Below are 55,784 nucleotides of genomic sequence, written 5' to 3'. Positions count from 1 at the left end.
GGTACACCGAGCCATCCCCATGATCTGCTCGGGCACAGTTGCATTTATCTGGGTGAGACACCGGGAGATTCACGCTGGAAGTTCCGCCAGGCTGGCAAGGCGGTAACGGTCGGCGTACGCGGCCGGTATGCGGCGAACCACACCGGGGTGCGATTGGAGGCTGCGTTGCAGCATGTCGGGATTGCCAGCTTGCCGTATTTCACCGCGCGGCACGCATTGGAAGCAGGAGATTTGGTGCAGGTGTTGCCGGGGTGGGATTTTATTGCGTCGTACCATGGCGAGGCGTGGTTGCTGCATTCGCCCACACGTTACCTGCCGCCGAAGTTGCGGGTGTTTATCGATTATCTGGTGGAGTGCATGGCCAGGGAGCCCACGCTGCGCCGACGGTAGGAGCGCGGTTGCTCGTTCCCACGCTCTGCGTGGGAATGCCACCTTGGACGCTCCGCGTCCTGCCTTTATGCCTGTGCACGGGTGACGCAGAGCGTCACAGGATAGGTTCCCACGCAGAGCGTAGGAACGAGCATAGTTGTCAGTGCTTGCTCTGGTCCTGAGGCATGGCCAGCAGCTGTTTTTCCTGGTTCCAGTCGAACGGTTCGTCGTTCTGTTCGGCTTCATAGCGACGTTCTTCCAGGGCCTGGTACAGGTCCAGTTCTTCGTCGGGCATGAAGTGCAGGCAGTCGCCGCCAAAGAACCACAGCAGGTCACGGGGCACCAGGTGGGCGATTTGCGGGTAGCGCAGGATGACCTGGCTCATCAGGTCCTGGCCCAGGTACTGGCTTTCGATCGGGTCGATTGGCAACAGGGCGCGCAGTTCGTCGAAACGCTCCAGGAACAGCGAGTGGCTTTCCTCGGGTACCTGTTCGGCTTCGCCGACGGCAACCAGGATGCTGCGCAAGTGGTCGAGCAAGACAAGATGATCGGCAACGACGTTGGACACGAGATAAGGCCTCTAAAGCAAAAACGGGCGCGAGAGTATAAGCCTCTCGCGCCCGTTTTTATATGACCGCTCGACTCAGCGGACTTTACCTTCTGCCTGCATCAGCTCTTCCTTGCTGAAATCATCCACGTCGATCACCTTGCGTCGCGCAGCCTCGGCATCGCGCAAGGTTTGTGCCTCGGCCGGTTGCAGCACGCCGGCCTGCAGGGCCGCGTCGATGGCATGCTCGCCGGCAGCCGGCTTGACCTGGCCGCTTTTGAGCGCGCTGTGGAGTTTTTTCTGCAAGGGGTGGCTGGCACCGAGCAGGTCGTAGGCATGTTGCAGGGCGCCCACGGGATCTTCTGCTGATTGCGGGCGATAACAGCCGGCCAGCAATTCTTCCAGGGTCGGGTCGCCTTTGGCGCGGCCGATCACGGCTGCCACTTTGGCATCCAGCGCGTCGGACGGCCCGGTATGACGACGCCCGAATGGGAACACGATCACCCGCAACAGGCAGCCCAGCACCTTGTTCGGGAAGTTGCTCAGCAGCTCATCCAACGCGCGTTCCGATTCGCCCAGGCTTTCTTCCATGGCCCAGGCAAACAGCGGCTCCAGATGGTCCGGCGAGTCCAGGTCGTGATAACGCTTGAGCGCCGCCGACGCCAGGTACATGTGGCTGAGCACATCACCCAGGCGAGCGGACAGGCGTTCGCGGCGCTTGAGCTCGCCACCCAGCAACATCATGCTCAGGTCGGCCAGCAGGGCAAACGCAGCCGCCTGGCGGTTCAGGGCACGGAAGTAGCCCTGGCTCAAACGGTTGCCCGGGGCTTTTTCGAAGTGCCCGAAGCCCAGGTTCAGCACCAGGGTGCTGGCGGCGTTGCTGACGGCAAAGCCGATGTGTTGCATCAGCAGGCCGTCGAATTCCTTCAACGCCTGGTCATGGTCTTCGCGGCCGGCCAGGGCCATTTCCTTGAGTACGAACGGATGGCAGCGAATCGCACCCTGGCCGAAGATCATCAGGTTGCGCGAAAGGATATTGGCGCCTTCCACGGTGATGAAGATCGGTGCGCCCTGCCAGTTGCGGCCCAGGTAGTTGTTGGGGCCCATGATGATGCCCTTGCCGCCGTGCACGTCCATGGCGTGGCTGATGCACTCACGGCCGCGTTCGGTCAGGTGATACTTGAGGATCGCCGACAGTACCGACGGCTTCTCGCCCAGGTCCACGGCGTTGGCGGTGAGCATGCGCGCGCTGTCCATCAGCCAGGCGTTGCCACCGATGCGTGCCAGGGCTTCCTGGATGCCTTCGAAGGCCGACAGCGGTACGTTGAACTGTTCGCGCACCTGGGCGTATTGGCCGGTCACCAGGCTGGTGAACTTGGCGGCGCCGGTGCCGACGGCGGGCAGCGAGATCGAACGGCCGACCGACAGGCAGTTCATCAGCATCATCCAGCCCTTGCCGAGCATTTCCTGGCCACCGATCAGGTATTCCAGGGGGATGAACACATCCTTGCCGGAGTTGGGGCCGTTCATGAAGGCGGCGCCAAGCGGCAGGTGACGACGGCCGATTTCCACGCCAGGGGTGTCGGTAGGAATCAACGCGAGGCTGATGCCCAGGTCTTCTTCTTCACCCAGCAGGTGGTCTGGGTCATGAGCCTTGAAGGCCAGACCGAGCAGGGTCGCGACCGGGCCGAGGGTGATGTAGCGCTTTTCCCAGTTCAGGCGCAGGCCGAGGGTTTCCTTGCCTTCCCATTCGCCTTTGCAGATCACGCCGGTGTCGGGCATGGCGCCCGCATCGGAGCCGGCCAGCGGGCCGGTGAGGGCGAAGCACGGGATGTCGTCGCCACGGGCCAGGCGCGGCAGGTAATGATTGCGCTGTTCCTCGGTGCCGTAGTGCAGCAGCAGTTCGGCGGGGCCGAGTGAGTTGGGGACCATCACGGTGGAGGCCAGGTCACCACTGCGGGTCGCGAGCTTCATGGCGACCTGGGAGTGGGCATAGGCGGAGAAGCCCTTGCCACCGTACTCCTTGGGAATGATCAGGGCGAAGAAGCCATGGGTCTTGATGTGTTCCCAGGCTTGCGGCGGCAGGTCCATGGCCTGGCCGATTTCCCAGTCGCTGACCATGGCGCAGAGTTCTTCGGTGGGGCCGTCGATGAACGCCTGCTCTTCCTCGGTCAATTGCGCCTTGGGGTAGGCCAGCAATTTGTCCCAGTCCGGGCGGCCACTGAACAGCTCGCCGTCCCACCACACGGTACCGGCATCGATCGCATCGCGCTCGGTCTCGGACATCGGCGGCAGCACTTTCTGGAACCAGCTGAACAGCGGCTTGGTGAAGTATTGGCGGCGCAGGTCAGGCAGCAGCAAAGGCGCGGCCACCACGGCCAGGAGTACCCAGAAGATCAGCAGCAGCCAACCCGGTGCGTGGCTCCAGGCGCCCATCGCCAGCAGGTAGACGGCGACCACACCCAGGGCGGGCAGGGGGGCAGTACGGCGGTGTGCCAGGTAGGCAATGCCGACCACCAGCACCAGTATCCACAACAACAGCATATTCAATCCTCCGTGAACCAGGGGCGAAACCACCAGGGAGCTTAGTCGGCATCCGAACAAGCCGGGTGATCAGGGTGTAACAAGGTGTACTGGGCAACCCATCAGCCGGCGCCGGCATTTGGCCGAATCGTCGTTATCTCTCTGGCAGGCCTGGTGGTTAAACTCCAGGCTCCCCTCGGAGATCAAGCTCATGAATACGTACTTGAGTCCCAGCCGCTTCATCGATAGTGACCACCCTGTGGTGGTGGAGTTCGCCGAGAAACATCGCGGAACCCGCCCGGATTTAAGTGACCAGGCAGTCAGTCTTTACTACGCCGTGCGCGAGGCCATTCGCTACAACCCCTATACCTTCAGCCGTGACCCCAACACCTTGAGCGCCAGCTTCGCCCTGGCGGCCGGCGAAAGCTACTGTGTGCCCAAAGCTACGTTGCTCGCCGCTTGCGCGCGCCACTGCGGCATTCCCGCACGCATTGGCCTGGCGGACGTGCGCAATCACCTGTCCACACCGCGACTGCTCGCTCTGCTCAAAAGTGACGTGTTCGCCATGCACGGTTATACCGTGCTTTACCTGAACGGCCGCTGGGTCAAGGCCACTCCGGCGTTCAACCAGCAACTGTGCGAAGTGTTCGACGTGCCGCCGTTGGAATTCGATGGGCTGCACGACAGCGTGTTCCACGCGTTCAATCGCCAGGGCCAGCGTTCTATGGAGTACGTGGTGGACCACGGGCAATTTGCTGACGTGCCCGAAGCATTTTTCTTCGGGCATATCCGCCAGTGCTACCCGCACCTGTTTGGCGACGATGCGCCCACCTTGCTCGGCGATATGCAGGGCGATTTAAGCCGCGGCTGAACCGGCGTATGCTGCTGCGTTCATCAAGCCATGTTCATCAACGATAAGGCGCGGTCATGCTGAAGATCTGGGGTCGTAAAAATTCATCAAACGTCAGGAAAGCACTGTGGTGCGCCGAGGAACTCGGCCTGGACTATGAAGCAATTGATGCGGGCGGGGCTTTTGGTGTGGTCGATACCCCGCAATACCGGGCCATGAACCCCAATGGCCGGGTGCCGGTGATCGAAGATGGCGACTTTGTGCTATGGGAATCCAACACCATCGTGCGTTACCTGTGCGCCAAGCAGGCATCGGACTTTTACCCCAGCGACCTGCAAGCCCGGGCCAGCGCCGAAAAGTGGATGGACTGGACCACTTCCACGCTCGCCGATCCGTTCAAAGCGGTGTTCTGGGGCATCGTGCGCACCCCGGCTGACCAGCAAAACTGGGACAGCATCAATGCCGGGCGCCAAGCCTGTATCGACGCGCTCAAAACCGTCGAAGAAGCCCTCGCCGAGCAACCCTACCTGTCCGGCCAGGCGTTCGGCATGGGCGATATTCCCTTGGGCTGCTTCATCTACGCCTGGTTCGAGATGCCCATCGAACGCCCTGCCATGCCCCATCTGGAGGCCTGGTACCAGCGCCTGCAGCAGCGCCCGGCCTACCGCAAGGCGGTGATGACCGCGTTGACTTAATACACACTATTAATACGGGTGACTGTACTTGTGCGGCATGGGCAAGCACCATGCTCGCACTGCATCGCAGGTTGAACTACCTGCGGTGTGCCTTCATCTATTCTTTCTATTCCCTTCTTTGGTGCGTACTTCCATATGAGTTCCGCTCTGTCCATCCGGCAGCTAACCAAAACCTACGGCAACGGTTTCCAGGCCCTGAGTGGTATCGATCTGGACGTTGCCGAAGGTGACTTCTTCGCCTTGCTCGGCCCCAACGGTGCCGGCAAATCCACCACCATCGGCATTCTCTCCACCCTGGTCAACAAGACCAGCGGCACGGTGAACATCTTCGGCCACGACCTGGACAAATCCCCGGCGGCGCTCAAGCGCTCCATTGGCGTGGTGCCCCAGGAATTCAATTTCAACCAGTTCGAAAAGACCTTCGACATTGTCGTGACCCAGGCCGGCTACTACGGCATTCCGGCGAAAGTCGCCAAGGAACGCGCCGAGCAGTACCTGACTCAACTGGGCCTGTGGGACAAGCGTGACGTACCTTCGCGCTCGTTGTCCGGTGGCATGAAGCGACGCCTGATGATCGCCCGCGCCCTGGTGCATGAGCCGCGCCTGTTGATCCTCGACGAACCTACCGCCGGCGTGGATATCGAGCTGCGCCGCTCGATGTGGACCTTCCTCACCGAACTGAACGAGAAGGGCATCACCATCATCCTTACCACCCACTACCTCGAAGAGGCTGAGCAGCTGTGCCGCAACATCGGCATCATCGACCACGGCACCATTGTCGAGAACACCAGCATGCGCAACCTGCTGGGCCAGTTGCATGTGGAAACCTTCCTGCTCGACCTGAAGAACAACCTGTCGGTGGCGCCGCAGTTGCTCGGCTATCCAAGCCGGCTGGTGGACAGCCACACCCTGGAGGTGCAGGTGGATAAGGCCATGGGCATCACCGCGCTGTTCACCCAGTTGGCGACTCAGAACATCGAAGTGCTGAGCCTGCGTAATAAAACCAATCGCCTTGAGGAGTTGTTCGTGTCCCTGGTGGAGAAAAATCTGGCGAAGGTGGCGGTATGAGTTCCGAACTGCAACCCAACCTTGTCGCGCTGCAAACCATTGTCTATCGCGAAGTGAAGCGCTTTACCCGGATCTGGCCGCAGACCCTGCTGCCACCGGCGATCACCATGGTCCTGTACTTTGTGATCTTCGGTAACCTGATCGGCCGGCAGATCGGCGACATGGGTGGCTTCACCTACATGGAATACATCGTGCCGGGCCTGATCATGATGTCGGTGATCACCAACTCCTATGGCAACGTGGTGTCGAGTTTCTTTGGCAGCAAGTTCCAGCGCTCCATTGAAGAGCTGATGGTCTCGCCGGTGTCACCGCACACCATCCTCATCGGCTACACCCTGGGCGGCGTGTTGCGTGGCCTGATGGTGGGAGTGATCGTGACGCTGCTGTCCCTGTTCTTTACCCACCTGCAGGTGCATCACCTGGGGGTCACCATTCTGGTGGTCGTGCTGACGGCGACGATCTTCTCGCTGCTGGGCTTTATCAACGCCGTGTTCGCACGCAACTTCGATGATATTTCCATCATCCCGACCTTCGTGCTCACGCCGCTGACCTACCTGGGCGGGGTGTTTTACTCCATCACCTTGCTGCCGCCGTTCTGGCAGACGGTGTCCCTGGCCAACCCGGTACTGCACATGGTCAACGCCTTCCGCTACGGCATTCTGGGCGTGTCGGATATCAAGATCAGTGTGGCGATCACCTTTATGATCGTTGCGACCGTGGTGCTGTATATCGGTTGTGCGCGGTTGCTGGTGAGTGGGCGTGGGATGCGTACATGATGTGGGATTGGAAATAACAAAACGGCCTCATCAGAGGCCGTTTTTTATTGGATGCACACCGAACAAATGTGGGAGCTGGCTTGCCTGCGATGGTATCGACTTCGCTTGACGGGTGTACCGAGGTGTCTGCATCGCAGGCAAGCCAGCTCCCACATTTTGTGTCGGCGCACGCGCTTCAGTTTTTTAGTGCCAGCTCGATCAGGGCATGCAGTTCTTCTACCGCCAAAGGCTCTGCCGAAAACAGAATACGAAACACCGTCGGTGCGGCGAGCAGGTTGATCAGATGGTCAACGCTCGGCGGCTGTTCCTGCGGGTAGCGGTCAACAATCACCTGCAACTGCCCACTCAGGATGCTCACGCAATACCCTGGCGTTGGGCTGCTTTGCACGTCGCGCATCATGTTGCGGCCTACGTCCGAACTCATCTCATCCAGGTATTGCTCGGCCCAGGCTTGCAGGTCGCCACGCAGGCTGCCGGTGTTGGCCGGTTCGGTATCGGGGCGCATACGGGCCAGGGCGACGTCGGCGAGCAGTACTGACAGATCGCCCCAGCGCCGGTAAATGGTCGACGGCGTGACGCCTGCACATGCCGCAATCATCGGCACGGTGACGCTGGAACGCTCATGGGCCTCCAGCAATTCGCGCACCGCCCTGTGGACGGATTCTTGTACCCGGGCACTGCGGCCCCCCGGGCGGAGGCCTTCTTTGATCGCCATGGGCAAGACCTTAACACAAAGAATTTGCTTTAAGCGCCAGCGAATAGCACACTGCATAAAAGCAAAATATTAGCTTTAGCGGAGCGTGCCTATGTCCAGTGTCATCTCTCAGCGGTCCAGCCTGGCGTTTCTAGTGATCATGGTGCTGACCTTTCTCGCCGCCTCCAGCGCGCCGACGCCGTTGTACCAGGTGTATCAAGACCACCTGCATTTTTCGGCGGCCATGCTCACGGCCATCTTCGGTGTCTATGCCGTGAGCTTGCTGGCGGCCCTGCTGACGGTGGGGTCGCTCTCGGATTACCTGGGGCGCAAGCCGGTGATCTTCGCCGCGCTGCTGCTCAATAGTGTGGCGATGCTGCTGTTTATCAGCGCGGACAGCACCGCCTGCCTGCTGGCCGCCCGCGCGCTGCAGGGCTTCGCGACTGGCACTGCCACAGCGGTATTGAGTGCGACGCTGCTCGATACCGACCGCGTCCGCGGCCCGATGCTCAACAGCCTTGCACCGATGCTCGGCATGGCCAGTGGTGGCCTGGGCAGCGGGGTGCTGGTGGAGTTCGCGCCGTGGCCAACCCAATTGATCTACTACACCCTGCTGGCCTTGATGGTGTTACAGGCTCTGTATATCTGGCGCCTGCCTGAAACGGTCAGCCGCATACCCGGCGCTTTGAAGTCACTGGCGCCAACCCTGCATGTGCCGCCGCAGGCGCGCCGCGCGTTGTGGCTGGCGATGCCATTGAATGTGGCCGTGTGGGCGCTGGGTGGGTTTTTTTCCTCGTTGGCACCGTCGTTGGTGCGTGTCGCCACCGGGTCGACCTCGCACTTGATCGGCGGCGGGCTGGTGGCGGTGGTGACCTTGAGCGGCGCGGTGATGATCTACAGCCTGCGCAACCACGCGGCTGACAGGGTCATGCGCGTGTCGGCTGCACTGCTGGCCGTGGGCGTGGGGTTGCTGCTGGTTGCCGTAAACACCGCCAGCCTGTGGCTGTTCTTTGTCGCCAGTGTGATCGCAGGCCTGGGGTTCGGCGGCGGCTTCATGGGCAGTGTGCGCAGCATCGTGGGCCTGGCGTTGCCCCATGAGCGAGCGGGCCTGATGTCGGCGTTCTATGTATTGAGCTACCTGGCGTTCTGCGTGCCGGCGTTGTTGGCGGGTAACCTGAGCCGCGTGTTTGGCCTGGTCGCGACCACGGACGGCTACGGTGCGGTGCTTATCTTGCTGTCTCTCGGGGCCCTTGGTGGGCTGTGGTGGCGGGACTCGGCGCCAGCAAGGGCGAGGGCATGATCGTGGTTAATATAGATAAAACAGATAACAGTTAGAGATATTGCCCGTTATATAGATATTCGATCAGGTTCTATCATGGCCTCAACCTCATATGAGGAAGAGGATTAACCCATGACCTGCTCGACCACTCACCGCTACAAACCCTTCAGTCACCTGGCCCGTCCCCGGGAAGTGATTCGCCAGTTCACCCCGAACTGGTTTGCCGCGACCATGGGCACCGGTGTGCTGGCCCTGGCCTTGGCCCAGCTGCCAGTCAACCTGCCCGGCTTGCATGCCGTCGCCGAGGGCCTGTGGCTGTTCACTATCGGCTTGTTTGTGCTGTTCAGCGTGCTGTATGCCGCCCGCTGGGTGATGTTTTTCCACGAGGCGCGACGCATCTTCGGGCACTCAACGGTCTCGATGTTCTTCGGCACCATCCCCATGGGGCTGGCGACCATTCTCAACGGCTTGCTGCTGTTCGGCCTGCCGCGCTGGGGCGGTGATGTGATCCCGTTGGCCGAGGCCTTGTGGTGGCTGGACGTCGCCATGTCCCTGGCCTGCGGCGTACTGATCCCGTTCATGATGTTCACGCGCCAGGAGCACAGCATCGACCAGATGACCGCCGTCTGGCTGTTGCCCGTGGTGGCGGCCGAAGTGGCGGCGGCCAGCGGCGGCTTGCTCGCGCCGCACTTGGCCGATGCCCATTCGCAACTGGTGATGTTGGTGACCAGCTACGTGCTGTGGGCGTTTTCCCTGCCGGTAGCGTTCAGCATCCTGACCATCCTGATGCTGCGCATGGCCTTGCATAAGTTGCCTCACGCCAATATGGCCGCGTCGAGCTGGTTGGCCCTGGGCCCGATCGGTACCGGTGCCCTGGGCATGTTGCTGCTCGGTACGGATGCCCCCGCGATCTTTGCCACCAATGGCCTGGCCAGTGTCGGTGAAATGGCCCACGGCCTGGGCCTGATTGCGGGCATCACCCTGTGGGGCTTCGGCTTGTGGTGGATGTTGATTGCGGTGTTGATCACCCTGCGTTACCTTCGCGCCGGTATCCCGTTCAACCTGGGTTGGTGGGGCTTCACCTTCCCATTGGGGGTTTACGCCTTGGCCACGCTTAAATTGGCGAGCCTGTTACAGCTGGCGTTTTTCAGTGTGTTTGGCAGTGTGCTGGTGGTTGCGCTGGCGCTGATGTGGCTGATCGTGGCCAAGCGCACCGTGCAGGGCGCTTATAAAGGCGAGCTTTTTGTTTCGCCTTGTATTGCCGGGCTAGCGAATAAGTAAGCAGGATTAGGTAAAGTCGTGGCCTGATAAATAAAGGCCACGCAGGAACACGGACGACGATGAGCCATCCTTCCCAATTCACCTTGCTGCGCACGCGGCGCTTCTTGCCGTTTTTCATTACCCAGTTGCTGGGCGCGTTCAACGACAACATCTTCAAGCAGTCGCTGATCCTGGCCATCCTTTACAAGCTCACCATCGAGGGTGACCGCTCCATCTGGGTCAACCTGTGTGCTTTGTTGTTTATCCTGCCGTTCTTCCTGTTCTCGGCGTTGGCCGGGCAGTTTGGCGAGAAATTCAACAAGGACGCGTTGATCCGCGCGATCAAGATCGGCGAGATCGTGATCATGGCGGTGGGCGCGACGGGTTTTCTGACCAATCATCTTGAACTGATGCTGCTGGCGCTGTTTGCCATGGGCACTCACTCGGCGCTGTTCGGCCCGGTGAAGTACTCGATCATGCCCCAGGCCTTGCACGACGATGAGTTGGTGGGCGGCAACGGCCTGGTGGAGATGGGCACGTTCCTGGCAATTTTGGCCGGCACCATCGGTGCCGGGATCATGATGTCTTCCACCCATTACGCGCCGGTGGTGGCGGTGGCGATTGTGGCCGTGGCGGTGCTGGGCTACCTGGCCAGCCGCAGCATCCCGCGCGCAGCGGCTTCGACACCGCAGCTGCGCCTGGACTGGAATATCTTCACTCAGTCCTGGGCGACTTTACGCATGGGCCTGGGGCAGACGCCGGCGGTATCGCGCTCGATTGTCGGCAACTCATGGTTCTGGTTTGTCGGCGCGATTTACCTCACGCAAATACCTGCCTATGCCAAGGAATGGTTGTACGGCGACGAAACCGTGGTGACCTTGATCCTCACGGTGTTCTCGGTGGGCATCGCCTTGGGCTCGATGCTGTGCGAAAAACTCTCCGGGCGTAAGGTGGAAATCGGCCTGGTGCCGTTTGGCTCATTTGGCCTGACCGTGTTCGGCCTGCTGCTGTGGTGGCACTCCGGCGGCTTCCCGCAGAACGTGCAAGCCAACGATTGGCTCGCGGTGCTCAGCTACGGCCAGGCGTGGTGGGTGCTGTTCGATATCCTCGGCCTGGGGGTGTTCGGTGGCTTTTACATCGTGCCGCTGTATGCGCTGATCCAGTCGCGTACCGCCGAGAACGAACGGGCACGGGTGATCGCGGCGAACAACATTCTCAATGCACTGTTCATGGTGGTCTCGGCCATCGTGTCCATTCTGCTGTTGAGCGTGGCCAAGCTGTCGATCCCCGAGTTGTTCCTGGTGGTGTCGCTGCTCAACATCGCGGTTAACACTTACATCTTTAAAATCGTCCCCGAGTTCACCATGCGCTTCATGATCTGGCTGCTCAGCCATTCCATGTACCGCGTGGAGCATCGCAACCTGCAAGCCATCCCGGATGAAGGCGCGGCGTTGCTGGTGTGCAACCATGTGTCGTTTGTCGATGCGCTGTTGATTGGTGGCGCAGTACGTCGGCCGATTCGCTTTGTCATGTACTACAAGATCTACCGCTTGCCGGTGCTCAATTTTATCTTCCGCACCGCCGGGACGATTCCGATTGCCGGGCGCCATGAAGACATTCAGATCTACGAGCAGGCGTTCGCGCGCATTGCCCAGTACCTCAAGGATGGCGAGCTGGTGTGCATCTTCCCGGAAGGCAAGCTGACAGCTGATGGCGAGATGAATGAGTTTCGCGGTGGGGTGACGCGCATCCTGGAGGAGACGCCGGTGCCGGTGATCCCGATGGCATTGCAGGGGTTGTGGGGGAGTTTCTTCAGCCGTGATCCGAACAAGGGTTTGTTTCATCGGATCTGGTCGCGGGTGGTGTTGGTGGCGGGCGAGCCGGTGGCTGTGGAAGCGGCAACGCCTGAGCAGTTGCAGGCTGTGGTGGGCGGTTTGCGGGGGAGTGCCAGGTAGTTTGTCGTTGTTTGTCAGGGCCTCATCGCAGGCAAGCCAGCTCCCACATTTTGAATTGTGAATACAGTCAAATGTGGGAGCTGGCTTGCCTGCGATAGCGGTAGTGGCTTATGTCGAGATCTTGAGGCCAATCAGCCCACAAATAATCAACGCCACACTCGCCAACCGAAACAACGCCATGGATTCTCCAAACAGGATAATCCCGGCAATCACGGTGCCCACGGCCCCCACGCCGGTCCAGATGGCATAGGCGGTGCCCAGCGGCAATTCCTTCATGGCCAGCCCCAACAACCCAAGGCTGACAGCCATGGCGGCAATCGTCAGGGCGGTGGGCAGCGGCTTGCTGAACCCGTCGGTGTACTTCAGGCCGACGGCCCAGCCCACTTCAAACAACCCGGCAAAAAACAGAATGATCCAGGACATGATGACCTCGCTTCTATCAAAGTGGGGTCGTCCCCGGGTGAGCGCTTGATAGCGTCGCGAGGTCGTCCCCGCGAAGTTCGGTAGAGTGCCGAAATTGGACCGGGCGATCAAGTTACGGCGTGGTTTCCAGGGCGCGGCGGTCTTCCTTTTCGCTCATGCGGCGGAAATAGGTCGACAGCAATGCGCCGGAAATATTGTGCCAGACGCTGAACAACGCACTGGGCACCGCCGCCAGTGGCGAAAAGTGCGCACTGGCCAGCGCTGCACCCAGCCCGGAGTTCTGCATGCCCACTTCCAGGGCCAGCGACTTGCGTTGCGCCAAGGGCAACTTGAACAGGCGCCCGGTGAAGTAGCCCAGCAGGTAACCGAAGCTGTTGTGCAGCATCACCACGGCCATGATCAGCAGGCCCGACTCGGCAATCTTGCCTTGGCTTGCGGCAACCACGGCCGCGACGATGATCACAATACTGACCACCGACACCAGTGGCAGCACATCCACCGCATGCCTTACCCGATCACCGAGCAAGCGCTGCGCGACCACGCCCAGTACGATGGGTAGCAGCACCACTTGCAGGATCGACCAGAACAGTTCCATGAACGACACTGGCAGCCAGGCCGAGGCCAGCAGCCAGATCAACGCCGGTGTGAGCAGCGGGGCGAGGAGGGTGGTGACCGCGGCAATCGCCACCGATAACGCCAGGTCACCCCGGGCCAGCCAGGTCATGACGTTGGACGACGTGCCACTTGGGCAACAGCCGACCAGGATCACGCCAACGGCAATTTCCGCCGGCAAATGGAACGCCTGGCACAGCAACCATGCCACGCCCGGCATGATCACGAAATGCGCGACCACGCCCAAGGCCACGCGCCACGGGTGGCGAGCGACTTCGGCGAAGTCTTCCAGTTTCAAGGTCAACCCCATGCCGAACATCACCAGGCCCAGCAGTGGGACGATGGCGCTTTTCAGGCCGATGAACCAGCTGGGTTGGAGAAAGGCGACAACGGCAAAGATCAGCACCCAGTAGGCAAAGGTGTTGCCGACAAAGCGGCTCAAGGCGGCGAGTGCGCGCATGGGGATGTCCTTTTTTATTCGATTTCCGAGTTGTCGATGCAATCAAATGTGGGAGCTGGCTTGCCTGCGATAGCGGTGTATCAGTCGGCACTCCTCTGGCTGACACTCCGCTATCGCAGGCAAGCCAGCTCCCACACTGACTGTGCCCGCATTGGATCGGTGTTGCTTAGATGCCCTGTGGTGTCTCTTCGCCGCCCAGTGCCTCGACCAACGCCGGCAGGAAATCGCCGAAGGTCAGCATCATCAAGGTAAAGCTGGCATCCAGTTGGCCCAGAGCTTCATCGCCGCCGTCCTGTTCCGCCTGGTCTTGCAGCAGGTCTTCGAACTTCAGGCGCTTGACTGTCATTTTGTCGTCGAGCATGAAGGACAACTTGTCCTGCCACGCCAGGGACAGTTGGGTCACGACCTTGCCGGTGGTCAGGTGCAGTTGGATCTCTTCGCTGGTCAGGTCCTGGCGTTTGCAGCGCACGATGCCGCCGTCTTCGTGGGTGTCGCGCAGTTCGCATTCGTCGAGGACGAAGAAGTCATCAGCCGGTTTCTGGGTGGTGACCCAGTCAGTCATGATTGCAGTTGGTGCGGTTTTTACCGTCAGAGGGCGGACGGGCAGGGTGCCGATCACTTCACGCAGGGTCGACAGCAGGTCTTCGGCACGCTTGGGGCTGGCCGAGTTGACCAGGATCAGGCCCTGTTTCGGCGCGATTGCAGCGAAGGTCGACGAGCGACGGATAAAGGCACGCGGCAGGAAGGCCTGGATGATTTCATCCTTGATCTGGTCGCGCTCCTTCTTGTAGACCTTGCGCATTTGCTCGGCTTCGATCTCTTCGACTTTCTCTTTAAGTGCATCACGCACCACGCTACCCGGCAGGATGCGTTCTTCCTTGCGGGCGGCGATCAGCAGGAAATCGCCGCTGACGTGAACGAGGGGGGCGTCTTCACCTTTACCAAAAGGCGCGACAAAACCGTAAGTGGTCAACTCCTGGCTTGCACAAGGGCGCGCCAGCTTGGTGGCCATGGCCGCTTCCAACGCCTCGGCATCAACAGGCAGATCTTGGGTCAGGCGATAGATAAGCAGGTTCTTGAACCACATGGGGTGAGTCTCTCCTCTATACAAAGGGAGGCATTATTCTCTTGATCACGCCGCAGGCCAACCCTGCCTAAGCCATTGGAAGGGCTGAAAAAAAAGATTTAAGAAAGTGCTTGCCAGACATGGGGTCGCTCCGTAGAATGCGCGCCACACCGAAACGAAGGGTGATTAGCTCAGCTGGGAGAGCATCTGCCTTACAAGCAGAGGGTCGGCGGTTCGATCCCGTCATCACCCACCATTCGCTTCATGTGTTACGCGCAGCGGTAGTTCAGTCGGTTAGAATACCGGCCTGTCACGCCGGGGGTCGCGGGTTCGAGTCCCGTCCGCTGCGCCATATTCGGTCACCTGGAATGCTGAACGCCAGGTAACCAAAGAAAGCCCGCTCATTGAGCGGGTTTTTTTCTGTCCGAAATATGGCAAAAAATCGTGCGCTAAACTTTTTTTAAATAAATTGCATTTAAATCAAGACATTACGATTTTTTGGTGTATGATGCGCCCACACCGAAACGAAGGGTGATTAGCTCAGCTGGGAGAGCATCTGCCTTACAAGCAGAGGGTCGGCGGTTCGATCCCGTCATCACCCACCATTCGCTTCAAGTGTTACGCGCAGCGGTAGTTCAGTCGGTTAGAATACCGGCCTGTCACGCCGGGGGTCGCGGGTTCGAGTCCCGTCCGCTGCGCCATATTCGGTCACCTGGAATACTGAACGCCAGGTAGCCAAAAGAAACCCGCTCATTGAGCGGGTTTTTTTTCGCCTGCGATTTAACGCGCCTTACGGTGCGTTGCGGCTGTGGCGGTAATCGCTGACGGCCTCGTACACCGCTTTGCGCAGCCGGTTGATGCCACCGATGGGGCGGTGCGCTTCCAGCCCGAACCAGGGGTTGAACGACTGGTTATCGCACGCCAGGTTCTGCGCCGGCGTGTCGAAGTCCTGGGCGGGAATCCTGACCTTGGCCACGGTTTCATACGGCGCGTCGCTTTCCTTCCATTCGATGCTGGTGTCTTCGATCGGCATAAACGCCTGCGGGTTTTGCCGCTGGATCTGCAGCACAAAACACGCATCTACACGATCGGTGGACAGTTGCTGGTTGAGCGCGCTGCGCAGGAAGTTGGGCAGGTCCTGGTTCTGTTTGGGCAATACATAATCCGGGCAGCTTTGCGGGTCTGGCGCGACGCGAAACTTGGCGTTGGCCGCGCCAAACTTGTAGGGCGACACTGAAAAGTAAGTCGTCTGCGTCGGGCTGGCCGGTGCGGGCGCCAGGGTTGCCAGGGCGATAAACAAGTGACGCACTTGCCAACTGCGCGGGTCGAGCTTGGGAAAGAACGCCAGGACCTTCTTGCCATCCGCTTGCGCACCGATGTTCTGCGCGTATTCCGCGACATCGCTGACAAAGAAGTTCGGGTGGCTGAACATCACGAAATCCTGTTCGGTGCGCGCTTGCTGGTCGGCCATCAGTTGCTTGCCCGGCACATCCAACAGCTTGATGGCCATGCCGCGGGCATCGCGGATGCTGTCGAATTGCGGATAAGCGTTGCCGTTGGACAGGCGCATCGTCGCCTGCCAGGTCTTGCCCGGCTCGGCAAACACACCCTGGCGCAAGGCCGGGTCGAGATCTGCCAGAACGCTGACCTCGGCTTTCACGCACCCATGGGCCTTGGCATGGGCATCACGCAGGTAGCGAGTGCCTTCGCGATGCTGATCAACGATGCGCACGGCGGTCTGGATGATGCCTTGGGTCATCGCCGCTTCACCCGGCGGGATCTGTTCCTTCACCGACACCGGGCCCCTGTGCTGCCAGGCGAACCAGGCCGTGGCCAACACCCACCCCAGCAGGCCCAGGCCCAGCAGCCACAGCAGGGTTTTGCCAACAAAGGCGCCAAGGCGTAGCCAGAGACGAGCAAGCATGGAGCGGTCCTTGTTTTGCGAGCGGATAATCATGGCAGTTGTTGCTCCAGCGGGCCGCCCAGCACCTTGAGGTATTCGAGCAGCGCCCAGCGCTCCTGCGGCAGCAGGCCACGGCCGATCACGCCATTACCACGTTCGCCGGCACGGAATTCGTGGCCGCTGTTGTGGTTGCCGGTGATTCTGGTATCGAACAGGAAGGCATTCTTGAAGGCGATGGTCTCAAACCCCAGGTGACGCGGGTCGTAGTTGAAGGTGCCTTTATAGAAGGTAGTGCTGCGTTCGTCCTGGGGCGAGAGCAGTTGGTAGATCGTCGGCACCGAACCGTTGTGCAGGAACGGTGGGGTGGCCCATACGCCGGCCAGTGGCCGCGCCTTGTAGGCACGCAATTCGCGCACGCCGATGGGCAGGCCGAACCCGTCCAGGCCTGGGCGCTCGGCCGCGGTAACGCCGGCCGCACGGTAGGCATGCTCTTCGACGAAGGCGGTGACATAGGCCAAACCCTGGGCCACCGACATTTTTTTCAGGTCCAGCGGCGCGGTGGGGGTGGGGTGCAGTTCGACATTGAGCCGGGCCAGTTCGGCCGGGTCCCATTGCAACGCGCTGAGGTCATAGCGTTGGTCGGCAATGTTGTTGGCCGTGCCGGGGTCGGTGCCGATGTAGTTCACCGGCAGCATTTTCAACTGCTGCACCGGACGGCCGTTTTCTTGGGTGACGGTGGGTAGGTGGCAGCCGGCGCAGTTCTCGGCAAAGAGTGCGCGACCCTGGGCGGCGAGGGGCTTGTCGATGGCACCGAACAAGTCTTGCGGCCAGGTCGGCGGTTTGAGCCGTTGCAGGGTTTCTTCGATCAGGTGCAGGTCGCGCACCCGTACGCTGGACGGGTAGCGGGCATCGCCTTTGAGCGGTTGCCCGGCAGTGTCGAAGAACGTCAGGGTCGCGCCTACGCCAAGGGCTTCGCCGATGTTGCGCGCCATGGGCTGTTGGGCCGAGCCATTCCACTGCACCCAGTCGAAGGTCCAGATATCCCACAACTGCGGGTAGTCCACCGGCGCATTGGCGACGCGATAATTGTCTGGGGAAATAGCGTCGCCAAAACTGGCGTTGGCGATGCGCCCAAAGGCGTCAGTGCGGCCCGGGCCTTCTTCGGTGGGGTAAAGGCCGCGGTGGGTGTCATTCCAGGCAACCTTGAGGAACTGGTTCAGCGATTGCTTGAAGTCCTTGCGCAGTTGATCGCGCTGGGCGTCGTACTGATCCCCCAGGACCTTGTGGGCAAAGCGCTCGAACTTCCATGGGTTGTAATAGGTAGCGGCCAGGCTGGCGACCAGGGCCTGGCCGAAACTGCCGCCACGCAACGTGGGAACGCTGGAGGGCAGTACGTGTTGCGCCGAGCCGCCGTCGATACGCAGGGCCTGACCCTTGAAGTGCAATTCGCCGGTGTGGCAGGCCGCACAGGTGATATCCAGGTACTGAGCCTTGCTGTCGGCATTCTGGTGCCGGGCGAACCCTACCGGCAGGTTGCCAGGATTTTGCGCGGTGGGCACCTGTTTGGGATCGACCAGGAAGCCAAAGCGCGCCAGGTACTGCGGCGCGGCAAAGCGTTGCTCGGAGAACGGCAGCTCCAGGGCGGTGAACCAGTCGTAGTGCAGGCCTTTTACTTGAGTGCCCTGGGGCGTGAAGTAGTAGGTCTGGCGGTCGGCAGCACTCCATTGCTCCTGATAGTGCACCTGTTTCACGGGCACGTAATCCGGCAGCTTGGGGTTGAGGGTGTAATAGAGCACCACGGCCAGGATCAGGCCCAGTGCGATCAGTATCAGGAGTAAAACTCGGGAAAAAATGCGCAAGATAACTATCCTTGTCGAATTGTCGCGTTGTTATGCCACTGCGCCACAGGTGCGGCAAGTAGCGATTAGCCTGCTGGCAGGCGGTCCCGCGATCCGTCGCGGTGGCCCATGATAAATGGAAATGCTTTTAAACACGTGAACTTATCAGAAGTTTCCTGCTCACATGCCGGTAGCAATTGGTCGGGGCCGCCTGATAAGCTCGCGACTTTATTCGAATGTCCTTTTGGCGCATGAACAAGGAAATAGCATGAAACAGCATCGGTTGGCGGCGGCGGTGGCCCTGGTTAGCCTGGTACTTGCGGGTTGTGATTCGCAAACCAGCGTAGAGCTGAAAACCCCGGCGCAAAAAGCTTCCTACGGCATCGGCCTGAACATGGGCAAGAGCCTTGCCCAAGAAGGCATGGATGACCTGGACTCCAAAGCGGTAGCCCAAGGCATTGAAGATGCTGTCGGCAAGAAAGAGCAGAAGCTCAAAGATGACGAACTGGTTGAAGCCTTCGCCGCGCTGCAAAAGCGTGCCGAAGAGCGCATGACCAAAATGAGCGAAGAGTCGGCAGCTGCCGGCAAGAAATTCCTCGAAGACAACGCCAAGAAAGACGGCGTCGTCACCACCGCTTCCGGTCTGCAGTACAAGATCGTGAAGAAGGCCGATGGCGCACAGCCAAAGCCGACCGACGTAGTGACTGTTCACTACACCGGCAAGCTCACCAACGGCACTACCTTTGACAGCTCTGTAGATCGTGGTAGCCCGATCGACCTGCCGGTCAGCGGCGTGATCCCGGGTTGGGTCGAAGGCTTGCAACTGATGCATGTTGGCGAGAAGGTCGAGTTGTACATCCCGTCCGACCTGGCCTACGGCGCCCAGAGCCCGAGCCCGGCGATCCCGGCCAACTCCGTGTTGGTATTCGACCTGGAGCTGCTGGCCATCAAGGACCCAGCCAAGGCAGAAGCAGCAGACGCACCTGCTGCACCAGCCGCCAAGAAGTAATCGGCGCCTGAACACACAACGCCCCGTCTCGACGGGGCGTTGTTGTTTTCGGGGTTGTATCAACGGATGCAAAAAATTTCTGTGGGAGCTGGCTTGTCGGGTCGCCGCATCGCTGTGATGACCGCCAGACGCTCAGCACTCCAAATGTGGGAGCTGGCTTGCCTGCGATGACGGCCTGCCAGCCTACACCTACTAACTGACACACCACGATCAACCTGTGGGCGGGCTTGCTCGCGAAGGCGGCCTGGCAATCAACACAGTTGGATTGTGTACATATCCATTGCTGCGGTAACGGCCACATAGGGTTCCGCCCTGACGGCGGCTCACTTTGCAAGAGCGGCAAAGTAAGCAAAACGCTCTTGCCCCACCACTCGGCACCTCGCTCAGGCTCGGTGTGCCCGTAATCCGCCAGTGATTTGGGGGGCCGCCGCCACGCGCCATCCATGGCGCGGGGCGGCTAAACCGGCATCCCTGCCGGTTTACCCCCCAAATCCCTGTCGAATTCCGGCCAGCGTGGTTTAACGGGGCGCCTAAGATCAAAAGCAGATCAAGATCAAGAGCGGCTCGCTTCGCATCGTGGTTAGCGTTGGCTGCTACAGCCTGTAAAGTTGTGTTGATGCGTAAGGCAATCGCAGGCAAGCCAACTCCCACATTTGGAGCCGGGGGTGTCTGGGAGATAGGCATCGGCTGGCAGGCTGCCACGTCGTACCGGGTCGTGTAGATGTCTATGGCTATCGCACGCCAGCCAGCCCCTACGTTGAAGCCTCTGCAAATCCAAACGAACGTCCGCAACCGGACACAGTCTGATATAAGACTCGAGCACGGGTAGCCGCACATACATGCCAAGTCAATGAATTCTTGGGTTTTTTTTATGTGCGCAAAAAACGCCCGATCTGACTGTAGGCCTTGTAGTCCGTGGCTTTCAGCCGATAAAACAGGCTCTGTTCACAAGGTTATCCACAATTTGTGTGGATAACCTTTTATGTCGCCTGGAACTGGAGTGCCCTATGAAACCACCGTTCAATTTCACCCGTTTCCTGCCTATGGCCGCACGCTTGCTCGGTCGGGGGCGTTTGCCAACCTTGCTGTTTGCCGTCGCTGCCAAAGGTTCAAGCCAAGGCAATCGGCTCGGCCAGCTCAAGGATGATCTCAAGTTACTGCAGGCCCTGTGCCTGGCTTACTGGCGCGGCGAATACCGAGCGATCAGCCCCAAGGCGCTGATCTCGGTAGTAGCGGGGCTGATGTACTTTCTCAGCCCCATTGATGCAATCCCGGACTTTATCCCGATGTTCGGCATGCTTGACGACATCGCCGTGCTGGCATGGGTCATGAAGACCCTGAGCGGCGAACTGAGCGCCTTTCGTGCGTGGCGCGATACGCAACGCCCGGAAAAACTCGCGGTGGTTGAGCGCCTGCCAGCGACGCCTGAGCTGCTAGCCCGGGAAAACCCACAAAAAAACTAATGTTGCCCGGTATCCCCTGCGACCTTTGTGGCTGTTAGGATTACACTTCTAAGGAAAGAGCTTACTTAGTAAGTGTTTTTATCCTACGGGGCAGTCATGGATATTCAGATCATTTCACGCGATGGCGCACCCGAATACGCGGTGTTGCCATGGGACCAGTACCAGGCGCTGCTAAAAGCTGCCGGTCAGCAGCAACCTACACCCGCTTCTTCCCCTGCCGCCTCTACCGCCATTGATCAGGACCTGCGCCCGCTCGCAGCCCTGCGCGGCCTGCGTGAAGCCAAGGGGCTGGCTATCGAGACCCTGGCACGCACAGTGGGGATCAGCCCCTCATACCTTGGATTGATTGAAAGTGGTGAACGCCAGCCGGATGCCGCCATTCGCCGCAGCCTGGCTTGGGAATTGGGCGTAGCAGGTTGGAGGGATGAGTCTTGAGCCTACGTATTAGCCGTCAACACTGGGATGGGTTGCTCAACGAACTGGATCAGGCGCGGCGCCAGCGCCATTTGCTCACGTACCGTGCACTGCTTGAGCGCCTGCAATTCCCCACGCCGGCCATGCAGACCCTGGCGGCGGCCCTGGAGCACCTGGCGGCACTGGATGCCAAGGCCGAGCAGCCGCTGCGCAGTTCCCTGGTGATCAGCCAGGGCGCCAGCCGCCTGCCGCGCACCGGTTTTTTCGAATGTGTGGAGCGCCTGGGGCGGTTCAGCGGGCCTTCTGACGGCGTGGCCGCCGCGTCCTGGCATGCTTCCGAAGTGGTGCGGGTGTTCGAGTACGAGTACCCGGAGTCCGCCGAGGCTTAGAATGCGACGGCAAGGATGTTGTTATCGTCCTACCGCTTGGTTCAGTGTCTGGCCTGTGATCCGAATTCGTAACGGGCCGACATTTTGATGTTAGGAAGTCGTTCTAGGCAGATGATGTTTGTCGGGCGGCCCGCCCGTTCATATCTTGTATTGTTGTATTTGCTGCCGAGGAGTGGTTTAAAGTTGGCTTCTATAATGAAGCCAACTGTAATGAGTATTAAAGGTCAGAATTTAGGGAAGGTGCCGTGCGGCAAAAAGTATTTTTCTATTAGGGTGGTATATGCACGGTGGGATCCATAGATGTCCTCCATGCTTTTTCGAGTTACCTCCGTAACTACAACATCATCTCTATCGTCACGAAAGCCTTCCGTGCATTTGTCAAATATCGTGTCGATATCTGCATGGTGAGCAATTATGCAAGAGTTGTTTATTCCAGCATAATCGGGGGTTTTTCCATTAAGATTGTCGACATTTTCATGGAATTTAGTAAAGTTCTTATTGCTCTTTCCTCGATCTAGATAGACATGGTAAATAAACTTTTCCATGATGTTTCCTTAAAGTTGAATTGATTTTTATGCGTGATTTGAGCGCGCAATCACTTCCTTGAGTAAGGTGCAGTCTGCGCAGATGTAGTATTATTGGGTGGGCGCGTTAGCTCAATACAGGAGTGTTTATTTGCTTTACCATGGCGGCAATTTTATACGCAAGATCTCCACCAGCCCCGGGCCCTTGGAATACTACCGATCCTGTCGTTTCATAGACATTTAAAATCAATTGATCGGGGAACGTATATTTAAGCTGCCCATTAGGTTTGGATTCCAGATGGTGCTCAATAGTTGATAGGTAAGACCTTAGAACAGATACGTGATTACAAATCATTGATGGGACAGTCATATTTATCCTTAAATTTTACTGACGTAAGTATATGGGGTGATGGCGCAAGGCTATCACTCCGTTCGACATTACCTCTTTCGAGGGCATTCGGCAACAGTCTCAGCGCGCCACTGCGCCACCCTGAGTTTTTGTAAAGGGAATTGCCATAACTGTTGAATGTTGACCGATTTTTGCTCAGTCTGCGAAGGCAAGGGTCGGGCAGTGGAGTCCAACTCCGTCCGCATTAGTACTCAATCCAATGGTCATTCCAGTATTGATCTTTCTGAGGTCTCGTTGATTACGCCCAGTATTTGCGAGGTTGATCGAAATCTGCCGAGGTCTAAAGCGCTGGGGTATACATGTCCATGCTGTCGATCACGTGGATGCTGTAGCCCGCCACATCCTTGGCTTGGTGCTTGGCTTGTGACGCCAGTTCTGCCAACTGGCTGGCATCGAGTTGTGCGCAGGCCTGAGGATACAAGTGCACTACACCGATGGACAGCGACAGCAACGCAAACTCCTGGCGCACGCCCTGGCGATTGAGGGCCACGAAGCACCCAGCCTCCAGATGTTCAGCGCGGTAGAAGCGTCGGCATTGGGTGTGGAAATCGTCCAGCAGTTGGTTGAGCCGCTTGCGCCAGTCCTGCGGGCCCAGCACCAGCAGAAAATCATCGCCGCCAATGTGCCCGACAAAGTCGCGGCTGGGGTCTACCCGGTCGTTGAGGCACTGCGCCAGGCACAGCAGCACTTCATCCCCGCGCCCGTAGCCGTAGATGTCGTTGAACGGTTTGAAACTGTCGATATCCACATAGCAGATCACCGACTCGCGCTGTTGCTGCAGCAGCCGGGTGAGGCATTGCTGGATCGGCACATTGCCAGGCAACAAGGTCAACGGGTTGGCGTAGCGGGCCTGCTGGATTTTCAGCTCCGTGATCAACTTGAGCACGTCGATGACCCGACCCAGCCCCAGGTAATCACCGTTCAGGGTGATGATGAAATCCTCTTCGATGCGTTGCCGTGCGCGGCTGGTCAATAAGCGGCTGACCTGCTGCAAGGACTGGCTCAGTTCCACCGCCAAAAAGTCATCGCTCATCAAGCGGCTGATGGGTTTACGTGCAAACAGATCGGTCGCGAACGGCTTGAGCAACGCGTCCGACAACGAGTGCCGGTGCACAATGCCGACCGGGCAACCGCGGCCGTCCAATACCGCCAGCGAGTTGAGGTTGGCCTGGCGGCGGAACGATTCCAGCACTTGGGCGGTGGCGGTGTCTTGATCCACGGCGGGCTGCTCATTGAGCAGGGCGCTCAAGTCACTGCCTTCGTCATTGAGGGCCAGCGTGGCGTTATCCGGCTTGGGCAGCATCAGGCGCGCTTCCTGCGGCGGCTTTTCCTGAGGGCGGCAGAGCAGGTAGCCCTGGACCAGGTCGACGCCCATCTCCGTCAACACCGCCAGTTCTTCCGGCAACTCGATGCCCTCGGCAATCACTTGGGCGCGGGACGCCCTGGCGATCTGCAGGATCGAGCCGACAAACTCGCGCTTGAGGGCGTCCTGGTGAATGCCGTCGATAAAGTGCCGGTCGATCTTCACGTAGTCCGGGCGCAGTTCGGACCACAACCGCAAGCTGGAATAACCGGCGCCCAAGTCATCCAGTGCGATGGCAAAGCCCATGTCGCGGTAGTGGTGCAAGGCAGTTTGCAACAGCGCGAAATCGTCGGTGGGTGCCTGCTCGGTTAGCTCGATTACCACCTGGCTGGGAGAAATGCCGAAGTCGCGTAACAGTTGCAGGGTGCGCCCTGGCTGATGTGCGTTCTCCATCAAGGATTCGGGCGAGATATTGAGGAACAGCTTGCCGGGCAGTTTCTGCTCGCTGAAGCGCCGGCATGCACTCTCTCGACACGCCATGTCCAATTCGCTCAGGCGCCCTGCGTGGCTGGCCACCGAGAACAGTGCGACGGGGGAGTGCAGCGGGCTGTTGGACGGGCCACGACTGAGGGCTTCATAACCGAGGATACGCCGCTCCGACAGGCAAATGATCGGTTGGAACAGGCTGTGCAAACTGCCTTGAGCCAGGATTGAGCCCAATGCATTCAGCTGTTCGGTCATGGTCATGGCGGTCTCGATCAAAAAAAAGGACCGCAGGCGTAAACCTGCGGTCCTTTTATTTCACGACAGAATGATGTCTATATGATGACACTCCGAGGAGCGATCACATTAAATCGCCATCATTTACTGCTTGGCCACCTGCTTGGTGATTTTCAGGTAATCCAGCAGGATCCGGCCAGTCTCGGCCAAGTAAGCGTCGTCTTCCGGCTTGGTTTTATCCGCCTCGGTCGGCAGCGCGTCTTCATCTTCTTTCTTCAGCTCTTTGAGCGGGTCTTCACCCTTGGCCTTGCGGCGGGTGTTTTCCAGCACCAGTTGCTGATTCTCGATGCTGGAGTGCTGTGCACGGCGATCCGCTTCGTTGAGGCTGACGGTCTTCTCTTCCATCAGCTTCTTGGCCAGGGCCAGCTTGTCGCGAATAAACACGAACTCGGCGTCCTTGGCAGAGCGGGTGTCATGGTCAGCCTTCAACTGAGCCAGGAAGGGCTTGAACGGATCCGACGCCGGCTTGATCGCAGGGCGGATGGTGTCCCACGGCATGGCTTCAGGCAGGGCGCTTTCGCCGATTTCCTTGGTGTCGATGATCGAAGGGAAATCGATATCCGGCAGTACGCCTTGATGCTGGGTGCTCTGCCCGGATACCCGGTAGAACTTGGCCAGTGTCAGCTTGAGCTCGCCATGGTTCAGCGGTTGGATGGTCTGCACGGTGCCTTTGCCGAAGGTCTGGCCGCCGATGATCAGTGCGCGGTGGTAGTCCTGCATGGCGCCGGCGAAAATCTCCGAGGCCGAGGCCGAGAGACGGTTGACCAGCAGCGCCATCGGCCCTTTGTAGAAGGCACCCGGGTTCTCGTCTTCGAGCACGTCGACACGGCCGTCAGCGTTGCGTACCAATACGGTCGGGCCCTTGTCGATAAACAGGCTGGTCAGCTCGGTAGCTTCCTGCAGGGAGCCGCCGCCGTTGTTGCGCAGGTCGATGACCACGCCGTCGACTTTCTCTTTCTGCAGTTCTGTCAGGATTTTCTTCACGTCGCGGGTGGTGGACTTGTAGTCCGGATCACCGGCACGGAACGCCTTGAAGTCCAGATAGAAGGCCGGGATCTCGATCACGCCCAGCTTGTAGTCCTTGCCATCCTGCTTGAGGTTGAGGACTTTCTTCTGCACGGCCTGGTCTTCGAGCTTCACCGCTTCACGGGTGATGGACACGATCTTGCTGGTCTGGTCGTTCGGTGCATTGGTGTGCGGAATCACTTCCAGGCGCACCACGCTGCCTTTAGGCCCACGGATCAGCTTGACCACTTCGTCCAGGCGCCAGCCGACCACATCGACCATCTCTTTGTCGGCCTGGGCCACGCCGATGATCTTGTCGGCCGGTGCCACTTGCTTGGTTTTGTCAGCAGGGCCTGCCGGCACCAGACGTACGATCTTCACCTGGTCATTGTCGCTTTGCAGGACGGCACCGATGCCTTCCAGGGACAGACTCATATTGATATCGAAATTTTCCGCGTTATCTGGCGACAGATAATTGGTGTGCGGGTCGTAGGACATCGCAAAGGTGTTGATGTAGGCCTGGAAGATATCCTCGGCACGGGTCTGGTCCAGGCGTGCCAGCTGGTTCTTGTAGCGCTTGGTCAGCAGTTCTTGAATGGCCTTGGGTTCTTTGCCAGCGATCTTCAAGCGCAGCACTTCGTCCTTGACGCGTTTGCGCCACAGGTCGTCCAGGGCTGCGGTGCTGGTCAGCCAAGGGGCGTCCTTGCGGTCTACCAGAAGGGTTTCTTTCTGGGTGAAATCGAGTTTGTCGACGCCCTTGTTCAGCTCACCCAACGCGAAGTCCAGACGCGCTTTGACGCGGTCCAGGTAACGCTTGTAGATGGTGAAGCCGGGTTGCAGGTCGCCGCTCTTGAGGAAGTCGTCGAATTGGGTCTTCCACTTGTCGAACTCAGCGATATCGCTGGCCAGGAAGTAGCTGCGCGAGGGGTCCAGCAGCTTGAGGTAGCTGTCGTAGATGATCACCGAGCGAGCGTCGTCCAGCGGCGGCTTGCTGTAGTGATGGCGCTTGAGCAACTCGACGACGTTAAGGCTGGCAATCACCTCATCGCGATCAGGCTGAAGGTTGTCCCAGCTATTGGCTGCGAACGTATTGGTCGACATCGACGCGAAGCCGAGACCAATGAAAAAAGCGAGGGCGGTGCTGGGGAACAGATGCTTCATGCTGATTCGACGCGGGGGCAATTGATAACGCATATTAGGCCGTCTTTGAGGGAGCCGGTTCCATATGGTCCGGTCGCATAATGCAAAAAGCCCGGCGCTACAGCACCGGGCTCAGTCCAGACTCACTATGGAGGCACTGTGAAAGCATTGCAAGGCGTTGACGGTGATGTGGGGGGCTAGAACAACCTCGTCCTACGTCCGGTGTAGTCCATATTGCCAATAGCCTGACCGAATCCTAGATTGAAATGCAGTCAGTGTGGGAGCTGGCTTGCCTGCGATAGCGGTGCAACAGTGAAGAATTCTTCATCTGGCGCACCGCTGTCGCAGGCAAGCCAGCTCCCACAGGTTGATGTCTATTAATTCAGGTCCAGTGGTGGATCGGCCAGCCGGCCTGTTCGGCATGGGCGCGCAACACCGGGTCCGGGTTCACTACCTGCGGGTGATCCACCTTGAGCAACAGCGGTAAATCATTGCGCGAGTCCGAATAGAAATAGGCACCTTCAAGGGTTTCGCCTTCCTGCTCCAGCCATTCCAGCAACCGCGTGATCTTGCCTTCACGGTAAGTCAGTACACCCTCTGTCTTGCCGTCGTATACCCCATGGCTGACGCTCAGGTTAATCCCCAGCACTTCCTCGATACCGATACGCGCAGCAATCGGCGTGACCAGGTGAGTGCCCGAAGCGGAAATCACCAGGATCCGGTCACCGTTCGCGCGGTGGCGGGCGATGGTCTTGGTGGCGTCGCTGTAGATCAGCGGCTCGATCACGTCCTCGACCCACGGCTCCACCAGGTGCTCGATTTCTTCCGGGGTTCGGCCGATCATCGGCTCCAGGCTGAAATCCATGAAATCTTCCATCAACAGCTTGCCCTGGCTGTAGGCATCCATCAGCTCGTTGTTCCTGCGCATGAATGACTCAGGGTCTACCCAGCCGAGGCGGCCCATCTGTTCGCTCCACAGCGTGGCGCAGTCGCCGTGGATCAAGGTGTCGTCCAGATCAAAAATTACCAATGCCATCGGTGATGCTCTCTCTCAATAGGTCGCTGCCTGTCAGGCTACTTCACACAGTGCGCTGGGGTCGATGGAAAGTGCCAGGCGTTGGCCGTCCGGATGCAGGTCGTCGGCCGAACGATTGAGCACGTCCACCACCAGCTCGACACCACGGGCTTCGATGCGGTAGCGAATCACGTTACCCAGCAGGCTGTGGCTACGCACCAACGCATCGAGCTCGCCGCTGCGGCTCAACTCGATGGCCTCGGGGCGAATCGCGATGCGCCCGCTGATCGGTCGCTGCAGCAGTTGGCTGGCCTTGTCGGCATCGAGCAGGTTGTAGTTGCCGATAAACCCAGCAGCGAACACATCCACCGGCGCGGTATAGAGGGTTTCGGCATCGCCGCTCTGCACGATCTTGCCCTGGTTCATCAAGAAGATGCGGTCGGACATGGTCAGGGCTTCTTCCTGGTCATGGGTCACGAAGATCGTGGTCAACCCCAGTTCGCGCTGGATCTGGCGGATCTGTTCGCGCAAATGCTTGCGAATCCGTGCATCCAATGCCGACAGCGGTTCATCGAGCAACAGCAGGCGCGGGCGGGTCACCAGGGAGCGGGCGAGGGCGACGCGCTGGCACTGACCACCGGACATCTGGTGCGGATAGCGGCCGGCCAGGTCCTTGAGCTCCACCAGTTGCAGTACTTCTTGCACGCGCTTGTGGCTGTCGTCGGCGTTGACCTTTTGCATGCGCAGGCCGAAGGCAACGTTCTGTTCCACAGTCATGTTGGGGAACAACGCGTAGCTCTGGAACACCATGCCGATCTGGCGCTTCTGTGGGCTCAGGGGCACGATGTCCTGGCCATCCAGGAGGATTTGGCCACTGTCCACCGGCGTAAGCCCGGCGATGCAGCGCAGCAAAGTGGATTTGCCGCAACCGGACGGGCCGAGCAGGGTGACGAACTCGCCTTTGGCGACCTCGCAATTGATATCGCTGAACACCGGGGTGCCGGCGTAGCCTTTTTGCAGGTGTTGGACGCTGACGAAGCTCATTGGCTTTTGTCCTTGTTCAAGAGAGTGGCGGCCCAGGTCAGTACCAGCACGAAGAAGAAATAAGAGATCACCACGGCGCTGGTGAAATGGCCACTGCTGTTGCGCATGTTGTTGAGGTACACCTGCAGGGTTTCGTAGCGGGTGCCGACGAGGATGTTGGCGAACACGAACTCGCCGAACAGGAACGAGAACGACAGCAGCAGCGCCACCATCAGGCCCTTGCGCAGGTTGGGCAGCACCACCAGGATCGCGGCCTGCCAGGTGCTGGCGCCGAGCAGTTGCGAAGCGTCCATCAGGTCGCGCAGGTTGATGGCTTGCAGGTTGTTGGTGATCGCGCGGTACATGAACGGCAGCGCGACGGTGAAGTAGCAGCCGATCAAAATCCACGGCGTGCCCACCATCGCCAGCGGCCCGGAACCGTACAGTTGCAGCAGACCCACCGAGGACACCACCGGCGGCACCGCAAAGGGCAGCAGGATCAGGATGTTCATCAGCGCGTCGAGCTTGGGAAAGTGGTAATGCACCACGAACAGCAGCGGCAAGATCAACACCACCGAGAGGATAAGTGCGCCCACGCACACCAGCAACGATTGCCCGAAGGCCATCAGAAAGCGCGGGTCGCTCCACAGCTGTACATACCATTTCACGCTGAAGCCGGCGGGCAGGATGGTTGCCGACCAACTGCTGGAAATCGAGTAGACAAAAGTGCCCACCAAAGGCAGCACCAGGATCAGGAACAACAGGTACACCACCACTCGATGGTAGAGGGAGGCCGTACTGGCTTCAGCGCGAGACATGGTAGCTCCTCTTGAGCAGCAGTTGATGCACCACCGTGACCACGGTCATCAGCGCCACCAGCACCACGGCCAGGGCGCTGGCCATGTTCGGGTCCAGCGACACATCGCCGGAGACCAGGCCGGCAATGCGAATTGGCAGCACGTTGAAGTTGCCGGTAGTAAGCGCATAGACCGTGGCGTAGGCGCCCAGGGCATTGGCCAGCAGGATCACAAAGGTGCCGAGCAGGGCCGGGGTGAGCACCGGCAGGCCGATATGGCGCCAGAACTGCCAGCCATTCGCACCGAGTAGCGCGGCAGATTCGCGCCAGTCTTCGCGCAATGCGTCAAAGGCCGGGTAGAGCAACAGTACGCCGAGGGGGATCTGGAAATAGGTATAAAGGATGATCAAGCCGGTTTTCGAGTACAGGTTGAAGTCCTCAATGATCCCGGCCTGCTTGAGCATGAGGGTGATACTGCCGTTGAACCCCAGCAGGATGATGAACGCGAAGGCCAGGGGTACGCCGGCGAAGTTGCTGGTCATGTTGGCGAACGCGGTGACGAAGTTGCGCAGCGGCGAATCCACTCGGCGCAGTGAGTAGCTGCCCAGGGTGGCGATGATGATGCCGAAGATGCTGGAGTAGAAACTGATCTCCAGGCTGAACTGGATGGCCTGCCGGTAGAACTTCGAGGTGAAGATGCGGGTGAAGTTTTCCAGGCTCCAGCCGGCCTCTTCGGTTTGCAGGCTGCTGATCAGCACCCACACCAGTGGCGCGATCTCGAACACGATAAAGAACAGTGCGAAGGGCAGCAGGCACAGCAGGGCCAGCCATTTGCCGCGGGTCAATGCATTCACTTGAGCAGCTCCCGGCACACAGGTTTGTCGTGGGGCACGCCGAGCAGCTCGCAGACGGTACCGCACAGGTCGGTCTGTTTCGGCGCAGCGTCGGTGTCCAGGCTGAAGGCGTCACCGATGACAAACAGTGGCACTTCCCGTTCTTCGCGCAACAGGCCGTTGTGGGAGCGGTCGTTGTTCATGCCATGGTCGGCGGTGACCAGTATCTGGTAACCGGCGTCGAGCCAGCCTTGCAGGTAGTCGGCCAGGATAATGTCGGCCGAGCGTGCGCTGTTGCGGTATTGCGCGGTGTCGAGGCCATGCTTGTGGCCGGCGTCGTCGATGTTCATCGGGTGCACCAGCAAAAAGTTTGGCGCGTGCTTGAGCCGCAGGCTTTCGGCGTCGGCGAACAGGTGGGAATCGGGGTAGTGGTCATTCCAGTAGAAATGCCCGTGCTGGATCGCCAGCGCCTTGTCGTCGGTGTGACGATCGCGGGCGGCGAGAAAGGGCGTGCGGTTATACAACTCGCTGACCCAGTGGTAAGCCGCCGCAGCGGTGCTCAAGCCGGCGTCGGTGGCGTAATGGAAAATGCTGCGCTGGGTGGACAGGCGCGAGACGTTGTTGTGCACGACACCGCTTTGGATCGGCGGCACGCCGGTGAGGATGCATTCATACAACGGGCGGGACAGGGCAGGCAGTTCACATTCCAGTGTGTAGAGGGCTGCGCGTCCTGCGCCGACGTAGGCCTGCAAGTGCCCCATGGCGTGCCGGGCAACCTCGAAGTTGAGGCCGTCGAGCACCACAAGGATGACAGTGTGCTTCATGGGGGCTGGGGCTCCGCAACAGAGGGTATGGCTCAGTATCAACTTGGGATGGGATCAAATGTGGGAGCTGGCTTGTTGTGGCGAGCAACTTTGCTTGCGCTGGGGTGCGGAGCACCCCCAAAAAGCCGGCTCCAGCTACGCTGTCGAGCGGGAGCAAGCTCCCTCGCCACAGCAAGCCAGCTCCCACACTGACCGCCTTTGGATCAGAGAGACCGATTACTTCATTTCTACGATGACTTGCTCGTTCCACATCTGTGGCAGCTTCTTGGACGTCGCTTCCCACGCATCGGCATCCTTGATCGGCTGCGGGTTGGCCTTGGTGTACTGCTCGCCCGGGATCAGGTTTTTGGCAACATCCGCCGGCAGTTTCAAGTCGGTTTCAGCCCGGATCGGACGCGCATTGCCGCGTGCCAGGTTGAGCTGGCCGGCATCGCTGAAGATGTATTCGCGGGTGAGCTTGGCGGCGTTCGGGTGCTTGGCGTATTTGTTGATGATGGTGGTGTAGCCGGATTTCACCGAGCCATCCGAGGGGATCAGCACCACGTAGTCATCCGGGTTGGCCATCTTGGCCTTGTAGCTCAGGCCGTTGAAGTCCCAGACGAGGCCCACTTCGACTTCGCCTTTTTCCATGGTGGCGATGGTCGGGTTGGACAGCGAGAGCCGACCTTGCTGGGCGATCTTGGTGAAAAATTGCAGGCCCGGCGCGATGTTTTTCTCGTCACCCTTGTTGGCGATGGCTGCGGCGAGTACTGCGTTCGAAGCCTGGGCGGCGGTGCTCACGTCACCCACCGAGACCTTGTATTTACCGGTTTGCAGGTCAGCCCAGGTGGTGGGCACTTCGGAGCCGTGCAGCAGCTTCTTGTTGACGATAAAGGCGATGGTGCCGGTGTAGGCCAGGGCCCAGTGACCGTCCTTGTCTTTTGCCCAATCCGGCACCTGCGCCCAGGTGGACGGTTTGTACGGCTGGGTGACTTCCTGTTTCACCGCGATCGGGCCGAAGGCTGCGCCCACGTCACCGATATCGGCGCTGGCGTTGTCTTTTTCGGCTTTGAACTTGGCGATTTCCTGGGCCGAGCTCATGTCGGTGTCGATGTGCTTGAGGCCGTAGGTCTTGGCCAGGTCTTCCCAGGTGCCTTTCCAGTTGGCCCAGTCATCGGGCATGCCGACGCTGTTGACGGCGCCTTCCGCTTTGGCGGCGGCTTCCAAGGTTTTTAGATCGGTATCAGCAGCCATGGCGGCGGTGCACATGGCAATGGTCGAGCCTAACAGTGATGCCAGGAAAAGCTGTTTCATCCGAAGCTCCTTTGGGCGTTTTCAACGCGGCGTTTTATCTGAACGTTAGCGGTGGTTTGGTCTAGGTCAGCAATACCTGAGCCAATCTAGGCCCCCTGGATGACAGTTTCATGTCGATGTCGTTTTTGAAGCGCTGATGTCGCTCAGCTCCGACTTAGCGTAGACCATGCCCAAGTGCCCGTAGGCCCGGGACTTGGCCGATGTATTGCAGGGGGTGGTAGAGGCAGTCGACAGCCTTTGTCATCTGTCGGTCATGTGGAGTGCCTAGGCTGGCACACAGCCGCAGAAGCCCAGATAGAGCGCGTTTTGTGCACCTGAACGGTGCTGGTCTAGTCCAGATAGGTAACGTTGATGCGTGATGAGGCAATCAAGGCGGTAACCTCCATCGGCCTGGCGCTGCAAGAGCAGATCGACCATGGCCTGTTGCCGCCTGCCAGCAAACTGCCCGCCGAACGCAAGCTCAGCGAGTTGTTTGGTACCACTCGGATTACCGTGCGGGAAGCCTTGTTACAGCTTGAGGCCCAAGGGCAGATTTACCGCGAAGAGCGTCGGGGCTGGTTCGTCTCGCCGCCACGGCTGGCCTATAACCTGATGCAGCGCAGCCATTTTCACGCGATGGTCAGCGACCAGGGGCGTGAGGCTTCCACGCAGGTCATCTCAGCACGCTTGCAACCGGCGTCGGCGGCAGTGTGCGCGTGGTTGCAGTTGCCGGCGTTGTCGAGCGTGATCCAGATTTGCCGGGGGCGCAGGATTGACGGGCGCCTGGTGTTGTATGTGGAGCACTATCTGAACCCGCAGTATTTTCCGGGAATCCTGGCGTGTGATTTGAATCAGTCGATGACTGAGCTGTATGCCAGCAAATATGACTTGCACTACGGGCGGGTGCGCTTCGAGATTGTGCCGACCTCACTGCCGGTGGAAGCGGCCGCTGCGCTGCGGGTCTCGGTAGGCAGCCCGGGCTTGCGCATCGCCCGGGTCAATTACGACCAGCATCAACGCCTGATCGACTGTGACCTGGAGTTCTGGCGGCATGATGCGATTCATGTGGGTGTGGATGTGGTGTAGCGGCTGGTGCACCGCGAACCCATGTGGGAGCTGGCTTGCCTGCGATGCGGACGCCTCGGTTTATCAGGCGCACCGAGTCGATACCATCGCAGGCAAGCCAGCTCCCACAATGAACCGAGTTTATCTCTGACGGATCGGTGGCTTGCCTAGGGTGTGAGTGCCTTGATCACTTGGTCCACATTGGTTTCCAACTCCGTCACCGGGTCGGCACCGTCCACATTCAATACCAACAGTCTGGAGCCGCCGGCAGTGATGGCGGTTTTGACTGCATCGCTGGGTTGACGGTGATGCAGCACCACGGCCACATCGTTGTCCTTCAACGTGCTGCTGAGTTTTTGCAGCGCCTCGGGCGTCCACTCGGCATCGGGCCGTGCATCGGTGCCGAGCACTTCCAGGTTCAGGCTGCTGACCAGGTACGCGAAGTGATCGCTCAAGCTGAGCACACTCAGGTTGTCGGCCTTGGCCAAGCGCGCCTCGCTGTCGGCGGTGAGCTTGAGTAAACGCTGTTTGAGCGCGGCCAGGTTAGCGTCGATCCTGGGTTTGGCAGCCGGCGCCAGGCGGCTCAGGTCGGCGGCCATCACGTCGGCCATGCGCCCCATATTGTTGCTCGATTGCCAGGGTTGGCTGTTCAAGCCATCGGTGACACCCGGTTGTACTGCGATACCCGGCAAGCCCCCGTCCACCGGGCGTGCGGCATCGACTTCGACGATGCGGATATTGCTGCGCCGCGCCACGGGGTAGAGCGGGTCATCGGCCCACAGCGAGCGCAGGCCGATGGCCGCGTCGGCGTCCAGCGCCAACTTGTTCAGTGCCGCAGCACCGCGGCCGGTGAAGTAGGACACCTGCCGCGAACCCGGCAGATTGGCCGGCGCGGCGCGTTCAAGCGTTACGTTGGTGCCTTTGAGCAGCGCCTCGGCCAAGCCGTAGGTAATCGGCAGCGAGGCCAGCACCTTGACCGGCTGCTTGGTCTTGGTCAGGGCTGCGTGACCGAGGCCCTGGTTGACTTTGAAGTCCTTGGCGTCGAAACCGTCGACGGCCAGCGCCGACGTACTCAGCAAGCAAGCGATGGCCAGGGCCAGTGGGCGAAAGACAGGGTGCATTATCCAAGATTCCCTTTGAGGCTGGGCACAACGCCACGGGCGATGGCGGCGAAGGCGAAGGCGATACCGGCAACCAGAATGATGGCGGCGCCGGATGGGATGGGCAGGTCGAAGATGATCGGCAGCAGGATGCCGCACAGGGTGCTGACGGTAGCGATCAACACCGAGATCCAGAAAAACCCTTTGAGTGACTGGCTCAACAGGCGCGCCGCAGCGGCAGGAATCACCAGCAAGGCGCCGACCAGGATTGCGCCGATGACCTTGACCGCGGCAACGGTGATCAGGGTCACCAGGATCACGAACAGGTAGTCCAGGCTTTTCACCGCCACCCCGCGCACTGCCGCCAATTGCGGGTTGAAACTGGCCAGCATGATGCGGTTGTACAACGGCAATGCCAGGGCCATCACCAGCGAGCCGACAATGGCCAGTACCAGCAGATCGTTGCCGTTGACCGTCAGCACCGAGCCAAACAGCACGTTCTCGAGAATGTGCACGTTGATCTTGCCGGCCAGGATCAGCAGCAGGCTTGCCCCCAGTGCCAGGGACACCGACAGGAATACGCCGATCAAGGTATCGGGCGCCAGGCCGGTGCGGTTACGCAGGTAATTGAGCAGGATGCCGAACAGCAGGCAGTAGCCAAACAGGCTGCCATAAGGCCCGGTATAGGGTTCGCCCAGCAGGATGCCCACGGCCACGCCGGTCAGCGCGGCATGGCCGACCGCTTCGGAGAAAAACGCAAAGCGCTTGACCACCACCAGCGTGCCCAGGCCGCCCAGCACCGGGCCGATCAGCAAGCCGGCGAGCAGGGCGTTGACCACAAACCCGTAGGCCAGGGCTTCGGGCAGGTAACCGGCAGAGGCCCAGCCCTGGACCATCAAGCGAAAGGCTTCATAACTCATGGTGCCGGGCTCCGAGGGTGGGTGGAGAACAGAGTGAGCAGGCGGTCCGGGGTCAGCGCCTCTTTCGGTGTGGCGTCGAACAGCACGCGGCGGTTCAGACCGGTGACGCGGTCGGCCAGGCGGCCAACGGCCTCCAGGTCGTGCTCGATCCACAGCACCGTAATCCCTGCCAGGCGCCAGTCGTTCAATAGCCGTTCGAACACCTGGATACCCGCCTCGTCGAGGGCCGACATCGGCTCATCCAGCACCAGCAACTGCGGCGCCGGAATCAGCCCCTGGGCCAGCAGTACGCGCTGGCGCTCACCGCCGGACAACGCGCCCATGCGGCGCTTGCGCTTGTCTTGCATGCCGACGCGCTCAAGGGCATCGCCAATCGCTGCTGCGTAATGCCTGGACAGGCCCAGAAACGCCGGGCGACGCTGGCACATGGCAGCCATGAAATCGTCCACAGTCATCGGCAAGCCCCGGTCAAATTCCAGCGCCTGGGGCACGTAACCGATGGTGCCGGGTGTGGTTGGCCATTCCAGGCTCAAACGCCCCTGGTGCGGCGTCTGCCCCAACAGCGTCTTGATCAGCGAGCTTTTGCCGCCGCCGTTGGGGCCGACCAGCGCATGGATGCTGCCCGGTTGTACCTGGAAACTCACGCCATCAAGGATCACGGTGCGCCCCAGGGTCAGCGAGACCTGGTCGAAGTTCAGGGTGGGGCCGACGCTGACGGGGTTCAGTTGCTGTGCGGCGGTCATGCTCCCGACTCCTGAATCGCCCGTACCACGGTGTTGAGGTTGCCGGTCATCTCCACTTCGTACTTCTCGGCGCTGTATTCGCCGTAGGAAATATGCGACAGCGGGTACAGCTTGACCCCGGATTCACGCTGGATGGTATCGACGTAGGTGGACGGGAAATCCATCTCCGAGAAGATCACTTTCACATCCAGAGCACGCAGTTCATCGATGGTCTTTTTCAGTTGGCTGGGGCTTGGCTCGATACCGTGGGCCGGCTCGACCACGGCGGTGACCTCCAGGCCAAACTCGCGCAACAGGTAGTCGTAGGCCGCGTGTACGGTGGCGACGCGCAGGTCGGGGTTGGGCGCGCTGGTCAGCTTGGCCAGGGCGTCGGCGCGCATCTGGCGCAGGCGCTTGCCGTAGGCGCGGGCGTTCTGGGTGTAGGTTTTGGCGTTGTCCGGGTCGAGCTTGCCCAACTCACGGGCAATGTTATTGACCTGGGCAATCGACGCGCTGATCGACAGGAAGGTGTGCGGGTTGACCACCTTGCCCGCACCGCGTGCCGCGTTACCGGTAGCGGCGAGCAGCGGCACGTTGGCGTTGGCTTCGATCACCGGGATGTCCGGGCGCTCGCTGGTGGCGATCATACGGTCGGCGAAGTCGTCATGGCCGACGCCGTTGAGCACGATCACATCCAGGGTGCCGATGCGCTTGATGTCTTCGGCGCGCGGCTCGTAGGCATGGGGGTTGAAACCGGCGGGAATCAGCGGCACCACTTCGGCCTTGTCGCCCACGATATTGGCCACGTAGCTGTAATAGGGGTGCAAGGTAATGCCGATACGCAGGCGCTTGGCCGCCTCGGCATTGGCAAGGGGGGCGAGCATCAGGCTGAACAGGCCAACCAGCAACAGGCGCAACAGGGACGATGACATAGACATGGGCAATCGGTCTTCTCGTTCAGTGACGGTGCTGGCGGGTAACGCCGGCATCGAATTGCGCGACCACCTGCTGCCAGCCGGCCGCGATCAGCGCCTGGTCAGTGAGGTCGGATGGAGCGGCAAGGTTGGCGCTGCGGTTGAGCCAGATATCCGGCTCACTGCCTTGCACGCGCATCAGCAGCGAACCGCTGGTGGCCGGCGCCTGGCTCAAGCCCAGGTAGGCAGCCGGTGCCAGCAACTGCCAGCGGTGGCCGCCTCGGCTTACTGAGCTAGCGTCCTGGGCAAAGGGGGCGAAGCCTTCTTCGGCCAGTTGCTCAGGCGTCGGCAGGGCGCTGTGTTCCTGCTGCAACAGGTGGATTTCATCCAGGGTCACCCGCAGGTCGGCGTAGATGCCTTGCTCGGCGGCGCTCAGGTCGCGGCGGGCGTCCAGCTGATGGCTTGGCACCGCCGCGACTTCCTGGGTTTCCCCATGCAGCGCCACGACCGTGCCCGCCACCGCGAGGATGATCAGACACAACAGCAACACATAAAGGGTTTCGTGGCCCGCGCCGGCGGGGCGTACAACCTGTGTGGTACTCATTGCGACGGGATATCCGCTTGGTCGATTTCCACCACGTGGCCGGGGCCGGCATCGAAGAGCACGTAGAATTCGGCGGCGGGCTTCTTGAAGGTCAGGGTCGAATCCTCGCCGAGCTTGCCCGGCACCAGGATGGTTTCGTCGTAGCCGATCACATCCAGGGTAACGCCGGGGGCGCCACTGCCGTCGGAGAACCCGCCTTTGCACTGGATCTGCTCGCCGGGGATTTCCTTGCATTCGCACATCGGGTTGTGGGCAAAGGCGGCGGTGCTCAGGCCGGCGCACAGCAACAGCGCGGCGCGGGTGAAGCGCTTGAACGTCATGGTTTGACTCCTTGCTTGTTCAGCCAGGCAATGGTGGCAGGCGAGGCCTGGCTCAGCGGGATGGAACCCTGGTGCATGCTGCCGTCCCACCCTTCCATGGTCACCCATATTTCGGCGTCCGCCGGGGTGCGTTCGGGGATCGGCAGGGCGGCGCCCATACGGTACGGCGTGCCGAAGAAGATCACTCCGGCGGCGCGCAGGCTGCGGGGTTTGCCGATACGCAGGTAAGTGGCCTTGACCTGCTCGGCACAGGTATCGCACAGGGCAGCGTTGAAGAACTTCATCGGGCCAGCCGGGTTCGGGCTCGGGCCTTCGTTGCGAAACTCGGCCAGCGTCAGGCTCCAGGGGCCGACTTGCACTTGCCCGGCCACGCGCTCGCCGATGCCGGTATCCCCGCGAAACAACGCGGCGTCGGCAAAGTATTTGGGCATGAACCCCAGCGGCACCAGCAACAGCAGGATGTTGATATGGAAACGCCATTTCAGCCAAAAGGCGCGCAGCGGGGACGGGGGTACGGTTGCGACCTTGCTCATCGCTGAGCCTCCGAGGTGTCGGCGTGCATGGCCGGGATGGGCACGTGCTGACGTTGCGTCTTGGCCTCGCGCTTGAGGGCGTTGAGGGTGGCCAGGGCGGTGCGCTTGGTCCAGATCAGCAAGCCGCTCAATACCATCATGCTCAGCACCAGGCCGAAGAATGCCCAGATCAGCTTGATCCACAAACCGCCAAAGTCCCCGGTGTGCAGTGGGCGCATCGACTCGGTGACGAATTCCAGCGGGGTACGGTCGGACAACAGGTTGGAGACCGCGATTTCACCATCATAGGGGTTCAGCTGTGCGGTCTGGAACATCAACGGGTACCAGCCACGCCCGCCGATCTGCAGGTGGCTGTAGGCGTTGCTTGGCATGAACACAAAGCTGGCGTCCAGGCCGGGGATTCGCTCGGCGGCGATGTCGATCGCCTTGTCGATAGGGATCATCGGTGCTGGCACGCCCGGCGCCGACAGCGGCACCTTATCCCGTGCGATCACTGGCACGATGGGTTCACTGGAAATGGATATCTGGTTGTCGCCCAGGACAGCCTCGATCAGGAACCAGGTGCCAGTGATTGAAATGACCGCGATAAACCAGATCGACCAGATGCCGCTCAGGCGGTGAAAGTCGCCCCAGAAGATTCGCGCGCCATGGCGGATGCGCAGGGTAGGACGAAGGAAGCCTTTCCAGAAGCGCTTGTACACCACCAGGCCGGTGACCAACGAGGCGAGCAGCGGCAAGCCGAGCGCGGACACCAGGTACCAGCCCCAACTGTACCCATTGGTGAACGGTACCAGCCACCAGCCATGCAGGGCGCGGGTGAATTGCTGGAAGTTGAACGAGGGGCTGATGCCCTGGATCGCGCCGGTGTAGGGGTTGGCATACACCTCCACGGAGCGCCCATCCGGGTAGCTGAGGCCGACGCTTAGCGCGAAGTGCGACTCATCCGGGCGGATAATGGACTGGACGATAGCCTTGGGTTCATCGCGCTTGATGGCCGCTATCACCTGGTCAAAGCTCAACGGCTGGGCTTCATCCGACGGCTTGCTGGCGCGGATATCCGGGTTGGCCAACCACACGATTTCCTGGCTCACCACGGCCAGCGTGCCGGTGACGCAGACGATCAGCACAAAGAACCAGATGGGCAACGCCAGCCAGCTATGAACGAGAAACCAGAGTTTGGAGCGTGACTTCTTCGACATATGAATGAGGGTCTTGATCGGAGGGGGCGATGGAGGCCCGGAAAAGGCCAGTCGTAGCTTTTGCTGACGCGACAGGCTGTATCTAAGTTAAGACGGATGAGAATGAGAAATCCCTAAGGCGGATATGAAAGAAAATGTTTCAGGATTGCATTCAGGGTGTATGGCGTAACCCCGTGGGAACTGGCTTGCCTGCGATGACATCGACTCGATCCAACGGATGCACCGAGTCGTCTGCACCGCAGGCAAGCCAAATCCCAGATGGGGTGTGTATTGCGTTGCAACTATCAGCCTTGCTTGAACAACTCCATGGCGCGCTGGCGTATCTGCTCCTCGGTGAGGTCTTCCTTGTGTGTGGCCAGGAACCAGAGATGACCGAACGGATCTTTCACGCTCGCAGAGCGGTCGCCATAAAACTGATCCTTCGGCTCGGACACCACGGTGGCGCCGGCATCAACCGCTCGTTGAAATTGTGCATCCACATCTTCCACATACAGATGCAGACCAATGCTGGTGTGCTCATCCGGATTGCGCAGGGCCATTTGATCGCAGGGCGTACCGAGCATCAGCGACGAATCACCAATCCGCAGTTCGGCATGACCCACCCTGCCGTCGGGCATGTCCAGGCGCATGACTTGCGTGGCGCCCAAGGCTTTTTTGTAGAACTCGATGGCCTCGCCCGCTTTGTCGATGCCCATATAAGGTGTGAGGCTGTGATAACCGTCGGGAATAGCTTTAACGTTCATGACATTCTCCCTGAGTCGAGGTATGAACATTTCACTATAGGCCACGTAATGCGTGGCCTGCGGGCAACCGACGAGGTGCTTTTATCAAGGCGGTGTGGTGGGCTCCAGCAGTTGGGCGCCCGGCCCATACTCAGCGAGCTTATCGTCCTGATTGCGCAACGGGCACGCCTCCATCGATAAGCACCCGCAACCGATGCAGCCATTGAGCTTGTCGCGCAGCAGCACCAGTTTGTTGATGCGCTCATCCAGATCTTCACGCCACAACGCCGATAGGCGCTCCCAGTCGTGAACATTGGGTGCGCGCTCATCGGGCAAGGTGCGTAATGCCTCACCAATGGTAGCCAGCGGAATGCCCAGGCGCTGGGCGATCTTGATCACCACTACGCGCCGCAATACATCCCGTGGATAACGCCGCTGGTTACCTGCATTGCGATTGCTCTTGATCAGCCCTTTTGCCTCGTAGAAGTGCAGGGCAGTAACCGCTACGCCGCTGCGAGCAGCGAGTTGCCCGACGCTGAGTTCCTTATTGAGCATGAACATCTCCCAAACAGTGCTTGACCTCGACTTAACTAGAGGTTTTACCCTGCGTGGCATCGAATCGCAAGATTCTGCCTACAAAGAGAGGGGAGTGTTCATGCAGGTATCGGAGAAGTGTCGCGGCTTCACTCAATTGATCGAGTTTCAGATCAACCCCCAGCAGCAAGATGCCCTGGTGGCGGCCTTGTCCACTCAAAGCGAACGACTGGCCGAGGGCCACGATGGTTTTCTGAGTGCCAGCGTGCAGGTCAGCGAGGACGGCCGGCGGGTGCTCAATTACTTGCAATGGCAGTCGCGCGCAGATGGCGAGGCGGCGTTCAAGTTCTTCGAGCAGCGCGGCGAAGATTTCTGGACGCTGATTCGCGCCCACCAGGCAACGGCGGTGACCTTCGGTTCGTTCCAGGTGCTGCAAAGCTTTGAGCGCAGCCATGACAACGCGCTGCACTGTCGCCTAAATGGATAAATGCAGCATCCGCCCGCCCTGCACGTTTTCGCCAGGTCGACGTTTGTTCACCGCCAGCTCGCCGAGCTTGATCAAGCGCGAGCGCGTGACGTTGCGGCTCAGGCCCAGCAGGTTGGCGGTATGCACCTGGTTGTAATGGCTGAAGCGGTAGGCCGCACGTAAGAGTGCGTCTTCGACCTTTTCATGCAGGGCGCCGGTCTGTTCCTCGAACAGCGTTTGAAACGCCCGCGCCAGCAAGGCTTCGGCGCTGTTACCAATGTGATGCGGGTTGTCGTCCTGGCGCTCGATACGTATGTTCGACAGGCGCAAATCGTCGCGCCCTATCACGCCCTTGTGACAGATCAGTAGGGTGTGATGGATGACGTTTTCCAATTCGCGGATGTTGCCTGGCCAGCTGTAGCTCTTGAGCTTGTGCTCGGCCTCACGGCTGATGGTGATGGGGCCGTAGCCCAGGCGCCGACTGTAGACTTCGATAAAGTGCCAGGTCAGCGGCAGGATATCGCCAGGGCGCTCGCGCAGTGGGCTGAGTTCCAGGCCGACCACGCCGAGACGGTAGTAGAGGTCTTCGCGGAAATGCCCGGCGTTGATGGCCTTTTCCAGTTGTACGTTGGTCGCGGCGAGCACGCGCACATCAATCGCAATGCTTTTGCGCGAGCCCAGGCGTACGACTTCACGCTCCTGCAATACCCGCAACAGTTTGACCTGGATTGCTATTGGCAGATCGCCGATCTCATCGAGGAACAAGGTCCCGCCGTCGGCCTCTTCGAACCAGCCAGCCTTGGCACTCAGGGCGCCGGTAAAGGCACCTTTGTCATGGCCGAACAGCTCGGCTTCCACCAGGGATTCGGAGAATGCCCCACAGTTCACCGCCACGAACGGCCGGTTGCGCCGTGCGCTGAGGTTGTGGATATGGCGCGCCACCAGCTCTTTGCCGGTACCGGTTTCGCCGATGATCAACACGCTTGCGTCGCTGGGCGCCACTTGCTGGATGTGGTTGAGCAAGGCCTGGGATTTAGGGTCTTCAAAGACCTGAGCGGTGGCGCGGATCGAGGTCGCGAGTGTGGGGGAGGGCGGTAGAGTCAACAACTGCATGGGCACCTCGTTGAAGGGCTGTCGCCAGGGCGACCGTTGCGTGGCGAACAGTCGGGCTACGTGACGCCACTTATAAAGGGTTGGTTTTATTCCGTAAATGAATGTATTCAAATACTTATAGAACAAAAATGAATATGTGAGTCGCGCTATCGTACGTGCTGTAACGGTTGATAGCGACTATCACGGGCGTTGATTTTTCATGGCAGGGGGGCGGGAGTAGCCTGTGTTCATTGACTCGAAACCTCCCCAGCAGGACCGCCGCCATGAACCGTCTACTCGCTATTTCGTTACTGTCTGTCATCTCTGTTCTCGCCGGGTGCGCGTCTCACCCATCGCCTGAGATGCGCCCTTACACGGCAGAAGAAACCAAACAGTTGGCGTTGGAAGCGTTGAGTCGTCGCGGGTTGTCATTTGATGAATACCAACAGCAGCGTGCTGCCCTGACTGGCCAGCCACAGAAAACCTTTGGCTTTGATCAGCAGGCTGAAATGAACGCACAGCGCGCTGCACAGCGCAGCGGCCGTGCGAGTTGAGAACCGGGTGACGACAGGTACGTCTTCCGGTTTGACGAGCTGATATCTGTCGGCTAGAACTTAGCCTTAGCAACGCATCACGGCTGCATGATGCAGGCGGATGGTTGAGTCGAGTGTCTGATTTTTCCTGTCTCTTTGGCTTCGTGCCATGTCGTAGTTTCGCTGTGGAATAGCATTGCAAGACATTCCAAATTGAATGTACTTCGGGTTGCGTCAGCCGTTCGCGGCGCGTGACTCCGTGCCGGGTGCTTTCTGACGGGATCGTAAAACTGCGCAGTCTTTCTTCGATAGAAATACGCCTGGCCTGCCATTGAGGCTGGTGATCATGAGGATGTCGATCGGGTGGGGCTTGCTTGTTTCGCGCTGTGGTTGGGGTTTGCCTGGCGTGTTCTTCGCGTTGCTGAGTGTGCAGGTTTCGGCGGCGGCCTGTACGGCACCTGCCTACCAAGCTGGGACCGTCTACGGACAAGGCGACCAGGTGCAGAACAAAAACCAGCAGGACAAAACCCACGAGTTTGAATGTTGGAAAGACACTGACAAGTCGCCGCACGGGCCGGGCAGTTGGCAATGGTGCAACCAGTCCGATTACAACCCCGGGCAGCCATCCTCTCATGGTGTCGAGATTTGGGGTGATGCCTGGAAGGATCTGGGGGAATGCGGTGGCTTCCAGGGTAACCGTCTGACCCTGAACTTCAGCACGTTAAGCGGCCGGGGGCCGATCAGCCAGCCAACCCCGGGCGTGGCGCGGGCCGATCAGGTAGTCACTGGCGTATTGCGCTGCAAAGCCGAGGAGATCCCGATCAGTGCCAAGTCCGGCGAAACCATTCACCTCGATAACCTGAAGGCCTGCGACTACCAACTGGTGATGAACCCCGCTGGTGGGTTTGTGCCCTTGAACACACCGCGTATCGTTTCCTTCCAGCGAGAGGAGGGTGAGGAACAGGCGGTCACCCTGAAGTATCGGCCACCGGTGCAGGTGGGCAGGCTCAGCGGCCTGCCAGGGGTCAAGATTGAATTGTTTGCCCAGGGGCTGATACAGCCTCGGCAGATGGCGATGGGCAAGGACGTGCTCTATGTGGGCTCCAGTGCGATTCCATCCTACGTCTATGACGGGAAAATCGCCGATATGATCTATGCCTTGCCCCTGGACAATGCCGGCAAACCCACCGGCATCTACGTGATTGCCAGCGGGTTGGAGGAGCCGCACGGTGTGGTGTATCGCGACGGTGATTTGTACTACTCGACCACTGGCGGCCTCTATCGTTTGCGCGATGCCGATGCGCATTACAAGGATCCTTCGCCTGAGCGGGTGTTCAAATTCCCCGCCGACGATGCGCCATTTCCTCTGCCTTCCGTGGCGTCTGGCTCCAGCACTCGCTTCTGGCATATGAAGCACCCTTTGCATTTCAACCCGTTGGACCCCGCCGACACTGGCCTGTACACCGCCGTCGGCATTCCTTGCAACTTGTGCATGATCCCGCCTGACCCGCGTTACGGCACGTTACTGCGTTATGACACCGTGACCGGTAAAGCGCAGATTCTTGCAAAAGGGGTGCGCAACTCTGTGGGGTTCGACTGGAACCCGCAGACCGGTGAAATCTGGTTCACCGACAACAACCGCCAGGGCTACCCCAACCCCGACGAAATCAACCGCATCAGCGGCCCAAACCAGCACTTCGGTGTGCCCTATCTGTTTGGCAAAGGCACGCCGGGTTTCACCGATGAGGAGTTTGGCAACCCGGCGGTGATCCAGCCGCCCTTGGTTCAGGGAGCGATTGTTTCCGATAAGTCCCGGCAGCAGATCGACCCGAAAGACTACGTGCCTGCCGCCTTCGAGCTGGGTACCAACACCGCACCTCTGGGGCTGAAGTTCTGGAGTGGTTACCCGGCTCGCACACGTTCGCAGAACATGTTGGTTGCCGTGCATGGGGCGGGCACGGCCGAGCGGCCGGGTATGGATGTGCGACTCGTCTCGATCCAGGACGGAACGCGAGTGGTCAATCAGATCCCGTTGATCAATGGGTTTATCCAAGACCCCCTGCGTTTCGATGTGTATTGCCTGGACGACTCCTGCATTGGTCGGCCGGCTGACTTCCTGGCGCTACCGGACAACAGCCTGCTGATCTCCGATGACGTCGCCGGGGTGATTTATCGCGTCAGTTATGACCCAGCAGGGTTGCCGAACACAGAGTTGACCCTGCGGCCGGCGCTCGCACCGGCACCTGAGCTGGAGAATGAGATGATCAGTGGCACGCTGATTGCGCCGGGCGGTAATACCCGCCAGTTCCATGCATCCTTCAACCCTGCTGACAGTTATGCCGCATTGGTGCTCAAGGGTTTGCCCTACGGGACTTACCAGGTTCGGCTCAATGATGTGAAAAACTGGATTCCACAGACGCGCAATACTTCACTTACCTTGTCTGCCGACGACAACAAGCACGTGTTGAACATGCAGTACCGTGAGCGGCCGATCAAGCTGGATGTCAACATCACGGTGTTGGCGCCTTCCAAGCCTGCGTCGGTAACGGATCCCACTTGGCATTTCACCCTCAAGCTCAAGGGCTCTACGAGCACCGAGCCCAAAGTGGTGCAGGTGCCTTGGGGCGAAAGTGTCACCGAGCTTCTGGACTATGGGGATTACGAGGTCATCTATCCCTTTTACCCACAGGAACTGCCACAGCCGGAACAGGTAGTGCTGCGTATCAACGAGGAAAGCCAGGACGAGCAACTGGCACCTATCAGTTACCGTCATGAACCGAAGTTGGGCGAAACAGTGCTTGCCGAATCCTGCACCAAATGCCATGCGGTGGAGTTTTTCAATAACCTGGGCATGGCGGTGGTGTGGAGCGCTGCCGGCCAGGATGCGTTGGTGCGGCAAATCCAGAGCATGCCAGTGGCCGGGCATTGCGACGCCACCTGTGCGACCGAAATCAGCAAGCATTTGTTTGAGGTGGTGTGGGCGCCCTACCTGAGCCCGAACGAGGCTCACGGCAAGCGGCAGTTGCGCTTGCTGACGCGCGATGAATACGCGGCCAGTGTCAAAGACATACTCGGCGTGGAGGTCAATACCCAGAAGCTGCCGGCAGATAAATCCGAGAAAGACTTCAAGTTCCCAGGTGAAGCCAGCAAAGGGCTGCTGCAGGCTGAAGACATCAAGCAGCTGTATGGCATGGCGGTGTCGATCGCCGAGCAGGTGGCACCTCAACGTGTAAAACGCTTCAAATCCACTGCCGGTACCCTTGAGGTCAGTGCCCTGGGTTATCAAGTGTTCCGCCGCCCTTTGAGCCCGTCTGAGTTGTCGCGTTATCAGGCGGTGTTGGATGAGCACGGAGAGCGGGCGCTGATCGCTGCGCTGCTGTTGTCGCCCAACTTCCTGTATCGCTCGGAGTTGGGCCAGGCTGTCGCACGGCAGGCCGAGGTCTACAAACTGACCCCTTATGAGACCGCAACTGCATTGTCCTACACCTATCAAGGCACCACTCCGGACGCGCAACTGCTGGCCAAGGCAGAGCGCAACGAGTTGCAGACAGTGCAGCAAATCAGCGCAGAAATAGACCGGATGATGCGCAGTGAGCGCGGGCTTGAGCAGTTCAATCGGTTCATCAGTTACTACATCAAGACTCAGCGCGGGGTGCAGGAGAAGCCCGGCCTGAGCGCGCAGATGATCCAGTTGATGACCCAGGAGCAGGCCCTGTTGACTCGTCACGTGATGCTCGACGGCAAGGGGACGTTGGACGAGCTGTTCAACCCCGGTGTGACGTTCCTCAACAAGGCTCTGGCCGAACACTACGGTATCGGCGGCGTAACCGGTGACACGCTGCACAAAGTCGCCGTGGATGAGAAACGGGGTGGCTTGTTGCACTTGGGGCTTTTCCAGGCCTCTACCTCTGACTATCAGGTCACCTCACTGGTCAAGCGCGGCATTGCCATTCGCGAGCAGCTTTTCTGCCGGGAGTTTGGGGCACCGGTCGAAGCCGAGCCCACAGAGCCGGCCTACCCTGCGCGTGCGATCAGTACCCGTGAACGCTGGGACCTGATTAATGGTGAGCAGGCTTCGGGAGGGCGTTGCTGGCAGTGCCATCAGTACATGAACGACACCGGCGCATCGATGGAGCATTACGACGCTGCCGGGCGCTATCGCCAGCAAGAGCCTGCCTACAACTACGCGCAGTTCCCTGTGCAGTTGCCGATCAAAGCGTCCGGTCCGTTCATTGGGGTTGATGGCGCGGTGCCTATCGACGATGTGCGCGGTATTTCCAAGCTGATCGCGCACAACTCGGCGTCTCTGTTCTGCATGGCGGATAGCTATTTCCGTTTCGCTTCGGGCAACAAATCCGACGAGTCCACTTCCGCAACGGTCAAGGCATTGGTCGACGGGCTGAAGGGCAATGGCTCATTACCAGGGATGCTGCGCACGCTGGGTACCTCCAACGCGTTCCAATTCAAGACGCAGAGGGATTGATCATGGATATCTTGAAAAGTCGTCGTCGCTTTCTGGCCGGCCTGGCTGCGGTGGGTGTGTTCGGCCCGCTCACCCAGTGTGGCCTGGCGCGCATGGCCTTGGCCGGGCAAAACCAGCAGGCCAAGTTAAAAGTGGTTTTCTTTGTGGTACCTGATGGCCTGGCAGTCGACTCTGCAACCGCCTATTCCAGTGATGGTCGAGGCCTCTGGCATCCCGCTGCCGAAGCTTTGGACACTTCCGACTTCCAGCTCAACGAGGTCAGCCAGGAGCTTGCGGCCTATAAAGAACAGTCCTTGTACCTGCGTGGCACGATTCTGGGCCCTGGCAATGAAGGCCATAACGGCTGGACGTGGGCGTTGCGCGACCGTGAGAAGAAGATGGCGTCGATTGATGTGTTGCTTGGCCGCCATATGCCGGGGACCGATCCGTCCCAGCGGAGTCTTTTTGCCGGACCGCATTCAGGCATTGACGGGACCGCCTGGCAGGTATCCTGGGAAGGGCCGGAAAATGGCGGCGCAATGCGCAGGCCTGAGCAGGACCCGGTGTTGATGTACGAGAAAATCTTTGGCGCGGTCAGTCGTGAGGTGCGCGAGCAGCAGGTGCGAAACATGCATGTATTTGATCCGGTGCTGGCGGATATCAACGAGCTGCGAGGCAGGCTTGCGGGGGCGCAAAAGCAGAAGCTCGATATGCAGCTTGATTCGGTTGAGCAGGTCATGAAAGACATGGAAGAAACTCTGCCACCCATTGGCGAATGTTCGCCTTTGCAGATGGACACGTTGCCGTTCAAATCTGCGGAATTTCGTAACCAGGTACAGCATCACCACCATCAGGTGGTTGCCACAGCGCTGGGGTGTGGCATCACGCGTGTAGCGACGATTCAAGTCGGGCGCTCGGCGGAGTCGCTCAATATCCTGGACGTCAGTAATGTGACCAACCCCCATGACTGCGCCCATCGTTATGCTGGGCTGGACGTATGGAAACGATCCCGGCAGTGGTATACCCAGCGAGCCAAGTTGTTCATGGACGAGTTGGCGAAGCATGCCGATCCCGATGTGCCGGGTGACAGCCTGCTTGAACACACGCTTGTGGTATTCACCAGCGAGATGGCCGATGGTGCCCCGGAGCATACGAAGGATATGCCGCTGGTACTGATGGGCGGGGCCAGCGGGTTGTTGAAGAGCGGCGATGGCGCAGGACGCTATTTCAACATCACGGCCCAGGGTGATCGTCAACAAGAAGGCAACCCGGTCATTGGCAATAAAATGGTCGATATGCAGCGAATCTGGGCCACCATCGCCCGGGCAGCCGGAACCGTTGTGCCCTACAATGGAAACATCGATCCGGTGAGCGGGTTGTTTACTAACGTTTGAGTCGCCTGGCGCTGCACTAAAAGCCGAAAAGTCCGTAAGGCGGATTTTTCGGCTTTTTGCATTTGCACCTAATCGCCTTTGAGCCTGTTAAGCTGAAAATCAGGAGCGTTCCTACGCACATTTACATCACGTGGTTCTTCTTCAATGGCACTCGATCAGTTAAACCTGACGACCTCTGTTCTGTTCGATGCCCCCGGGACGCCGCTCTCGGGAACACGCTCTGCGAGTTTTACGCCATGAATAAACGTCCGTTGTATTTCGACTATGCCGCCACCACGCCAGTGGATGAGCGAGTTATCCAGGTGATGGTCGAGTGCCTGGGTTTCAATGCCAATTTTGGCAACCCTGCGTCCAGTTCCCATGCATTCGGCCAGGCGGCCCGGCAAACGGTTGAGCAGGCGCGACGGCAGGTAGCCGAATTGGTCGGCGCCCAGCCTGAGCAAATTGTCTGGACTTCCGGTGCCACCGAGTCCAACAACCTTGCGATCAAAGGGGTGGCCCAGGCGCGAGGGCTGGCGGGTGGGCATATCATCACCAGCCAGATCGAGCACAAAGCCACACTCGACACCGCGCGGCAGTTGCAGGAAGCCGGCGTGGCTGTGACCTATCTGGTGCCCGATGCCGATGGCTTGATCAGCGTTCAGGCTGTCAGTGAGGCATTGCGTGAGGACACCTTCCTGGTGTCTTTGATGCTGGTCAATAATGAACTGGGCACCCTTAACGACATTCCGGCTATCGGCGCGCGGGTGCGTGAGCAGGGCGCGCTGTTTCACGTGGACGCGGCACAGGGGGCGGGCAAGGCTGCCATTGACCTGGCGCAGTGGTCGGTGGATTTGATGTCTTTTTCCGCCCACAAGCTCTACGGCCCAAAAGGCATTGGCGCGCTGTACGTTGGGCCTCGTGCGCAACAGAAAGTGTTGGCGCAGATTCATGGCGGCGGCCACGAAGGTGGCTTGCGTTCGGGCACCCTGGCGACGCATCAGATTGCGGGCATGGGCACGGCGTTCGCTCTGGCGGCGGCGTACTTTGCTGAGGAAAAGGCGCAGATCGTGGCCTTGCGTGAACGTTTGTTGGAGCAGTTGGCGTCGATTCCCGGAGTACGCCTCAATGGCAGCCCAACCCAGCGTATTCCCCACACCCTCAGCCTGACCTTCAGCGAAGGCGAATTCAACGCTGCCGCCTTGAGTGCGGGCATTGCCTTTTCGGCGACTTCAGCGTGCAATTCGGCTAGCAATGCACCGTCCCACGTCCTGGTGGCCCTGGGGCATGATGCCCGCAGCGCTGGTCGCACTATTCGCTTGAGCCTGGGCCGGTTCACCACCGAGCGGGATATCGACGACGCTGTGCAATTGATCAAGACGGTACAGGCCAGCGCACCAGCGTTCTGGGCTGTCTGATACTTCATTTGCAATACATAACAATTATTAGTGGTTAGCAGGAGACACAATGAGTACGCAGCCTTTGACCCATGGAACGGTTCCCCAGCGCTTGGCGCATACCCGTGAACTGATGCGCCGCGAAGGCATTCACGCCCTGCTGGTGCCGTCGGCGGACCCGCACTTGTCCGAGTATTTGCCGGGTTACTGGCAAGGGCGCCAGTGGTTGTCCGGGTTTCATGGTTCGGTGGGCACCCTGATCGTCACGGCGGAGTTCGCCGGGGTCTGGGCGGATAGCCGTTATTGGGAACAGGCGACCAAGGAGCTCAAGGGCAGCGGTATCGAGTTGGTGAAGCTGCAACCGGGTCAGCCCGGTCCGCTGGAGTGGCTGGCCGAGCAAACCCCTGAGGGTGGCGTGGTGGCAGTGGACGGTGCGGTCATGGCCGTGGCCTCGGCACGTACCCTGGGTGGCAAGTTGGCCGAGCGTGGCGCGCGTCTGCGTACCGATATCGATGTGCTCGATGAAGTCTGGCAAGACCGCCCGGCGTTGCCGAACCAGCCGATCTATCAGCACCTGCCGCCCCAAGCCACCGTCAGTCGTGGCGAGAAACTGGCAGCCTTGCGTGCCAGTTTGAAAGACAAGGGCGCCGATTGGCATTTCATCGCGACGCTGGATGACATCGCCTGGCTATTCAACCTGCGCGGCGCTGATGTGTCGTTCAATCCGGTGTTTGTGTCCTTTGCGTTGATCAATCAGCAACAGGCCACTTTGTTTGTGGCGTTGGGCAAGGTCGATGCGCAACTGCGGGCGGTGCTTGAGCAGGATGGCGTGACCCTGCGTGATTACAGCGAGGTGGCGCAAGCGCTGCGAGCGGTACCGGCGTGCGCAAGCTTGCAAGTAGACCCCGCCCGCGTCACCGCCGGCTTGCTGGAAAACCTCGACGCGGGCGTCAAGCTGGTTGAAAGCCTCAACCCCACCACACTGGCCAAATCCCGCAAGAGCCTGGCGGATGCGGAACATATCCGCCAAGCCATGGAGCAGGATGGTGCGGCGCTGTGCGAATTCTTTGCCTGGCTCGACAGCGCCCTGGGTCGCGAGCGCATTACCGAACTGACGATTGACGAACACCTGACCGCTGCACGTACCCGCCGCCCAGGCTATGTATCGCTGAGTTTCAACACCATTGCCGCCTTCAACGCCAACGGCGCGATGCCGCATTACCACGCCACCGAAGAAGAGCATGCGCTGATCGAAGGTGATGGCTTGCTGTTGATCGACTCCGGCGGCCAGTACCTGGGCGGAACCACGGACATCACGCGGATGGTGCCTGTCGGTACACCGAGTGAGGAGCAGAAACGCGATTGCACGCGCGTGCTCAAGGGCGTGATTGCTCTGTCCCGTGCGCAGTTCCCCAAGGGCATTCTTTCACCGTTGCTGGATGCCATTGCCCGTGCGCCGATCTGGGCAGAAGGCGTCGACTACGGTCACGGCACAGGCCATGGCGTAGGTTATTTCCTCAACGTGCATGAAGGCCCGCAGGTCATTGCTTATCAGGCTGCTGCGGCGCCACAAACGGCGATGCAGCCAGGGATGATCACTTCAATTGAGCCGGGTACTTATCGCCCTGGCCGTTGGGGCGTGCGCATTGAGAACCTGGTGTTGAACCGTGAAGCGGGCAAGACCGAGTTTGGCGAATTTCTCAAGTTCGAAACCCTGACCCTGTGCCCGATTGATACCCGCTGCCTGGAGCCGTCGTTGCTGACGGCGGATGAGCGCGAATGGTTCAACGCGTATCACGCCCAGGTGCTTGAGCGTTTGAGCCCGCTGCTCAAGGGTGCAGCGCTTGAATGGTTGCAGGTGCGCACTGCGGCGATTTGATCGGTTGCGGCCAAGGCATTTCGGCTGCAGTCAACATCTAGCTGAGGGCTTCACGTACAAAGTCCAGACGGTCCTGGCCGAAGAACAGCTGGTTTCCTACAAAGAAACTGGGAGCGCCGAACACGCCGCGCTTAATGGCTTGTTCGGTTTTGTCCTTGAGAGCGTCCTTGACGGCTGCATCATTGGACAGGGCCAGTACCTGCTCGGGATCGAACCCCTGTTCGGTGAGCACATTGGCCACGACCTCTGGGTCGCCCAGGTGACGGCCCTCCACCCAGAGTGCGCGGAACAGGCAGTCGATGAAGTCGAGGAAGCGCTCAGGCTGGTGGATTTGAATGCCGGTGACGGCGCGCATCAGCACCAAGGTATTGATGGGAAAGTGTGGGTTGAACCTGAGCGGCACGTTGTAGCGTTTGGCGTAACGCGTCAGGTCATCGAGCATGTAGCGACCCTTGGCGGGTACCATGATCGGCGAGGCATTGCCCGTGGCCTTGAATACACCGCCCAACAGCATCGGTTGATACACCACCTGTGCGCCCGTTTTGGCGCACAGCGCTGGCAACTGGGTATAGGCCAGGTAAGTGGCGGGGCTGCCGAGATCAAAGAAGAACTCCAGGGTTTTACTCATGGTCTGTACTCACGACTTATTGTTATAGAGGTAGTCACCAGGTTTCGTTCCAGGGACGCAGGTCTAGTTCGAACGTCCAGGCGTCCCGTGGCTGGCGATGCAGGAACCAGTAGTTGTCGGCAATATGGTCCGGGTTGAGGAGGGCGTCCTGATCCTTTAGGAGGTATTTTTGCGGGAAGTTCTCGCGAATGAAGTCGGTATCGATGGCACCGTCGACCACCACATGGGCGACATGGATGTTCATCGGGCCTAACTCCCGCGCCATGCTTTGTGCCAGCGCGCGTATCCCATGCTTGGCGCCAGCGAAGGCGGCAAACCCCGCGCTTCCGCGCAAGCCGGCGGTGGCGCCGGTGAACAGGATAGTGCCGCGGTTACGCGTGACCATGCGCTTGGCGACTTCTCGTGCGTTCAGGAAGCCGGAGAAGCACGCCATCTCCCAGATTTTGAAGTACTTGCGTGCGGTTTCTTCCAGAATGCTGCAAGGCACATTGGCGCCGATGTTGAAGACGAACGCTTCAATAGGCCCCAGCTCGGTTTCGATTTGCTCGACCAGTGCGATCACGTCTTCTTCTTTGCGGGCATCACAGGCAAAACCATGGGCTTCACCGCCTGCCAATTGAATGCTTTCTACCAGGGGCTGCAGTTTGTCGGCGCTGCGACGGGTAACGCAGGCGATGTAGCCTTCGCGGGCAAAGCGTTTGGCTATGGCGCCGCCGGTCGCGTCACCGGCACCCACTACTAATACGATTTTCTTGTTGTGCGGCATGGGAACTCCATTGGCTCGATGATCGAGCAGGAGTTTAGCCTTCGTGCCGCAATTGGCCGGAATTTAAGATGAGCAGTCAGGAAAGACTGCTCGGGCAGCTATTTGCAGATGACGATCATACTGCGGCTGGTATAGCCGGCAGGGTTGAGGCCGAAGGGATAGTCCCCAGGCTCCTCGGAGTTGTCGCCGGATTTGGCTATCACCCGGTAGCCCTTGGCACCGCATGAATTGGCTGCACTGGTGTAGCACTGGTCCCAGGAGGAGGACAGGCCCGAACAGTTGATATGCAGCCCTTTTTTACCCCGTTTCACTTCTGTTTTTGTGGTTGCAGCACAGCCAGCGATGCCCACAACCAGCAACAGTATCAAAATTCGTTTCATTCCCATCCTTAATAGCCGCCCTGCAAAATAACAGAGCCGCTTTACTCGCTCTCGAGCGAAGCGTTCATGCTGTCCGTGTCGAAATTCTCCATGAATGACATTCGGTTACGGACTAAACATGGCCTAAATGAGCGGCAAATACCAGAGCTGGCTTTAAATGTGATCAGTCGGCAGGCACCAGTGGTTTGGATTCGTTGCGCATCGTCAACGTGGCGCCTACGGAAGCCAGGATAATGCAGGTGATGGCCAGCCATTGGGCCAGGGATAAGTGCTCATGCAGAAAGAGCAGGCCGGAGAGGGCGCCGAACGCCGGTTCGATGCTCATGAGCGTGCCGAAGGTGCGAGCAGGGAGGCGAGTCAGTGCGACCATCTCCAAGGTGTAGGGCAAGGCGGTGGACAGAATCGCGACGCCAATGGCGATAGGGATCAGGGCCGGCGTCAGCAGCGCGGCGCCCGCATGCACGATGCCGATCGGTGCGACGAACAGGGCGGCAATCATTACGCCGAGTGCGGCGGTCTGAACACCATTATCGTTCCCAGCCTTTTGGCCGAACAAAATATACAAGGCCCAGCATCCGCCTGCGCCCAGTGCGTACGCCGCGCCGACCCAGTCGATACCGCTACTGGCCTCGCCCGTCGGAATCAACAGCAGCAGGCCGATGATAGCCAGGGCAATCCACAGGAAGTCGACAGCTCGGCGCGAGGCATAGATAGCGACGGCAAGCGGGCCTGTGAATTCGAGTGCTACGGCAATCCCCAGCGGTACGGTGCGAAGGGACATATAGAAGAGGAAGTTCATGCCGCCCAGCGCCATCCCGTAAATGATCACCGTGCGCAAGGACTTGGCTGTCAGCGTGGCGCGCCATGGGCGTAATAGCACCAGCATGATCACACTGGCGAAAATCAAACGCAGAGCAGTGGTGCCTTGTGCGCCAACAATAGGAAACATGCTTTTGGCCAATGACGCGCCGGATTGGATGGACGCCATGGCGATCAATAGCAGGCCGATCGGAAACAATGCGGTTGCCAGGCTGCGAGGTGGAGTGGTCATTGCGGTAGTTCTTCCGAAGTCATGATCGATAAATACGTGGCGCTATGATGCTTGCCTGTCAGTGAATGAGCAATATATTGCTCAAGTACTGACTTGTAGCTATCTATATAGTGGGAATATCGGGTTTTTGAGGTATTTGATAGAAAAACCGAATAATTGTGTTGACGACAGATTCTGGAAGCCTATAATTCGCCCCACTTCCGGCGCAGTCGAAACGGAAAACTCCTTGGTAAACAATGAGTTACGCAGTTCTCGACAGCAAGTTGCTTCAGTTTATCGAAGCCAAAAGGAAGTTGAAAAAGAGGTGTTGACAGCAGCGTGTAACGCTGTAGAATTCGCCTCCCGCTTACGAGAGATCGCAAGCGCAAGTGGTTGAAGTTGTTGAAGAAATATTCGAAAACTTCTGAAAATAACCACTTGACAGCAAATGAGGCTGCTGTAGAATGCGCGCCTCGGTTGAGACGAAAGATCTTAACCAATCGCTCTTTAACAACTGAATCAAGCAATTCGTGTGGGTGCTTGTGGAGTCAGACTGATAGTCAACAAGATTATCAGCATCACAAGTTACTCCGCGAGAAATCAAAGATGTAACCAACGATTGCTGAGC

General features: G+C 59.5%; 51 protein-coding genes and 4 tRNA genes (1 of these 55 running past the window's edge). 23 read left to right on the top strand and 32 right to left on the bottom strand.

Going from position 1 to position 55,784, the window contains the following annotated elements; genetic code table 11:
- Nucleotides 1-390, top strand: the 3' portion of a protein-coding gene (locus HBO10_RS00280) for a LysR family transcriptional regulator (protein WP_034127229.1). It extends 543 nt beyond the left edge of the window; the window shows 390 of its 933 coding nt (coding positions 544-933); its start codon lies beyond the left edge, outside the window; the stop codon is at nucleotides 388-390.
- A 139-nt stretch (nucleotides 391-529) separates the two neighbouring features.
- On the opposite strand, the gene HBO10_RS00270 is transcribed toward HBO10_RS00280, so the two are convergent.
- Entirely contained in the window at nucleotides 530-937 is a 408-nt protein-coding gene (locus tag HBO10_RS00270; RefSeq protein WP_003190109.1) for a PA2817 family protein, read from the bottom strand.
- 75 nt (nucleotides 938-1,012) lie between these two features.
- Complete coding sequence (locus HBO10_RS00265; RefSeq protein ID WP_034127230.1) at nucleotides 1,013-3,460, bottom strand: acyl-CoA dehydrogenase; 2,448 nt, start codon at nucleotides 3,458-3,460, stop codon at nucleotides 1,013-1,015.
- A 190-nt stretch (nucleotides 3,461-3,650) separates the two neighbouring features.
- Between HBO10_RS00265 and HBO10_RS00260 the strand changes: the two genes are divergently transcribed.
- The 4 genes from HBO10_RS00260 (at nucleotide 3,651) to HBO10_RS00245 (ending at nucleotide 6,828) form a co-directional block, all read left to right on the top strand.
- Complete coding sequence (locus HBO10_RS00260) at nucleotides 3,651-4,310, top strand: transglutaminase family protein (protein WP_034127231.1); 660 nt, start codon at nucleotides 3,651-3,653, stop codon at nucleotides 4,308-4,310.
- Nucleotides 4,311-4,366: 56 nt separating this feature from the next.
- Nucleotides 4,367-4,984 (top strand): glutathione S-transferase, encoded by a 618-nt coding sequence (locus tag HBO10_RS00255; RefSeq protein ID WP_034127232.1) that lies wholly within the window; start codon nucleotides 4,367-4,369, stop codon nucleotides 4,982-4,984.
- Nucleotides 4,985-5,119: 135 nt separating this feature from the next.
- A complete protein-coding gene (locus HBO10_RS00250) occupies nucleotides 5,120-6,052 on the top strand; it encodes an ABC transporter ATP-binding protein (protein ID WP_014717781.1) in 933 nt (310 codons plus the stop codon).
- On the top strand, nucleotides 6,049-6,828 hold the full coding sequence (locus HBO10_RS00245) for an ABC transporter permease (RefSeq protein WP_005786689.1): 780 nt from the start codon (nucleotides 6,049-6,051) through the stop codon (nucleotides 6,826-6,828). Before HBO10_RS00250 ends, HBO10_RS00245 begins: the two co-directional genes overlap by 4 nt.
- A 175-nt stretch (nucleotides 6,829-7,003) precedes the next feature.
- Here HBO10_RS00245 and HBO10_RS00240 read toward each other — a convergent pair whose 3' ends face one another.
- The gene (locus tag HBO10_RS00240; RefSeq protein ID WP_014717782.1) at nucleotides 7,004-7,543 is read right to left on the bottom strand and encodes a TetR/AcrR family transcriptional regulator; all 540 of its coding nucleotides are present in this window, start codon (nucleotides 7,541-7,543) and stop codon (nucleotides 7,004-7,006) included.
- A gap of 91 nt (nucleotides 7,544-7,634) precedes the next feature.
- Between HBO10_RS00240 and HBO10_RS00235 the strand changes: the two genes are divergently transcribed.
- The 3 genes from HBO10_RS00235 (at nucleotide 7,635) to HBO10_RS00225 (ending at nucleotide 12,016) form a co-directional block, all read left to right on the top strand.
- Entirely contained in the window at nucleotides 7,635-8,822 is a 1,188-nt protein-coding gene (locus HBO10_RS00235; protein WP_034127233.1) for an MFS transporter, read from the top strand.
- A 111-nt stretch (nucleotides 8,823-8,933) separates the two neighbouring features.
- Nucleotides 8,934-10,082: a TDT family transporter gene (locus HBO10_RS00230; protein ID WP_034127234.1), complete on the top strand. Its 1,149-nt coding sequence runs from the start codon at nucleotides 8,934-8,936 to the stop codon at nucleotides 10,080-10,082.
- Nucleotides 10,083-10,141: 59 nt separating this feature from the next.
- Complete coding sequence (locus tag HBO10_RS00225; RefSeq protein WP_034127235.1) at nucleotides 10,142-12,016, top strand: MFS transporter; 1,875 nt, start codon at nucleotides 10,142-10,144, stop codon at nucleotides 12,014-12,016.
- Between the two features lie 108 nt (nucleotides 12,017-12,124).
- Here HBO10_RS00225 and sugE read toward each other — a convergent pair whose 3' ends face one another.
- The 3 genes from sugE to rdgC form a co-directional block, all read right to left on the bottom strand.
- On the bottom strand, nucleotides 12,125-12,439 hold the full coding sequence (gene sugE / locus HBO10_RS00220; RefSeq protein WP_010211634.1) for a quaternary ammonium compound efflux SMR transporter SugE: 315 nt from the start codon (nucleotides 12,437-12,439) through the stop codon (nucleotides 12,125-12,127).
- A gap of 112 nt (nucleotides 12,440-12,551) precedes the next feature.
- On the bottom strand, nucleotides 12,552-13,511 hold the full coding sequence (locus tag HBO10_RS00215; protein ID WP_003190129.1) for a bile acid:sodium symporter family protein: 960 nt from the start codon (nucleotides 13,509-13,511) through the stop codon (nucleotides 12,552-12,554).
- Between the two features lie 166 nt (nucleotides 13,512-13,677).
- A complete protein-coding gene (gene rdgC / locus HBO10_RS00210) occupies nucleotides 13,678-14,598 on the bottom strand; it encodes a recombination-associated protein RdgC (protein ID WP_020301078.1) in 921 nt (306 codons plus the stop codon).
- A 159-nt stretch (nucleotides 14,599-14,757) separates the two neighbouring features.
- On the opposite strand from rdgC, the gene HBO10_RS00205 reads away from it, so the two are divergent.
- From HBO10_RS00205 to HBO10_RS00190, 4 genes are all read left to right on the top strand, one after another.
- Nucleotides 14,758-14,833: transfer RNA gene (locus HBO10_RS00205), tRNA-Val, on the top strand.
- Nucleotides 14,834-14,852: 19 nt separating this feature from the next.
- Nucleotides 14,853-14,929 (top strand) — tRNA-Asp (locus tag HBO10_RS00200).
- A gap of 177 nt (nucleotides 14,930-15,106) precedes the next feature.
- Nucleotides 15,107-15,182, top strand: a tRNA-Val gene (locus HBO10_RS00195).
- 19 nt (nucleotides 15,183-15,201) lie between these two features.
- Nucleotides 15,202-15,278: transfer RNA gene (locus HBO10_RS00190), tRNA-Asp, on the top strand.
- Nucleotides 15,279-15,367: 89 nt separating this feature from the next.
- On the opposite strand, the gene HBO10_RS00185 is transcribed toward HBO10_RS00190, so the two are convergent.
- Together HBO10_RS00185 and HBO10_RS00180 are read right to left on the bottom strand one after the other, a co-directional pair.
- Nucleotides 15,368-16,501, bottom strand: a complete 1,134-nt coding sequence (locus HBO10_RS00185) for a catalase family protein (protein ID WP_032901960.1) — start codon at nucleotides 16,499-16,501, stop codon at nucleotides 15,368-15,370.
- Between the two features lie 29 nt (nucleotides 16,502-16,530).
- A complete protein-coding gene (locus HBO10_RS00180) occupies nucleotides 16,531-18,339 on the bottom strand; it encodes a di-heme-cytochrome C peroxidase (protein WP_034127236.1) in 1,809 nt (602 codons plus the stop codon).
- Between the two features lie 247 nt (nucleotides 18,340-18,586).
- Here HBO10_RS00180 and HBO10_RS00175 point away from each other — a divergent pair, with 247 nt between their 5' ends.
- The 4 genes from HBO10_RS00175 to HBO10_RS00160 all read left to right on the top strand — a co-directional run bounded on the left by HBO10_RS00175 (nucleotide 18,587) and on the right by HBO10_RS00160 (nucleotide 21,593).
- A complete protein-coding gene (locus HBO10_RS00175; protein WP_003190133.1) occupies nucleotides 18,587-19,327 on the top strand; it encodes an FKBP-type peptidyl-prolyl cis-trans isomerase in 741 nt (246 codons plus the stop codon).
- Between the two features lie 1,007 nt (nucleotides 19,328-20,334).
- The gene (locus HBO10_RS00170; RefSeq protein ID WP_034127237.1) at nucleotides 20,335-20,790 is read left to right on the top strand and encodes a YkvA family protein; all 456 of its coding nucleotides are present in this window, start codon (nucleotides 20,335-20,337) and stop codon (nucleotides 20,788-20,790) included.
- A gap of 96 nt (nucleotides 20,791-20,886) precedes the next feature.
- On the top strand, nucleotides 20,887-21,225 hold the full coding sequence (locus tag HBO10_RS00165) for a helix-turn-helix transcriptional regulator (RefSeq protein ID WP_034127238.1): 339 nt from the start codon (nucleotides 20,887-20,889) through the stop codon (nucleotides 21,223-21,225).
- A complete protein-coding gene (locus HBO10_RS00160; RefSeq protein ID WP_005786715.1) occupies nucleotides 21,222-21,593 on the top strand; it encodes a hypothetical protein in 372 nt (123 codons plus the stop codon). Before HBO10_RS00165 ends, HBO10_RS00160 begins: the two co-directional genes overlap by 4 nt.
- Nucleotides 21,594-21,817: 224 nt before the next feature.
- On the opposite strand, the gene HBO10_RS00155 is transcribed toward HBO10_RS00160, so the two are convergent.
- The 9 genes from HBO10_RS00155 to HBO10_RS00115 all read right to left on the bottom strand — a co-directional run bounded on the left by HBO10_RS00155 (nucleotide 21,818) and on the right by HBO10_RS00115 (nucleotide 32,538).
- Entirely contained in the window at nucleotides 21,818-22,138 is a 321-nt protein-coding gene (locus HBO10_RS00155) for a hypothetical protein (protein WP_034127239.1), read from the bottom strand.
- Between the two features lie 668 nt (nucleotides 22,139-22,806).
- Nucleotides 22,807-24,576, bottom strand: coding sequence for a bifunctional diguanylate cyclase/phosphodiesterase (locus HBO10_RS00150; RefSeq protein WP_034127240.1), 1,770 nt, complete (start codon nucleotides 24,574-24,576; stop codon nucleotides 22,807-22,809).
- Nucleotides 24,577-24,693: 117 nt separating this feature from the next.
- The gene (locus HBO10_RS00145) at nucleotides 24,694-26,775 is read right to left on the bottom strand and encodes a carboxy terminal-processing peptidase (protein ID WP_223816873.1); all 2,082 of its coding nucleotides are present in this window, start codon (nucleotides 26,773-26,775) and stop codon (nucleotides 24,694-24,696) included.
- Between the two features lie 361 nt (nucleotides 26,776-27,136).
- Complete coding sequence (locus HBO10_RS00140) at nucleotides 27,137-27,790, bottom strand: HAD family hydrolase (protein WP_034127241.1); 654 nt, start codon at nucleotides 27,788-27,790, stop codon at nucleotides 27,137-27,139.
- Between the two features lie 33 nt (nucleotides 27,791-27,823).
- Nucleotides 27,824-28,813 (bottom strand): ABC transporter ATP-binding protein, encoded by a 990-nt coding sequence (locus HBO10_RS00135; RefSeq protein WP_034127242.1) that lies wholly within the window; start codon nucleotides 28,811-28,813, stop codon nucleotides 27,824-27,826.
- Complete coding sequence (locus HBO10_RS00130; RefSeq protein WP_034127243.1) at nucleotides 28,810-29,610, bottom strand: ABC transporter permease; 801 nt, start codon at nucleotides 29,608-29,610, stop codon at nucleotides 28,810-28,812. Before HBO10_RS00130 ends, HBO10_RS00135 begins: the two co-directional genes overlap by 4 nt.
- Nucleotides 29,597-30,442, bottom strand: a complete 846-nt coding sequence (locus HBO10_RS00125; RefSeq protein WP_003190145.1) for an ABC transporter permease subunit — start codon at nucleotides 30,440-30,442, stop codon at nucleotides 29,597-29,599. The genes HBO10_RS00130 and HBO10_RS00125 overlap by 14 nt, the downstream gene beginning before the upstream one ends.
- Entirely contained in the window at nucleotides 30,439-31,245 is an 807-nt protein-coding gene (locus HBO10_RS00120; RefSeq protein ID WP_034127244.1) for an alkaline phosphatase family protein, read from the bottom strand. The genes HBO10_RS00125 and HBO10_RS00120 overlap by 4 nt, the downstream gene beginning before the upstream one ends.
- A 216-nt stretch (nucleotides 31,246-31,461) precedes the next feature.
- Nucleotides 31,462-32,538: an ABC transporter substrate-binding protein gene (locus tag HBO10_RS00115; protein ID WP_003190150.1), complete on the bottom strand. Its 1,077-nt coding sequence runs from the start codon at nucleotides 32,536-32,538 to the stop codon at nucleotides 31,462-31,464.
- A gap of 351 nt (nucleotides 32,539-32,889) precedes the next feature.
- Here HBO10_RS00115 and HBO10_RS00110 point away from each other — a divergent pair, with 351 nt between their 5' ends.
- The gene (locus HBO10_RS00110) at nucleotides 32,890-33,603 is read left to right on the top strand and encodes a UTRA domain-containing protein (protein ID WP_003190151.1); all 714 of its coding nucleotides are present in this window, start codon (nucleotides 32,890-32,892) and stop codon (nucleotides 33,601-33,603) included.
- 146 nt (nucleotides 33,604-33,749) lie between these two features.
- Here the strand turns inward: HBO10_RS00110 and HBO10_RS00105 are convergent, their stop codons facing one another.
- The 10 genes from HBO10_RS00105 to soxR form a co-directional block, all read right to left on the bottom strand.
- Entirely contained in the window at nucleotides 33,750-34,703 is a 954-nt protein-coding gene (locus tag HBO10_RS00105; protein ID WP_034127245.1) for a zinc ABC transporter substrate-binding protein, read from the bottom strand.
- Nucleotides 34,703-35,602 carry a metal ABC transporter permease gene (locus tag HBO10_RS00100; protein ID WP_032901932.1) on the bottom strand — a complete coding sequence of 300 codons (900 nt, stop codon included), beginning with the start codon at nucleotides 35,600-35,602 and terminating at the stop codon, nucleotides 34,703-34,705. Before HBO10_RS00100 ends, HBO10_RS00105 begins: the two co-directional genes overlap by 1 nt.
- The gene (locus tag HBO10_RS00095) at nucleotides 35,599-36,345 is read right to left on the bottom strand and encodes a metal ABC transporter ATP-binding protein (protein WP_034127246.1); all 747 of its coding nucleotides are present in this window, start codon (nucleotides 36,343-36,345) and stop codon (nucleotides 35,599-35,601) included. The genes HBO10_RS00100 and HBO10_RS00095 overlap by 4 nt, the downstream gene beginning before the upstream one ends.
- Nucleotides 36,342-37,262, bottom strand: a complete 921-nt coding sequence (locus tag HBO10_RS00090; protein WP_034127247.1) for a metal ABC transporter substrate-binding protein — start codon at nucleotides 37,260-37,262, stop codon at nucleotides 36,342-36,344. Before HBO10_RS00090 ends, HBO10_RS00095 begins: the two co-directional genes overlap by 4 nt.
- 19 nt (nucleotides 37,263-37,281) lie before the next feature.
- Complete coding sequence (locus tag HBO10_RS00085) at nucleotides 37,282-37,842, bottom strand: DUF6162 family protein (protein ID WP_014717807.1); 561 nt, start codon at nucleotides 37,840-37,842, stop codon at nucleotides 37,282-37,284.
- Nucleotides 37,839-38,162 carry a hypothetical protein gene (locus HBO10_RS00080; protein WP_034127248.1) on the bottom strand — a complete coding sequence of 108 codons (324 nt, stop codon included), beginning with the start codon at nucleotides 38,160-38,162 and terminating at the stop codon, nucleotides 37,839-37,841. The genes HBO10_RS00085 and HBO10_RS00080 overlap by 4 nt, the downstream gene beginning before the upstream one ends.
- On the bottom strand, nucleotides 38,159-38,695 hold the full coding sequence (locus HBO10_RS00075; protein ID WP_019817260.1) for a hypothetical protein: 537 nt from the start codon (nucleotides 38,693-38,695) through the stop codon (nucleotides 38,159-38,161). Before HBO10_RS00075 ends, HBO10_RS00080 begins: the two co-directional genes overlap by 4 nt.
- Nucleotides 38,692-39,894: a PepSY domain-containing protein gene (locus tag HBO10_RS00070; RefSeq protein ID WP_034127249.1), complete on the bottom strand. Its 1,203-nt coding sequence runs from the start codon at nucleotides 39,892-39,894 to the stop codon at nucleotides 38,692-38,694. Before HBO10_RS00070 ends, HBO10_RS00075 begins: the two co-directional genes overlap by 4 nt.
- A 284-nt stretch (nucleotides 39,895-40,178) precedes the next feature.
- Nucleotides 40,179-40,637 (bottom strand): VOC family protein, encoded by a 459-nt coding sequence (locus tag HBO10_RS00065; RefSeq protein ID WP_034127250.1) that lies wholly within the window; start codon nucleotides 40,635-40,637, stop codon nucleotides 40,179-40,181.
- 84 nt (nucleotides 40,638-40,721) lie between these two features.
- The gene (gene soxR, locus HBO10_RS00060) at nucleotides 40,722-41,171 is read right to left on the bottom strand and encodes a redox-sensitive transcriptional activator SoxR (RefSeq protein ID WP_034127251.1); all 450 of its coding nucleotides are present in this window, start codon (nucleotides 41,169-41,171) and stop codon (nucleotides 40,722-40,724) included.
- A gap of 100 nt (nucleotides 41,172-41,271) precedes the next feature.
- Here soxR and HBO10_RS00055 point away from each other — a divergent pair, with 100 nt between their 5' ends.
- Nucleotides 41,272-41,637: an antibiotic biosynthesis monooxygenase gene (locus HBO10_RS00055; RefSeq protein WP_034127271.1), complete on the top strand. Its 366-nt coding sequence runs from the start codon at nucleotides 41,272-41,274 to the stop codon at nucleotides 41,635-41,637.
- On the opposite strand, the gene HBO10_RS00050 is transcribed toward HBO10_RS00055, so the two are convergent.
- Nucleotides 41,626-42,729, bottom strand: a complete 1,104-nt coding sequence (locus tag HBO10_RS00050) for a sigma-54 dependent transcriptional regulator (RefSeq protein WP_034127252.1) — start codon at nucleotides 42,727-42,729, stop codon at nucleotides 41,626-41,628. The genes HBO10_RS00055 and HBO10_RS00050 overlap by 12 nt on opposite strands.
- 263 nt (nucleotides 42,730-42,992) lie before the next feature.
- On the opposite strand from HBO10_RS00050, the gene HBO10_RS00045 reads away from it, so the two are divergent.
- From HBO10_RS00045 to HBO10_RS00025, 5 genes are all read left to right on the top strand, one after another.
- Nucleotides 42,993-43,262, top strand: a complete 270-nt coding sequence (locus HBO10_RS00045; RefSeq protein WP_034127253.1) for a hypothetical protein — start codon at nucleotides 42,993-42,995, stop codon at nucleotides 43,260-43,262.
- A 331-nt stretch (nucleotides 43,263-43,593) separates the two neighbouring features.
- Nucleotides 43,594-47,724 carry a DUF1592 domain-containing protein gene (locus HBO10_RS00040; protein ID WP_230633847.1) on the top strand — a complete coding sequence of 1,377 codons (4,131 nt, stop codon included), beginning with the start codon at nucleotides 43,594-43,596 and terminating at the stop codon, nucleotides 47,722-47,724.
- Nucleotides 47,725-47,726: 2 nt separating this feature from the next.
- Nucleotides 47,727-49,097 carry a DUF1552 domain-containing protein gene (locus HBO10_RS00035; protein ID WP_034127254.1) on the top strand — a complete coding sequence of 457 codons (1,371 nt, stop codon included), beginning with the start codon at nucleotides 47,727-47,729 and terminating at the stop codon, nucleotides 49,095-49,097.
- 236 nt (nucleotides 49,098-49,333) lie between these two features.
- A complete protein-coding gene (locus HBO10_RS00030; RefSeq protein WP_034127255.1) occupies nucleotides 49,334-50,494 on the top strand; it encodes an aminotransferase class V-fold PLP-dependent enzyme in 1,161 nt (386 codons plus the stop codon).
- A 49-nt stretch (nucleotides 50,495-50,543) separates the two neighbouring features.
- Nucleotides 50,544-52,352: an aminopeptidase P family protein gene (locus HBO10_RS00025; protein WP_034127256.1), complete on the top strand. Its 1,809-nt coding sequence runs from the start codon at nucleotides 50,544-50,546 to the stop codon at nucleotides 52,350-52,352.
- A gap of 37 nt (nucleotides 52,353-52,389) precedes the next feature.
- Here the strand turns inward: HBO10_RS00025 and HBO10_RS00020 are convergent, their stop codons facing one another.
- The 4 genes from HBO10_RS00020 to rhtA form a co-directional block, all read right to left on the bottom strand.
- Nucleotides 52,390-52,980, bottom strand: coding sequence for a 2-hydroxychromene-2-carboxylate isomerase (locus HBO10_RS00020; protein ID WP_034127257.1), 591 nt, complete (start codon nucleotides 52,978-52,980; stop codon nucleotides 52,390-52,392).
- Between the two features lie 34 nt (nucleotides 52,981-53,014).
- Nucleotides 53,015-53,746 carry an SDR family oxidoreductase gene (locus tag HBO10_RS00015; protein WP_034127258.1) on the bottom strand — a complete coding sequence of 244 codons (732 nt, stop codon included), beginning with the start codon at nucleotides 53,744-53,746 and terminating at the stop codon, nucleotides 53,015-53,017.
- Between the two features lie 98 nt (nucleotides 53,747-53,844).
- Nucleotides 53,845-54,126: a hypothetical protein gene (locus tag HBO10_RS00010; protein ID WP_003190182.1), complete on the bottom strand. Its 282-nt coding sequence runs from the start codon at nucleotides 54,124-54,126 to the stop codon at nucleotides 53,845-53,847.
- Between the two features lie 163 nt (nucleotides 54,127-54,289).
- On the bottom strand, nucleotides 54,290-55,177 hold the full coding sequence (gene rhtA / locus HBO10_RS00005) for a threonine/homoserine exporter RhtA (RefSeq protein WP_034127259.1): 888 nt from the start codon (nucleotides 55,175-55,177) through the stop codon (nucleotides 54,290-54,292).
- Nucleotides 55,178-55,784 lie beyond the last annotated feature (607 nt).

This window comes from Pseudomonas sp. WS 5503, from assembly GCF_012985385.1.
Taxonomy (GTDB): Bacteria; Pseudomonadota; Gammaproteobacteria; order Pseudomonadales; family Pseudomonadaceae; genus Aquipseudomonas; species Aquipseudomonas paracarnis.
This window is presented reverse-complemented; position numbering and strand designations above follow the sequence as displayed.

What these genes read in the sequence shown, in the direction of transcription:
- HBO10_RS00265 (WP_034127230.1), bottom strand. Translation starts at nt 3,460, where the DNA reads ATGCTGTTGTTGTGGATACTGGTGCTGGTGGTCGGCATTGCCTACCTG.
- HBO10_RS00260 (WP_034127231.1), top strand. Translation starts at nt 3,651, where the DNA reads ATGAATACGTACTTGAGTCCCAGCCGCTTCATCGATAGTGACCACCCT.
- HBO10_RS00255 (WP_034127232.1), top strand. Translation starts at nt 4,367, where the DNA reads ATGCTGAAGATCTGGGGTCGTAAAAATTCATCAAACGTCAGGAAAGCA.
- HBO10_RS00250 (WP_014717781.1), top strand. Translation starts at nt 5,120, where the DNA reads ATGAGTTCCGCTCTGTCCATCCGGCAGCTAACCAAAACCTACGGCAAC.
- HBO10_RS00245 (WP_005786689.1), top strand. Translation starts at nt 6,049, where the DNA reads ATGAGTTCCGAACTGCAACCCAACCTTGTCGCGCTGCAAACCATTGTC.
- HBO10_RS00240 (WP_014717782.1), bottom strand. Translation starts at nt 7,543, where the DNA reads ATGGCGATCAAAGAAGGCCTCCGCCCGGGGGGCCGCAGTGCCCGGGTA.
- HBO10_RS00235 (WP_034127233.1), top strand. Translation starts at nt 7,635, where the DNA reads ATGTCCAGTGTCATCTCTCAGCGGTCCAGCCTGGCGTTTCTAGTGATC.
- HBO10_RS00230 (WP_034127234.1), top strand. Translation starts at nt 8,934, where the DNA reads ATGACCTGCTCGACCACTCACCGCTACAAACCCTTCAGTCACCTGGCC.
- HBO10_RS00225 (WP_034127235.1), top strand. Translation starts at nt 10,142, where the DNA reads ATGAGCCATCCTTCCCAATTCACCTTGCTGCGCACGCGGCGCTTCTTG.
- sugE (WP_010211634.1), bottom strand. Translation starts at nt 12,439, where the DNA reads ATGTCCTGGATCATTCTGTTTTTTGCCGGGTTGTTTGAAGTGGGCTGG.
- HBO10_RS00215 (WP_003190129.1), bottom strand. Translation starts at nt 13,511, where the DNA reads ATGCGCGCACTCGCCGCCTTGAGCCGCTTTGTCGGCAACACCTTTGCC.
- rdgC (WP_020301078.1), bottom strand. Translation starts at nt 14,598, where the DNA reads ATGTGGTTCAAGAACCTGCTTATCTATCGCCTGACCCAAGATCTGCCT.
- HBO10_RS00185 (WP_032901960.1), bottom strand. Translation starts at nt 16,501, where the DNA reads ATGCTTGCTCGTCTCTGGCTACGCCTTGGCGCCTTTGTTGGCAAAACC.
- HBO10_RS00175 (WP_003190133.1), top strand. Translation starts at nt 18,587, where the DNA reads ATGAAACAGCATCGGTTGGCGGCGGCGGTGGCCCTGGTTAGCCTGGTA.
- HBO10_RS00170 (WP_034127237.1), top strand. Translation starts at nt 20,335, where the DNA reads ATGAAACCACCGTTCAATTTCACCCGTTTCCTGCCTATGGCCGCACGC.
- HBO10_RS00165 (WP_034127238.1), top strand. Translation starts at nt 20,887, where the DNA reads ATGGATATTCAGATCATTTCACGCGATGGCGCACCCGAATACGCGGTG.
- HBO10_RS00155 (WP_034127239.1), bottom strand. Translation starts at nt 22,138, where the DNA reads ATGGAAAAGTTTATTTACCATGTCTATCTAGATCGAGGAAAGAGCAAT.
- HBO10_RS00150 (WP_034127240.1), bottom strand. Translation starts at nt 24,576, where the DNA reads ATGACCATGACCGAACAGCTGAATGCATTGGGCTCAATCCTGGCTCAA.
- HBO10_RS00145 (WP_223816873.1), bottom strand. Translation starts at nt 26,775, where the DNA reads ATGAAGCATCTGTTCCCCAGCACCGCCCTCGCTTTTTTCATTGGTCTC.
- HBO10_RS00140 (WP_034127241.1), bottom strand. Translation starts at nt 27,790, where the DNA reads ATGGCATTGGTAATTTTTGATCTGGACGACACCTTGATCCACGGCGAC.
- HBO10_RS00135 (WP_034127242.1), bottom strand. Translation starts at nt 28,813, where the DNA reads ATGAGCTTCGTCAGCGTCCAACACCTGCAAAAAGGCTACGCCGGCACC.
- HBO10_RS00130 (WP_034127243.1), bottom strand. Translation starts at nt 29,610, where the DNA reads ATGTCTCGCGCTGAAGCCAGTACGGCCTCCCTCTACCATCGAGTGGTG.
- HBO10_RS00120 (WP_034127244.1), bottom strand. Translation starts at nt 31,245, where the DNA reads ATGAAGCACACTGTCATCCTTGTGGTGCTCGACGGCCTCAACTTCGAG.
- HBO10_RS00115 (WP_003190150.1), bottom strand. Translation starts at nt 32,538, where the DNA reads ATGAAACAGCTTTTCCTGGCATCACTGTTAGGCTCGACCATTGCCATG.
- HBO10_RS00110 (WP_003190151.1), top strand. Translation starts at nt 32,890, where the DNA reads ATGCGTGATGAGGCAATCAAGGCGGTAACCTCCATCGGCCTGGCGCTG.
- HBO10_RS00105 (WP_034127245.1), bottom strand. Translation starts at nt 34,703, where the DNA reads ATGCACCCTGTCTTTCGCCCACTGGCCCTGGCCATCGCTTGCTTGCTG.
- HBO10_RS00100 (WP_032901932.1), bottom strand. Translation starts at nt 35,602, where the DNA reads ATGAGTTATGAAGCCTTTCGCTTGATGGTCCAGGGCTGGGCCTCTGCC.
- HBO10_RS00095 (WP_034127246.1), bottom strand. Translation starts at nt 36,345, where the DNA reads ATGACCGCCGCACAGCAACTGAACCCCGTCAGCGTCGGCCCCACCCTG.
- HBO10_RS00090 (WP_034127247.1), bottom strand. Translation starts at nt 37,262, where the DNA reads ATGTCTATGTCATCGTCCCTGTTGCGCCTGTTGCTGGTTGGCCTGTTC.
- HBO10_RS00085 (WP_014717807.1), bottom strand. Translation starts at nt 37,842, where the DNA reads ATGAGTACCACACAGGTTGTACGCCCCGCCGGCGCGGGCCACGAAACC.
- HBO10_RS00080 (WP_034127248.1), bottom strand. Translation starts at nt 38,162, where the DNA reads ATGACGTTCAAGCGCTTCACCCGCGCCGCGCTGTTGCTGTGCGCCGGC.
- HBO10_RS00075 (WP_019817260.1), bottom strand. Translation starts at nt 38,695, where the DNA reads ATGAGCAAGGTCGCAACCGTACCCCCGTCCCCGCTGCGCGCCTTTTGG.
- HBO10_RS00070 (WP_034127249.1), bottom strand. Translation starts at nt 39,894, where the DNA reads ATGTCGAAGAAGTCACGCTCCAAACTCTGGTTTCTCGTTCATAGCTGG.
- HBO10_RS00065 (WP_034127250.1), bottom strand. Translation starts at nt 40,637, where the DNA reads ATGAACGTTAAAGCTATTCCCGACGGTTATCACAGCCTCACACCTTAT.
- soxR (WP_034127251.1), bottom strand. Translation starts at nt 41,171, where the DNA reads ATGCTCAATAAGGAACTCAGCGTCGGGCAACTCGCTGCTCGCAGCGGC.
- HBO10_RS00055 (WP_034127271.1), top strand. Translation starts at nt 41,272, where the DNA reads ATGCAGGTATCGGAGAAGTGTCGCGGCTTCACTCAATTGATCGAGTTT.
- HBO10_RS00050 (WP_034127252.1), bottom strand. Translation starts at nt 42,729, where the DNA reads ATGCAGTTGTTGACTCTACCGCCCTCCCCCACACTCGCGACCTCGATC.
- HBO10_RS00045 (WP_034127253.1), top strand. Translation starts at nt 42,993, where the DNA reads ATGAACCGTCTACTCGCTATTTCGTTACTGTCTGTCATCTCTGTTCTC.
- HBO10_RS00040 (WP_230633847.1), top strand. Translation starts at nt 43,594, where the DNA reads ATGTCGATCGGGTGGGGCTTGCTTGTTTCGCGCTGTGGTTGGGGTTTG.
- HBO10_RS00035 (WP_034127254.1), top strand. Translation starts at nt 47,727, where the DNA reads ATGGATATCTTGAAAAGTCGTCGTCGCTTTCTGGCCGGCCTGGCTGCG.
- HBO10_RS00030 (WP_034127255.1), top strand. Translation starts at nt 49,334, where the DNA reads ATGAATAAACGTCCGTTGTATTTCGACTATGCCGCCACCACGCCAGTG.
- HBO10_RS00025 (WP_034127256.1), top strand. Translation starts at nt 50,544, where the DNA reads ATGAGTACGCAGCCTTTGACCCATGGAACGGTTCCCCAGCGCTTGGCG.
- HBO10_RS00020 (WP_034127257.1), bottom strand. Translation starts at nt 52,980, where the DNA reads ATGAGTAAAACCCTGGAGTTCTTCTTTGATCTCGGCAGCCCCGCCACT.
- HBO10_RS00015 (WP_034127258.1), bottom strand. Translation starts at nt 53,746, where the DNA reads ATGCCGCACAACAAGAAAATCGTATTAGTAGTGGGTGCCGGTGACGCG.
- HBO10_RS00010 (WP_003190182.1), bottom strand. Translation starts at nt 54,126, where the DNA reads ATGAAACGAATTTTGATACTGTTGCTGGTTGTGGGCATCGCTGGCTGT.
- rhtA (WP_034127259.1), bottom strand. Translation starts at nt 55,177, where the DNA reads ATGACCACTCCACCTCGCAGCCTGGCAACCGCATTGTTTCCGATCGGC.